The sequence below is a fragment of the Kitasatospora sp. NPDC097605 genome, from assembly GCF_040302725.1.
GTDB lineage: Bacteria > Actinomycetota > Actinomycetes > Streptomycetales > Streptomycetaceae > Kitasatospora.
Genome location: NZ_JBEOSF010000018.1, coordinates 111,977 through 166,126, shown reverse-complemented (window position 1 = coordinate 166,126; position 54,150 = coordinate 111,977). Strand labels below are relative to the sequence as shown.

Below are 54,150 nucleotides of genomic sequence, written 5' to 3'. Positions count from 1 at the left end.
ACGCCCGGTTACATTCCGAACCCGGAAGCTAAGCCTCACAGCGCCGATGGTACTGCAGGGGGGACCCTGTGGGAGAGTAGGACGCCGCCGAACAAATTTTCTGGAGAAGCCCCCGCCGGTCATCGGTCGGGGGCTTCTCTGTTGTAAGGTCAACATGCAGTAGTTGCTAGACGTGACAGGAGGCCCCCGGGTGGAGGTCCAGGAGACGCGGGTCCAGACCGATCGCGTCCTCACCATCCCCAACCTGCTGAGCATGGGCCGGCTGGTCGGTGTTCCGCTCTTCCTCTGGCTGATCCTCTGGCCGGTGTTCGACGGACCGAACAACGACGGTTGGGCCTTGCTGATTCTGATGCTCAGTGGCATCAGTGATTACCTGGACGGGAAGCTCGCCCGGAGGTGGGGTCAGATCAGCCGGGTCGGGCAGCTGCTCGACCCGCTGGCGGACCGGCTCTATGTGTTCTCCACCCTTGTCGGCCTGACCTGGCGTGAGATCCTGCCGTGGTGGCTGACGGGGATCCTGCTGGCCCGCGAGGTGTTTATCGCGGCGCTTCTGCCGATTCTCAACCGGCACGGCTACGGACCGTTGCAGGTGAGTTTCCTGGGGAAGGCCGCGACATTCAACCTGATGTATGCCTTTCCGCTTCTGCTGCTCGGCTCCGGGGACAGCTGGATCGCCCGGCCGGCCGAGGTCGTGAGCTGGGGCTTCATCTGGTGGGGGACGGTCCTGTACTGGTGGGCCGCCATTCTCTACGCGGTGCAGGCGCGGCAGATCATCCGCGGCGGCGCGGGCTCCTCGGTGTCCACCGTCTGAGACGTGATCTGAGAGAATTCCCACGGCGACACGGTGCGTCGGACGATACCTTCCGGGTAGACCACCTCTGGAACGGTTTGATGGACCCACAGGGTCCACCACCGCGAAGGAGGACGCACCCGTAATGAAAGCCGTTGTTATGGCAGGGGGCGAAGGCACTCGACTTCGCCCGATGACCTCCAGCATGCCGAAGCCGCTGCTTCCGGTCGCCAATAGGCCGATCATGGAGCACGTGCTTCGGCTGCTGAAGCGGCACGGTCTCTCCGACACCGTCGTGACCGTCCAGTTCCTGGCCTCACTGGTGAAGAACTACTTCGGTGACGGCGAAGAGTTGGGCATGCATCTCACCTATGCGAACGAGGAGACCCCACTAGGCACTGCGGGGAGTGTCAAGAACGCCGAGGACGCTCTCAAGGACGACTCCTTTCTGGTGATCTCCGGCGACGCGTTGACGGACTTCGACCTGTCGGAATTGATCGAGTTTCACCGCAGTAAGAACGCACTGGTCACCGTCTGTCTCACCAGGGTGCCGAATCCCCTGGAGTTCGGTATCACGATCACCGACGACGAGGGCCGGGTCGAGCGCTTCCTGGAGAAGCCGACCTGGGGGCAGGTCTTCTCGGACACGGTGAACACCGGTATCTACGTGATGGAACCCGAGGTCTTCGACTACGTCGCGGCCGGCGAGTCGGTGGACTGGTCGAGCGACGTGTTCCCGCAGCTGCTCAAGGAGGGCAAGCGGGTCTACGGCTATGTGGCCGAGGGCTACTGGGAGGACGTGGGCACCCACGAGAGCTACGGCAAGGCCCAGGCGGACGTCCTGGAGGGCAAGGTCGACGTCGAGCTCGACGGGTTCGAGATCTCCCCGGGCGTCTGGGTGGCCGAGGGCGCGGAGGTGGACCCGGAGGCGGTGCTCCGCGGCCCGCTGTACATCGGCGACTACGCCAAGGTCGAGGCCGGTGTGGAGCTCCGCGAGCACACCGTGCTCGGCAGCAACGTCGTGGTGAAGCGCGGGGCCTTCCTGCACAAGGCGGTCGTCCACGACAACGTGTACGTCGGGCCGCAGAGCAACCTGCGCGGCTGCGTCGTCGGCAAGAACACCGATGTGATGCGGGCCGCGCGGATCGAGGACGGCGCGGTGATCGGGGACGAGTGCCTGGTCGGCGAGGAGTCGATCATCGCGGCCAACGTCCGGGTCTACCCGTTCAAGACCATCGAGGCGGGCGCGGTCGTCAACACCTCGGTGATCTGGGAGTCCCGGGGCCAGGAGCACCTGTTCGGGGTGCGCGGCGTCTCCGGCATCCTCAACGTCGAGATCACCCCGGAGCTGGCCGTGCGGCTGGCCGGGGCGTACGCGACGACCCTGAAGAAGGGGGCGACCGTCACCATCGCGCGTGACCACTCGCGTGGTGCGCGCGCGCTCAAGCGGGCGATGATCTCCGCCCTGCAGACCAGCGCGATCGACGTCCGCGACCTGGAGAACGTACCGATGCCGGTGGCCCGGCAGCACACCGCGCGGGGCAGCGCCGGCGGGATCTTCCTGCGGACCACCCCCGGGGTGCCGGACTCGCTGGACATCCTGTTCTTCGACGAGCGCGGGGCCGACCTGTCCCAGGCCGGCCAGCGCAAGCTCGACCGCGTCTACGCGCGCCAGGAGTACCGGCGGGCCTTCCCCGGCGAGATCGGCGACCTCACCTTCCCCTCCAGCGTCTTCGACTCCTACGCGGGCAACCTGCTGCGGACCGTCGATATCACGGGCGTGCGGGAGGCGGGGCTGAAGGTGGTCGTGGACACCGCGCACGGCAGCGCGGGCCTCGTTCTGCCGAGCATCCTCGGCCGGCTCGGGGTGGAGGCGCTGACCGTCTCCAGCGGGCTCGACGAGGCGCGGCCCACCGAGGACGCCGAGGAGCGGCGGGCCGGGCTGGCACGGCTCGGCGAGCTGGTCGCCTCCTCGCGCGCGGCCTTCGGCGTGCGCTTCGACCCGGTGGGCGAGCGGGTGGCCTTCGTGGACGAGTTGGGCCGGGTGATCGACGACGACCGGGCGCTGCTGGTCCTGCTGGACCTGGTCGCGGCCGAGCGGCGGAGCGGGCAGGTGGCGCTGCCGGTGACCACGACCCGGATCGCCGAGCAGGTCGCGGCCTACCACGGCACGCAGGTCATCTGGACCACCACGACGCCGGACGACCTGGCCAAGGCGGCCTCCACCGAGGGCACGGTGTTCGGCGGCGACGGGCGCGGCGGTTTCGTGGTGCCCGAGTTCAGCGGGGTGCTGGACGGGGCCGCGGCCTTCGTCCGGCTGGTGGGCCTGGTGGCCCGCACCCAGCTCACGCTGAGCCAGATCGACGCGCGGATCCCGCAGGCGCACATCCGCCGGCGGGACCTCGCGACGCCGTGGGCGGCGAAGGGCATGGTGATGCGCTCGGTGGTGGAGGCGGCCGGCAGCCGGCGGCTGGACACCACGGACGGTGTCCGGGTGGTCGAGGCGGACGGGCGCTGGACGCTGGTCCTGCCGGACCCGGCCGAGGCGGTCACCCACCTGTGGGCCGAGGGTCCCGACGACGCGGCGAGCGAGGCCCTGCTCGACGAGTGGGCGGCGGTGGTCGACAGCGCCGGGCGGTGAGCCCGGAGCGGGGCGGGGCGGCGCCGGCCGTCCCGCCCCGCTGTCCGTTTCGGGTGGTTGGTCACGGTCCGCCGGGTTTGGCATGTCTGCAGCTCAGGGGGCGTGCGTGGGGCCCTCGCGCGACATGGGACGATGGTCCGCATGTCAGCGACGCCGAGGCCGGGTGCCAGCAGTGGACGGTTCAACCGTCCGGATGCCTCGATGTCCCTGCTGACCAATGTGATGGACCACAGCCTGGACGAGGGCTACGCCGAGGCGGCGGCCGCGCGCGGCGGGGACGGGCCGTACCGGATACCGGGGACGACGCGCGGGCTGCTGACGCTGGGCGCCGGGCTGGCGCTGGTCGGCGCGGTGGTCACGGTCGGGGCGGTGAACGCCCACAAGGCGGAGCCGACGCTCGCCCGGGAGCGCGACGCGCTGATCCACCGGATCAACGATGCCAACGGTTCCGCCGACAAGCTCCAGCAGCAGGTCCAGGACCTGCGCCGGAAGGTCGAGGGCACCCAGCAGCAGGCGCTCGCCGCCGCGGGCGAGGGGGACTGGACGGCGGTGGCCGGCGCGGTCGGCCTCGGCGAGGTGACCGGGCCCGGGGTGAAGCTGGTGGTGGAGGACGCGCCGGGCACCGGCGCCGGCGGGAACGTCGACCCGCGGGCCGGGCAGGGCTTCTCCAACAGCGGGCGGCTGCGCGACCGCGATCTGCAGCTGGTGGTGAACGGGCTCTGGGCCTCGGGCGCGGAGGCCGTCTCGATCAACGGGCAGCGGCTCACCGCGCTCTCCGCGATCCGTGCCGCCGGTGAGGCGGTGCTGGTGGACAACCGGCCGTTGGTGCCGCCGTACACCGTGCAGGCGCTCGGCGACGGCACGCGGCTGGTGAGCGCCTTCGAGAGCGCCATGGCGGGCCAGTACCTGCGGCTGCTCCAGGAGAAGTACGGCATCAAGTCGACCATCTCGGCGCAGAAGAGCCTGACCCTGCCCGCGGCCGTCGGCGTCACCCTGCGGACCGCGCAGCCCGCCACCCCCGAGCCCTCGCCGAGTGCGAGCACGAGCCCGAGTCCGACCGCCGGCGCGGCCGCGAGTCCGAGCGCGAGTCCGACCGCCGGCGCGGCCGCGAGTCCGAGCGCGTCCCCGAGCGGGAGCGCCGGCGCCGGGGTGGCCGCGACGGGCAGCCCGTCCGGCGAGGCCTCGCCGTCGCCGAAGGCGAGCGGCAAGCGCTCGCCCAGTGCCCCGGCCACCAAGAGCACGACCTCCCGCCCGACCACCGCGACCACCACCGGGTCGCCCTCCGCAGCGACAGGAGCCGCTACACCGTGATTGCCGTACTGGGTCTCGTGATCGGGGTCGTCGTCGGACTCTTCGTCCAGCCCGAGGTGCCCGACGCCGTGGTGCCCTACCTGCCGATCGCGGTGGTGGCGGCGCTGGACGCGGTGTTCGGCGGTGTCCGCGCGATGCTGGACGGGATCTTCGACGACAAGGTGTTCTTCGTCTCCTTCCTCTCCAACGTGGTGGTGGCGGCGCTGATCGTCTTCCTCGGCGACCAGCTGGGCGTCGGCTCGCAGCTGTCCACCGGTGTGGTCGTCGTCCTCGGCATCCGCATCTTCTCCAACGCCGCGGCGATCCGGCGCCATGTCTTCCGCGCCTGAGCCGGGCCGCGGGCGCGCGGCGGAGGAGAAATCGGACGGATCGGCGGGAGAAGTCGTGCAGGAGGAGAAGCGCGGGGAAAGGTCCGCGGACGAGGCGGTGACCGGGCCGGTCGAGGCGGCCGCGGTGGAGGCCGCGCCGGCGGAGACGGTGGAGAGGGCGGAGAGGGCGGAGAGGGCAGAGAAGGTGCCCGAGAAGGCCCGCGAAAAGGCCCTTGAGAAGGCGCCCGTGCGGCCGGCGGAGGCTCCGCGCGCCGGGTCCGACGCCGAACCCGAGGTCGAGTCCGCCCCGCCCGCCCCCCGGCGCGCCCCCGTGGTGACGCCTGCGCCAGCGCGTGCGCCGGAGGTGACGGCGGAGACGCCCGGTGCTGACTCCGGGCCGGCGGATCCCGCGGAGGAGCCGGAGCCCGAGGACGACCAGGAGGAGCCCGAGCACGCGCCGATGTCGGTTTCCGCGCAGACCGTCGACCGGCACGCCGGACGCCGGCGGTTGATGGCCGCGCTGTGGCCGCCGCGGCTGTCGCGCGGTCAGCTGGTGGTGGCCCTGCTGCTCTTCTCGCTCGGCCTGGGACTGGCGATCCAGGTCCGCTCGACCAACGACCACCACAGTCAGCTGCGCGGCGCGCGCCAGGAGGACCTGGTCCGCATCCTCGACGAACTGGACAGCCGTCAGCAGCGTCTCCAGCAGGAGAAGGCGGAGTTGGAGCAGTCCCTGGCCAAGTTGGAGAACAGCTCCAACCAGGCCAAGGAGGCCCAGGAGCAGACCAGGAAGAAGGCGACGGAACTCGGTGTCCTCGCCGGGACCGTCCGGGCCACCGGTCCGGGCATCGTACTGACGGTCGATGATCCCCAAGGGCAGGTGAAGGCAGATATGCTGCTGGACACCCTGCAGGAACTCAGAGCGGCGGGGGCGGAGGCGATTCAGATCAACGATGTGCGCGTGGTGGTCAACACCTACTTCACGGACGTGTCCGGCGGCGGTGTGCAGATCGACGGCAAGAAGGTCTCGGCGCCCTACCGCTTCACCGTCGTGGGGAATCCGCAGGACCTCACGCCCGCGTTGAACATTCCGGGAGGCGTCGTCCGTACCCTGGAGAGCCACCAGGCACGAGCGACGATCTCCCAGCAGCAGAAGGTGGTCGTCGACGCGCTCGTCGATCCGAAGACGCCGCAGCACGCCAAGCCGGCTCCGAAGTGACCGTCACGTTCGGAGCGCCACTCCAGCCGGCCCGATCCACGACCGGGCCCGCATCCTGTCCGAGGTTCTCACCCTGCCCCACGGGCGGGTCTGTCACACGCAAGGGGATTCGCCCGTGAGTTTCTTCTCGAAGTTGTTCGGTCGCAACAAGGGCCGCGGCGCGGCCGCGGCGGAGGCGCCCACCGCGCTGCACCGCCGGGACGACGAGCCCGCCGTGCCGGGCATGCGCTCCGCCCCGGAGGGGGCGGAGTACGCCGAGCGTCCGCTGTTCCGGGACGGCGCCGGAGCCCAGTACGCGGGGAATCAGGCGGGCTACGGCGCGTCGGTTGACCCCTCCGGCGGCCCGCGCATAGGTTTCCCGACAGGACCCTCAACCTCTGGTGGAGGGTTTGCCCCGGACCCGTACGCCGGGCACAACCCGTCGGGTGTGCCGCGCCAGGAGGCTGTGAACATGGCTGGCCCCACTCCGTGCCCCAGGTGCGGCAACCAGAACCCGGCCTCCGCGCGGTTCTGCTCCAACTGCGGTACGGCGCTGCGCGGCGGACTGCTGCCGGAGGGGTCGGCCGAGACCACCTCGACCATCTCGATCTCCGGTCTGGAGTCCTACGACCCCAACACCACGACCGGGACCGGCACGCCGGCGCTCTCGGCCGAGGTGCTGGCCGCGATCGACGCGCTGCCCCCGGGCTCGGCCCTGCTGATCGTCCAGCGCGGCCCGAACTCCGGCAGCCGGTTCCTGCTGGACTCGGACAAGACCACCGCGGGCCGCCACCCGCAGGGCGACATCTTCCTGGACGACGTCACGGTCTCCCGCAAGCACGTGGAGTTCCGCCGGACGCCGGGCGGTGGCTTCACCGTCGCCGACGTCGGCAGCCTGAACGGCACCTACGTCAACCGGGAGCGGATCGACGAGGTCGCCCTGAACAACGGCGACGAGGTGCAGATCGGGAAGTACCGGCTGGTCTTCTTCGCCAGCCACAACCGGGGGTACTGAAAACAACGTCGGCAGGAGCCCGAGTGAGTCCGAACACCCCTTCCTCTCCTCTCGGGGCGGCCACCCCCGCGTCGTCCGGCCCCCGGCCGGACCAGGGCGCGCGGGGGGTGGTCGCGGCCCCCAGGCAGCCGGTCCGCCCGGACCGGCCCGCCGGGCGGCGGCGCGGTGGTGACGAGCTGTTGAGCATCGGCGCCGTGCTGGCCTTCCTGCGCGACGACTTCCCCGAGGTCACCATCTCCAAGATCCGCTTCCTGGAGGCGGAGGGGCTGGTCGAGCCGCAGCGCACCCCCTCGGGGTACCGCAAGTTCAGCCCGGCCGACGTCGAGCGGCTGGCCTATGTGCTGCGGATGCAGCGCGACCACTACCTGCCGCTGCGGGTGATCCGCGAGCACCTCGACGCGATCGAGCGCGGCGAGAACCCGCCGGCGCTGCCCGCGGCCGCGGACGCCCGGCCCGGGCCGCTGGAGGAGGCGGACCGCGAGCTGACCGCCGCGGCCGAGGCCTCGACCGGGGTCCGGCTGGGCCGGGCCGAGCTGCTGGCGGCCGCCGAGTCCGGCGAGGCCGAGCTGGCCGAGTGGGAGTCCTACGGGCTGGTCGCGCCCGGACCGGACGGCGGCTACGACGGCGAGGCGCTGCAGGTCGCCCGGCTGGTCGCGGAGCTCGGCCGGTACGGGCTGGAGCCGCGCCACCTGCGGGCCATGAAGGCCGCCGCGGACCGGGAGGTCGCGCTGGTCGAGCAGGTCGTGGCGCCGCTGCGGCGGCACCGCAACCCGCAGACCAGGGCGCACGCCGAGGCGACCGCCCGGGAACTCGCGACGCTGTCCGTCCGGCTGCACGCCGCGATGGTCCAGGCGGGCCTGCGGATCCGGTCGTGACCCGGGCCCCTGCGGGCCCACCGCGCTGACCAGCGGTGTCGGCGCTGCGCTTTCATATCCGGGTCGGGAGCCATAGGGTTGCCTGTGTGAATGAGCTCGACGTCGTGGGTGTCCGGGTGGAGATGCCTTCCAACCAGCCGATCGTGCTGCTGCGGGAGGTAGGGGGCGATCGGTACCTGCCGATCTGGATCGGCCCCGGCGAGGCGACCGCGATCGCCTTCGCCCAGCAGGGCATGACGCCGGTGCGCCCGCTGACGCACGACCTGTTCAAGGACGTCCTGGAGGCGCTCGGCCAGCAGCTCACCGAGGTCCGGATCACCGATCTGCGCGAGGGCGTCTTCTACGCCGAGCTGGTCTTCGCCGGCGGGGTGGAGGTGAGCGCCCGGCCGTCCGACGCGATAGCGCTGGCGCTGCGCACCGGCACGCCGATCTACGGGAGCGAGGAGGTGCTCGCCGAGGCGGGCATCGCGATCCCGGACGAGCAGGAGGACGAGGTCGAGAAGTTCCGCGAGTTCCTCGACCAGGTGTCGCCGGAGGACTTCGGCGGGGGCGGCCCGCAGTAGGGCCGGGGCGCGGCCCGGGGGCGCCGCGGAACCGGCCGGCGGGCCGAGGTGCCGTAGGTGATACGGCTGTTTTGCCAAAATGCTCGCACCTACCCACACTAGGGGCACGAAAAACCACTCTCCTGAGTGACGTGGTCTGTTCGGCTCGGCGTGGCGATCGTTGACGGGCCATGGGGGACTGCCTACCGTCAGGAGGAGCTGCCCGGGTGCCCGATCGCCCGCGGTCTGGGTTGCCCGCAGCACGAGTGGACGGAGGTAGGCATGACCGGCACTGGCGATGAAGTGGCCGCGGGAGGCCTGTGCGCCGTGCACCTGCCGCGCACCACCCGCAAGGTGACCGAACTGCCCCGGACGGCGGAGCTGCCGAGGGTGGGCCGGTTCCCCGCGGTGCAGCCCGGCCAGCCGGCCCTGGAGCGGCTCTCACCGACGTCCGAGCTGATCGGCTACCGGGGTCCCACCGCCTGCGCGGCGGCCGGGATCACCTACCGCCAGCTGGACTACTGGGCCCGCACCGGCCTGCTGGAGCCGAGTGTGCGCTCGGTGTACCCGGCGAGCAGCCAGCGGCTCTACAGCTTCCGCGACATCCTGCTGCTGAAGATCGTCAAGCGGCTGCTGGACGCCGGCGTCTCGCTGCAGAACATCCGGGTGGCGGTCGCCCATCTGCAGGCCGCCGAGGTCGCCGACCTGGCCGGGCTGACGCTGATGTGCGACGGCGCGACGGTGTACGAGTGCACGACCCCCCAGCAGGTGGTCGACCTGATGAAGGGCGGCCAGGGGGTCTTCGGGATCGCGGTCGGCGCGGTCTGGCGGGAGCTGGAGCTGACCCTGGTGCGGCTGCACGCGGAGCGGACGGACACCGGTGAGACGGTGGTCGGCCAGGACCCGGCGGACGAGCTGGCGCAGCGGCGCAACCGGGCCGTGTAGGAACATTCGAGCGACGCCGTGGGCCCGGACGGGGAACCGTCCGGGCCCACGGCGTCGTCGTGCCCGGGGTGAACCGAGTTGAGGGAGGGCATGTGCGGTTCGGTCCCGGGATCCCCGGTCTGCTGGCGCGCCGGGCGGTGCGGCTCGGCCTTCGGCTGCGCCGGCGGCCGGCGCAGCGGCGGCTGTTCCAGCTGGTGACGGTCGGCTGCTCGCTGGCGCTCGCGCCGAGTGCCTGGCTGTGGCTGGCGGCGGGGGACCGGGTGGGGACGGTGGCGAGCGCGCCCCCGGCGCCGGTGGCGGTGGTGTTCGGCGCCGGGCTGTTCGACGGCAGGCCCTCGCCCTACCTGGCGCACCGGCTGGACGCGGCGGTGGAGCTGTACGGGACGGGGAAGGTCCAGGCGATCCTGGTGACCGGCGACAACGGCCGGAGCGGCTACGACGAGACCGACGCGATGCGCGGGTACCTGATCGAGCACGGGGTGCCGGAGGTGCGGGTGGTCGGCGACTACGCGGGGTTCGACACCTGGGACTCCTGCACCCGGGCGCACCGCATCTTCGGGGTGGACCGGGCGGTGCTGGTGAGCCAGGACTTCCACGTCCGCCGGGCGCTGGCGCTCTGCGAGGCGGCGGGGATCGAGTCGTACGCGGTGGGGGTGCCGGAGGTGCGGGACGCCACCTGGCTGTACGGCGGGCTCCGGGAGATCCCGGGGGCCGGGAAGGCGGCTCTGAACGCCTGGCTTCGGCCGGACCCGCTGTTCCTCGGCCCGAGCGAGCCGGGCATACCGCGGGCGCTGGCGGACGCCGGCCGGGAGCGGGCCGCGCGCTGAGGCGGCGGCCGGGTTCGGCGGTGTTGTCGGACCCGTGCGGCATGATCGGCGGGTGCGGTCACTGCCGAGCATCATCCACCTCGACATGGACGCCTTCTTCGCGTCGGTGGAGCAGGCGGCCAAGCCGAGCCTGCGCGGCAAGCCGGTGATCGTCGGCGGTCTCGGCGGGCGCGGGGTGGTTTCGACGGCCTCCTACGAGGCGCGGCGGTTCGGGGTGCACTCGGCGATGCCGATGGCGCAGGCGCGCCGGCTCTGCCCGAACGCGGCCTTCCTGGCCGGCCGCTTCGAGGCGTACCGGCAGGTGAGCGAGCTGGTGATGGCGCTGCTGCGGGAGCTGTCGCCGCTGGTGCAGCCGCTGAGCCTGGACGAGGCCTTCGTCGACCTGGAGGCCGGTCCGTACGGCCCGGTGCTGGCCGAGGCGGACCACGGCACGGGGGAGCGGCTGGTGCTGGCCCTGGCGGAGGACCTGCGGGCGGACATCGAGCGGCGCACCGGGCTGACCGCCTCGGTCGGGGCGGCCGGGTCGAAGCTGATGGCCAAGATCGCTTCCGAGCAGGCCAAGCCGGACGGGCTGGTGCTGATCGAGCCGGGGCAGGAGCGGGCGGTGCTCGGGCCGATGCCGGTGCGGGCGCTGCCGGGGATCGGCCCGGCCACCGAGCAGGTGCTGCGCCGGGCGGGGCTGACCACGGTGGCGGAGCTGGCCGCGGCGGGTGAGGCGGAGCTGGTGCAGCTGCTGGGCCGGGCGCACGGGGTCGGTGTCCACCAGATGGCGATAGGTCTGGACGACCGGCCGGTGGTGGCGGACCAGGACGCCAAGTCGGTCTCGGTGGAGGACACCTTCGAGGTGGACCTGGCCGACCGGGACCGGGTGCTGCGGGAGGTGGAGGCGCTCGCGTTGCGGTGCGTGCGGCGGCTGCGCGGCGCGGGGCGTTCGGGGCGGACCGTGGTGCTGAAGGTCCGGCGCTTCGACTTCTCGACGCTGACCCGCTCCGAGACGCTGCGCGGCCCGACGGACGACGAGACGGTGATCGTCGAGACGGCCCGGCGGCTGGCCTCGCAGGTGGACATCACCGGCGGGGTGCGGCTGCTGGGTGTCGGGGTGGCGCAGCTGGCCGACTACACCCAGGAGGACCTGTTCGCGCAGGCCGTCCGGGAGGAGGCGGAGGCCGCGGCCGCGGCGGGTGCCGGGGCCGGCGCGGAGGAGGAGCCGGAGGCGGTCGAGGAGGAGGCCGCGGTGGTGCGGCGCTGGCTTCCGGGGCAGGACGTGCGGCACGCGGAGTACGGGCCGGGGTGGGTGCAGGGCAGCGGGGTGGGCCGGGTGACGGTGCGCTTCGAGACGCCGTGGAGCGGGCCGGGGCGGGTGCGGACCTTCGCGATCGAGGATCCGGCGCTGGAGCCGGCCAGGCCGCTGCCGCTGCGCGAGGGGTGGCCGGCCGAGGACGTGGACGACGACGAGTAGGACGCGAGCGCGAAGCGGCCCCACCCGGCGGGAGTGCCGGGTGGGGCCGCGTGCGGTTCCGGGCCGCGGACGGTCGCGATGCCCTCGGCGACCGTCCGGGTCCGGTCCCCGCGCCCTGTCCCTGGGCGCGGGTCGGACGCCTCGTCAGGCGTCGGTCTTCACCGGCTCACGGCCGGAGGTCAGGTCCGCGGTCCGGTTGCCGAGGGTCACCGAGGTGGCCGGCTTGACGGTGCGGATGAGGAAGGGGACGGCGCCGGCCACGACGCAGACCACGGCGGCGGTCCAGAACGCGTGCTGGTAGGCGTCCAGGGTGGGCAGCGAGACCGGGATCGGCAGCTTCATGGTGTCGCCGGTGAGGATGGCGGCCATGACGGCGGTGCCGATCGCGCCGCCGACGGTGCGCAGCACCGCGTTCATGCCGTTGGCGATGCCGCTCTGCTCGACCGGGACGGCGCCGTTGATGTAGGCGGGCATCGCCGAGAAGGCGAGGCCGATGCCGAGGCCGAAGATCGCCGAGGAGAGGTAGATGTCGCCCTCGTGGCTGTGCCGCAGGGCCAGGTAGGCCATCGCGACGGCGCCGAGGACACCGCCGAGGACCAGCGGCAGGCGCGGGCCGCGGCGGGCGATCAGCAGGGCGCCGAGCGGGGCGGCGACCATCGAGCCGAGGGCGGAGGGCAGCAGCATCACGCCGGCGTGCAGCACGGTGGCGGTGAAGCCGTAGTGGGCGAGCTTCTCCGGGGTCTGGGCGAAGTTGCTGATGACCATGAACGAGCCGTACATGCCGAAGCCGATCAGCAGGCCGGCCAGGTTGGTGAAGGCGACGGCCGGACGGGACATCATCTTCATGTCGACCAGCGGGTGCGCGACCTTGACCTCGATGACGCCCCAGATCAGGGCGACCACGGCGGCGACGGCGAACAGGCCCAGGGTCTTGGTGGAGGTCCAGCCCCAGTTGTTGCCCTGGCTGACCGCGACCAGCAGGGCGGAGAGCCAGCCGGCGAGGGTGAGCGCGCCGAGCGGGTCGGCGCCGCCGTCCTTGTCGGTGACCGGGTCGGTGGGCACCCGCAGGGCGACCAGGGCGACCGCGATCAGGCCGAAGACCAGGCCCATCCAGAAGATCGACTTGTAGCTCCAGTGCTCCAGCAGCAGGCCGGTGGCGACCAGGCCGAGGCCGCTGCCGACGCCCATCGAGGCACTGATGGCGGCGACGCCGCCGGTCACCTTCTGCTTGGGCAGCTCGTCGCGGACGATGCTGATGGCGAGCGGCAGCACGCCACCGCCGGCGCCCTGCAGCACGCGGGCGACGACCAGCCAGGTGAAGGAGTGGGTGGAGACCGCGAGCGCGGAGCCCGCGACCAGGCCGGCCAGCGAGATCAGCAGCATCGGCTTGCGGCCGCGCAGGTCGCCGAAGCGGCCCAGCAGGGGGGTCAGCACGGCGGCCGACAGCAGGTTGGCCGTCATCAGCCAGGTGATGCTGGAGCCGGAGACGCTCAGTTCCTTGGCGAGCGAGGGCAGGATCGGGACGACCGCGGTCTGCACCACGCTGAACGACAGCATCGCCAGGATGAGGGCCGGCAGGACCCGGGCGCTGCTCTGCTTCTCGGCCGCGGTGGTGGGCTGTGGTGCCTCACTCACGGTTGCTTCCTCCCGTACATAGTGAATGAACTGAAGTAACCATGCCGGGAGATACTTCAGAGTGTCAAATATTCATTGGTTAAGCCTTGGTAAAAAGGAAGGACCCCGGCCGCGGCGGCCGGGGTCCCTCGGGGGGCGGGGTCAGACGAGCGGGCGGGCCGGGACCGGGCGGGCCGGGGGCGCGGCCGGCGGAGGGGAGGCCGGAGCGGTCGGTGCCGCGGCGTTGTCGTGGACCTCGACCTGCTCGCGCCGCAGCTCCTCGCGGACCACCTCCTCGGTGGTGTACCGCTCGATCACCAGGCGGACCCGTTCGATCGGGGCCAGGTACTTGCGGACCACCGGGCGCTCCTCGCGCAGGGTGACCTCCTCCACCGCCTCGGCGATCTCCTTCTCGTCGAGCGCGGCCCGCTCGGCCTCGCCGACCGGGATCCGTTCCACCCGGACCCGCTCGTGGACCACCGGGACCCGGCGCTCCACCTGCTCGCTGGTCACGTACTTGCGCAGCCTGGCGGTGCCGATCACATGCCACTCGGTGGTGATGTCCAGGCGCTCCTCGCGGCAGGTGATCTCCACCCGGCCGGTGGGGGAGGAGGCGCCCGGGTCGTTCGCCGGCCGCGCGGGCCGAGGGTGCGGCTCGGCGGCGGGCTGCGGTGCGGTGGGTGCCGCGTCGGCCGGGACGGGCGCCGGAGCGGGAGCGGGGGTGACGGGAGCCGGGGCCGCGGCGGGGGCCGGGGCGGGGGGCGTCGAGGGGGCGACCGGCGCGGGGGTGGCGAGGGGCCGCATGTGCGTCTCCGGGGTGGGGTCGGCCGGCTTGTCGAGGTCGGCCGCCCGGTGGAAGGTGAGCTGCTTGGCCGGGCGGGCCGCGTTGGTGCCGTGGGTCGCGCCCGTCCCGTTGGTGGCGGGGGCCGTCGTGTGCGGGGCCGGCGGGTGGGCGGCCGGCGTGTGGGCGGCGGCCGCGCCGGTGCCGGCGGTGGTGCCGAAGTCGAGGTCGTCGGCCTCCGCCCGCGGGACCTCGCCGGCCGCCGGCGACCGTCCCTCGGCCGGGGTGTCCAGGCCGTAGTAGCGGTAGAGCTGGAATTCCTGGGCGGGCGACAGGTGCTGGCCCACGCCGAAGTCCGGTGAGTCCTTCACCAGGGACTTGTCGTAGGGCACCCGAAGCTCGTCGCCGGCGAACTCGCTCGTGGTCAGGGGGACGAACGCGTCCCGGCCGAAGATGCCGGTCCGGACGGCGGCCCACTCGGGCCGGCCGGTGGCGTCGTCCAGGTACACCTCGTCGATGGTGCCGATCTTGTCCCCGTTGCGGTCGACCGCCTTGTGGCCGATCAGGTCCCGGGGGTCGATGTCGGTCTGCACGCTTCTTTCCTCCAGTGCGGTGAGCTCGCGGTACGCCCGCAGGACAACGCCACTTCACACCAAAAGCCATGAACCGGACAGGTGCGAGCGGGGCGCGGCCGGACGGGGCGGGGGCTGCGCCGACCGGGTCATCGCCGCCGTCGGCGGCGAAGTGGCCGGACGACCTGACGCACCCGTGATCGGGGGGCCTCCCGCTGGTACCCTGGGCGCGACCGCCGAGCCCGCTCGGGAGAGTCCCCGACAGCGGAAACCGCTGGTCGGGGCGCCGAAGGAGCAACTCCTCCCCGGAATCTCTCAGGCATCCGTACCGTGCGGGATAGGTCACTCTGGAAAGCAGGGCAGGATCGCGGGCGAGGGAGCCGGCGGACCCCACCCTCACCGACGGTGCAAGCCGGCGGGGCGTCCCACGGCGCTCCGTGCGGGCGAAGCTCTCAGGTCCCGATGACAGAGGGGGAGGCCTGTCGGGTACGTCCGACCGGGCCGTCCGCTGCTGTCCGCAGCGGTGCGGCGCCCGGCGTGCGCACCCCCGCCGGTCCGTGACCAGGAGGCCTCGACCACCATGAACGCCCAGCCGAACTCGGGACGCCCCACCACCCCCGCGACCCTCACCGAGCTCGAACAGGCCAGCCCCTTCGAGAACCGCCACATCGGCCCCGACGCCGCCGCGCAGGAGAAGATGCTGGCCCAGGTCGGCTACGGCTCGCTGGACGAGCTGGCCACCGCCGCCGTTCCCGAGGCGATCCGCTCGATCACCGCGCTCGACCTGCCCGCCGGCCGCAGCGAGGCCGAGGTCCTCGCCGAGCTGCGCGAGCTGGCCGGCCGCAACACCGTGCTCACGTCGATGATCGGCCTGGGCTACTACGGCACCTTCACCCCGCCGGTGATCCTGCGCAACGTCATGGAGAACCCGGCCTGGTACACCGCGTACACCCCGTACCAGCCGGAGATCTCGCAGGGCCGCCTGGAGGCGCTGCTCAACTTCCAGACCCTGGTCTCCGACCTGACCGGCCTGCCCACCTCCGGCTCCTCGCTGCTGGACGAGGGCACCGCGGCCGCCGAGGCGATGGCCCTGGCCCGCCGCGTCACCAAGGTCAAGGGCGGCGTCTTCCTGGTCGACGCCGAGACCCTGCCGCAGACCGTCGCGGTGATCAACACCCGGGCCGTTCCCACCGGTGTCGAGGTCGTCGTCGCCGACCTGTCCGAGGGCATCCCGGCCGAGATCGCCGAGCGCGGCGTGTTCGGCGTGCTGCTCCAGTACCCCGGCGCCACCGGTGTGGTCCGCGACCTCGCCCCGCTGATCGAGCAGGCCCACGGCCTGGGCGCGATCGTCGCCGTCGCCGCCGACCTGCTCGCGCTGACCCTGCTGAAGTCGCCGGGCGAGCTCGGCGCCGACATCGCCTGCGGCACCTCCCAGCGCTTCGGCGTGCCGATGGGCTTCGGCGGCCCGCACGCCGGCTACCTCGCGGTGCGCGCCGAGTACGCCCGCTCGCTGCCCGGCCGCCTGGTCGGCGTCTCCGTCGACGCCGACGGCAACCGCGCCTACCGGCTGGCCCTGCAGACCCGCGAGCAGCACATCCGCCGCGAGAAGGCCACCAGCAACATCTGCACCGCCCAGGTGCTGCTCGCCGTGATGGCCTCGATGTACGCCGTCTACCACGGCCCGGACGGCCTGGCCGACATCGCCCGCCGCACCCACCGCTACGCCGCCGCCCTCGCCGAGGGCCTGCGGGCCGGCGGCGTCGAGCTGCTGCACGGCGAGTTCTTCGACACCGTCACCGCGGTCGTCCCCGGCCGCGCCGCCGAGATCGCCGCCGCCGCCCGCGCCCAGGGCGTCAACGTCTTCCAGGACGGCGCCGACCGGATCTCGGTCTCCACCGACGAGACCACCACCCGCGAGCACCTGGCGGGCGTCTGGGCCGCGTTCGGCGTCGAGGGCGTCGAGGTGGCGGAGAGCGCCGACGCGCTGCCCGAGGCGCTGCTGCGCCAGGACGAGTACCTGACCCACCCGGTCTTCCACAGCCACCGCTCGGAGACCGCCATGCTGCGCTACCTGCGCCGCCTGTCGGACCGGGACTACGCGCTGGACCGCGGCATGATCCCGCTGGGCTCCTGCACCATGAAGCTCAACGCGACCACCGAGATGGAGTCGGTGACCTGGCCGGAGTTCGGCCAGCTGCACCCCTTCGCGCCGGTCGACCAGGCCGAGGGCTTCCTCACCCTGATCCGCGGGCTGGAGCGGCAGCTGGTCGAGGTGACCGGCTACGACGCCGTCTCCATCCAGCCGAACGCCGGCTCCCAGGGCGAGCTGGCCGGCCTGCTGGCCGTCCGCGCCTACCACCACGCCAACGGCGACACCCAGCGCGACGTCTGCCTCATCCCGTCCTCCGCGCACGGCACCAACGCCGCCTCCGCGGTGATGGCCGGCATGCGCGTGGTCGTGGTCAAGACCCTGGTCGACGGCGACGTCGACGTCGAGGACCTCAAGGCCAAGATCGAGCAGCACCGCGACAGCCTCGCCGTGCTGATGGTCACCTACCCGTCCACCCACGGCGTGTACGAGACCCAGATCACCGAGATCTGCGGCCTGGTGCACGAGGCCGGCGGCCAGGTGTACGTCGACGGCGCCAACCTGAACGCGCTGGTCGGCCTGGCCAAGCCGGGCAAGTTCGGCGCGGACGTCTCGCACCTGAACCTGCACAAGACCTTCTGCATCCCGCACGGCGGCGGCGGCCCGGGCGTCGGCCCGGTGGCGGTGCGCGCGCACCTCGCGCCGTACCTGCCGAACCACCCGCTCCAGGAGGAGGCCGGCCCGGCCACCGGCGTCGGCCCGATCTCGGCCGCCCCGTGGGGCTCGGCGGGCATCCTGCCGATCTCCTGGTCGTACGTCCGGCTGATGGGCGGCGAGGGCCTCAAGCGCGCCACCCAGGTCGCGGTGCTGAACGCCAACTACATCGCCAAGCGGCTGGCCCCGCACTTCCCGGTGCTCTACACCGGCCCCGGCGGCCTGGTGGCGCACGAGTGCATCATCGACCTGCGCCCGCTCACCAAGGAGACCGGCGTGACGGTGGACGACATCGCCAAGCGCCTGATCGACTACGGCTTCCACGCGCCGACCATGTCCTTCCCGGTGGCCGGCACGCTGATGATCGAGCCGACCGAGTCCGAGGACCTGTTCGAGATCGACCGGTTCTGCGACGCGATGATCGAGATCCGGGCCGAGATCGACAAGGTCGGTTCGGGCGCCTGGGCGGCCGACGACAACCCGCTGCGCAACGCCCCGCACACCGCCGCCACCCTGGCCGGCGACTGGGCGCACGGCTACACGCGGCAGGAGGCGGTCTTCCCGGCCGGCGTGAACCCGGCGGACAAGTACTGGCCGCCGGTCAGCCGGATCGACGGCGCGTACGGCGACCGCAACCTGGTCTGCTCCTGCCCGCCGCTGGACGAGTACGGCGTCTGACCGGCGCGGGACACCAGGCAGGGCCCCGGCGGATCCGTCCGCCGGGGCCCTGCCCTTCGCGCTCGTTCCCCCGTGGAGGCCGGCGGCTCAGACCGCGCTCGCGGCCGGGCGGCGCGGGGCGATCACCCGGCCGTCGGGCAGCAGCTCACCGGTGTCCTCGAACAGCAGGACGCCGTTGCAGAGCAGGCTCCACCCCTGCTCCGGGTGACAGGCCACCGGGACGGCGGCCTCGCGGTCCTCGGACTCGGCCGACGGGCACTCAGGACGGTGCTGGCACATACGCGTACCCTCGCTTCGCTCTGCGATCCTCCCCGTGACGCGGTGTCGCCGGTGGGCGCCGCCGCGGTGGTCGGATTCTGTCCGGCGCCGGGCCAGGTGTGGACCAGCGCTCAAGTGGGTAGGACAGGAGGTCCTTCCACGCTGGTTCCCAGTGTCGGCATCTGCGGACGCGCGCGCAGCGATTTCGTGACATGCGCCACAACCCCCGGGCAGAGATCACCCGTTCAGGTGGTCGGGAGGCGCGGGCGGTCCCGACCGGGCCATCCGGCGGGCGGCCTGGTCGGGCCATGCCGGATGACCCGTCCGGGTGGCGGGCCGGGTGCCGGACGGCCCGGGGGCCGCGCGTCCTAGAGCGCCCCGGAGGGGAGCCGGGCGCCGTCCGCCGTGCCGAGCAGCAGCGGGCGCGGGTCCACCTCGGTCCGGGCGACGGGGGTCCGGGCCAGCAGCGGCAGCACGTCGGCGGCCGGGTGGGCGCGGTGCGCGGTGACGCCCATCGGGGCCGGGGCCAGCGGGATCAGCAGGTCGGCGGCGGGGCCGCCGTCCGGGCAGTGCAGCCACAGCGCCGTCGCGTACTGGCCGGGGAAGGTCAGCAGCCGCGGCTGGCAGCGGGACCGGGCGGACTGGGCGAGCTGCCAGGCCTCGCGCAGCGCGCGGAGCGTGGAGTCCAGGTACGGACCGGCGGTGAAGTGGGAGAAGGTGTGGCCCTCCGCCCCCTGCACCACCTCGGCGGCCGCGGCCACCTCGGTGCCGTCCTTGATGAGGAAGCGCCACCCCGTCCGCCGGGCGGCGGCGAGTTCGGCCCGCGGCCCCTCCAGGACGTGGACGGCGAGCGGGTGCGCGGGGAGGAGCGGCCCGGTCGGATGACGCAGCGCGGCGGCGGCGGGCTGGCGCAGCGCGGTCTCCGAGTCGAGCGCGGCGAGGACCGCGCGCAGGGCGCTGGGCGGGGGCTGGGGGGTCTGCAGAGTCATGGCAAGGTCGCCTCTCCGTGCGAGATCGGCGTGCGAGTGCGGCATACCGGCATGGCTGGCTGGTGCGTCGACGGTGACGGGACCTGGGCCTTGTCCGGTTGGGCAGGATCGCGATGCCGGCGCGGCCGTCGTCGCCGGGGGTCTCGCGGCGATGGCGGGCCGGGCCGTGGCGCAGTGCGAATTCTACTCGAACAGGTGCGCAGGGTGACCTGTTTATCACAGGCGGTGGCCCCGGGCAAGTCGGCAGATGGGCTGATACGGCATCAGTTTCCTTGCAATGCAAGCCAATCGAAGCTTTCGGGTATCGATCTTCGGGGTGGGCATGATGCTTGCACGGTCGGGGGCCGGCCGGCTCAGGAGGAGGAGACCATGGGCGAGAAGGTCGTGGCGACCCGGGCGGACCTTTCGGACCGGCAGATGTACCGGCGCAAGCTCCAGTCCTGCCTCGACGCGCTCGGCCGGATGCTGCGGGAGGAGCGGTTCGACCGCCCGAAGGGCGTCATGGGGGTGGAGATCGAGCTCAACCTGGCCGACGAGCAGGGCCTTCCGCTGCTGAACAACGCCCAGGTGCTCACCGCGATCGGCTCGCCCGACTTCCAGACCGAACTGGGCCGCTTCAACATCGAGGTCAACATCGCCCCGCACCGGCTCTTCGGGCACGTCTTCGAGGAACTGCGCGAGGAGCTCGACACCGGGTTGCGCTACGCCGACCGGCGGGCCGCGGAGGCCGGCGCGCGGATCGTGATGGTGGGCATCCTGCCGACCCTGGAACCGGACCACACCGGCCTCGACGCGATGTCCCACAACCAGCGGTACAGCCTGCTCAGCGACCAGATCCTGGCCGCCCGGGGCGAGGACATCACGCTGGACATCGAGGGCGTCGAACACCTCCAGCTGGAGTCCATCACCATGGTCGCCGAGGCCGCCGCGACCTCGCTGCAACTGCACCTCCAGGTGACGCCGGAACGGTTCTCCTCGGTGTGGAACGCCGCTCAGGCGATCTGCGGTCCGCAGCTCGCGCTCGGCGCCAACTCGCCGTTCCTGTTCGGCCGGGAGCTGTGGCGGGAGACCCGTCCGGTGCTCTTCCAGCAGGCCTGTGACACCCGTTCGGCGGAGCTCAAGGCGCAGGGCGTGCGCCCGATCACCTGGTTCGGCGAGCGCTGGGTGGACTCGGCGTACGACCTGTTCGAGGAGAACCTGCGGTACTTCCCGGCACTGCTGCCGATCTGCGACGACGAGGACCCGGCCAAGGTGCTGGCCTCCGGCGGCGTCCCGCGGCTGGGCGAGATGCGGCTGCACAACGGCACCATCTACCGCTGGAACCGCCCGGTGTACGACGTCAGCGGCGGGGTGCCGCACCTGCGGGTGGAGAACCGGGCGCTGCCGGCGGGGCCGACGGTGGCCGACACCCTCGCCAACGCGGCGTTCTTCTACGGCGTGGTGCGGGTGCTGGCCGAGCAGTCCCGGCCGATCTGGACCAGGCTGCCGTTCGAGAAGGCCGACGAGAACTTCCAGCAGGCGGCCCGGTACGGCGTCGACGCGGTGTTCCAGTGGCCGCGCTCGGGCCGGGCCGGGCGCGGCGGCGGGCTGACCACCGTCCCCGCCGTCGACCTGGTGCTCAACGAGCTGCTGCCGATGGCCTACCAGGGGCTGGACGCGTGGGGCGTGGAGCCCGCCGACCGGGACCGCTACCTCGGCATCATCGAGCAGCGCTGTCTGCGCCGGGTCAACGGCGCGTCCTGGCAGAGCGCGACCTTCCACCGGCTGCGCGAGCAGCACGGGATGGAGCGGCCGGCCGCGCTGGCGGCGATGACCCGGCGGTACATGGAGCACATGCGCGGCGGCGAGCCGGTGCACACCTGGCCGGTGGGGTAGCGGGCCCGGGAGCGCCGGGCGCGCTGTGGAAGGATGATCGCTCCGGTCCGCCGACGGCCGTCCGCCGGCGCCCGGAGCGCCGTCCGTCCGCCGCCGCCCGTGCTGGAGCACCCCCGTGACGACCGTCCCGACCGTACCGGAGACCGCCGCGCCGACCCGCCGCCTGCTCGGGGTGGAGCTGCTGACCGTCCTCGGCCTCTCGCTCGGGGCGAGCGGCATCGGCGCGCTGATCAGCTTCACCGGCTCGCTCACCGAGACCCTGAAGCTGGGCCAGCAGGTGGCCACCCTGAACGGCTCGCGCGCCCCCGGCCGGCCCTGGCTGGACCTGGTCTGGCAGCTCTACTACATCGGCCGCGGGCTGATGCCGGTGGTGCTGGTCGGCTACCTGCTGGTGCGCGAGGGCACCACGCTGCGGGTGCTCGGCTTCGACCTCGGGCGCAAGCTGGGCGACCTCGGCCGGGGCGCGGCCGTCGCGGCGGCGATCGGCGGCTCGGGGCTGGCGCTCTACCTGGCCTCGCAGGCGGCCGGCTACAACCTGACGGTCGCGCCGTCCGGGCTGCCGGACGTCTGGTGGCGGATCCCGGTGCTGGTGCTGTCGGCCTGGCAGAACGCCGTCCTGGAGGAGGTCGTCGTCCTCGGCTACCTGCTGCGCCGGCTCGGGCAGCTGGGCTGGACGTGGCCGGCGGCGCTGGCGGCGAGCTCGCTGCTGCGCGGCTCGTACCACCTGTACCAGGGGGTCGGCGGGCTGGTCGGCAACATCGTGATGGGCGTGGTGTTCTGCCTGCTGTACCGGCGGTGGGGGCGGGTGATGCCGCTGGTGGTGGCGCACGCGCTGATCGACACGGTGGCGTTCGTCGGGTACGCGCTGCTCGCCGGGCACGTCAGCTGGCTGCCCACCGGCTGATCGTGGGCACCGCCCGGGGGCGCGGCGGGCGGGACAGCAGCCGGTCCACGTGGTGGCGTTCGAGTCCCGGGCCGGGGTCGACGGTCAGCAGCAGGCGGTCGCGGCGCAGGAGCGAGTTGCGGACCAGCCGGGGCGGGATGACGTCGTCGACCCAGGCGAACGGGCGGCCGGCCGCGTACCGCAGCAGGGGCGCCCACTTGCGGGCGGAGAGCAGTTCCATCAGCGGCACGCGCGGGTCGCCGGGCTGCGGGACGTAGCCGGTGAAGCGGACGAAGGGCAGCTCGGGCAGGCCGATCGCCGGGGAGATGTGGGTGTTGGCGTGCTCCTCCCAGGAGGACGGGTCGACCTTGCACCTCCAGGATGCAGGCCCGTGCCGCTGACTGGAGAGTGGAACCATGGCTCGCAAGCCTGCCGGACCGGTGCGATACGTCGACCTGCTTCTTAGGAAGTCGCAGGTCGTGAGGGGTACGGCTGTCCAGGACATCCTGTCGCTGAAGGCGCAGGAGGCGCGGGGCCGGGCGTGGGGCAAGACCAACGGGTACGAGATCCGGCGCGTCTACCGCGAGAACCTTTCGGCCTACAAGAAGGGCGTGAAGCGTCCCGAGTTCGACGCGGCGGTGCACGCGCTGCTCGAAGGGGACTCGGACTGCCTGTGGGTGTACGACTCCTCCCGCTACTCCCGCCAGGGCGCGGGCGACGTGCTGAAGATCCTGGACGTCCCGGGCAAGCGGCTCGTGTTCGACCTGGACCGGCTGGACACCAACATCCCCGAGGACCGCTCGCGCATCATCGGCAAGGCGGAGGACGCCCGCGAGTACAGCCGGGTCCTGTCGGAGAAGGTCCGCGGCACGAAGGCCACGCACCGCGACGAGGGCAAATGGCTGACGATGCCCCCGCTCGGGCTAAAGGTCACGAAGAAGCGCAAGCTCAAGCACAGCAAGATGTGGCCGGTGATCGAGCGGATTCACCGGGAGGCCGCAGAGGGCAAGTCGAACCGAAGGATCGCGCTGGGCCTGACCGCCGACGGCTTCCGGGCGACGCGCGGTGGCCCGTTCCGGTCGAACACCGTCGGGAAGATCTTGAGGAACCCGGTGTACCTGGGGTGGCAGGTGGTGACCGTGAACGGACACCACCAGCTCTACCTGAACGCCAAGGGCAAGCCGGTGCGTGTCTTCGCCAAGGGGGTGGAGACCATCCCGCAGGAGACCTGGGACAAGCACCGCAAGATCGCGGCCAAGATCGACCGGCGCACGAACCTGCCGACCGTGGAGGAACAGGAGAAGCCGGTCGAGCGCTCGCCCGCGTCGGGACTCATGTACTGCGACGGCGGGGGCCGCGACCCGAAGAAGCACCACAACGCGACGATCCACGGAAGCTCGTTCCGCTGCGGCCCGCTCAACCTCGGCTTGAAGACCTGCCCCGACCCGGTGAGCGGGATGCGGACCTCGGTGGAACGCGTCCTCGGCGAGGAGTGGCGCAAGAAGGTGACCACGAGCAGCCCGCTCGACCCGGTGATGCTGGCCGTCGCGGAAGGCTGGGTGGCGCTGGCCCACCCGGAGGAGAGCCAGAAGGAGAGCGACGCCCGGGGCCAGATCAAGCTGGCGGAGGAAGCCGTGGCCAAGCTCGACCGGCTCAACGCGGGCGGCGCGTACACCGGCCGCGACGGCGAGGAGACGTTCATCAAGCTGCGCCGGGCGGCGGTGGAGGACGTGGAGAGCGCGCGGGAGGAGTGGGAGGCGGTCGCCAAGCCGATGGCGGACATCGCCGTGCTGAGAGACCCCGAGCGCTGCCTGAAGCTGTGGGAGTCCGGGGACGCGCACTACCGGGGTCAGCTGCTGCGGCTGGCGATCGAGCGGGTGTACCTCTTGAAGGCCCCGTACTCCGGGGCGCGGTTGAAGGCGGACCGGCTGCACATCGTGTGGAAGAAGCCGCGGGGGTGGAAGCCGCCGAAGAAGAAGGAGAAGACGGGCGAGGAGGGCGGGACGGCGGAGTCCTGAAACGCAAAACGGGCCCCCGGTCAGCACTGTGCGAGCAGCGCCGGCCGGGGGCCTTGGCGTGTCAGGAGACGAGGGTCTGAAGGATGGCGAGAGCCAGCCTACGGGTGCGGCCGATCTCGGCCAGCAGGGGTACCGCCTCGGCGGGGACGCGCGGGGCGTTCAGCAGGGCTCGGGCTTCGGCGGTGCTGACGTACTGGGTCAGCAGATACTCGCCGTTGAGCCGGTCGGCTTGGAGCACACTGAGAACCACCTCGGCGATCACCCAGCATTCGGGCTCGCGCATTGTCCTATCAAACCACCCGGAGGCTCACCATCCGGTGCTTTCGATGGCACTGGAGAGGTCCAGCGCCACGTGCTCCGGGAGAGGGACGACCGATCGGGTGATCTGACCGGGCGCCTGATGCTCGGTCTCGATCACGATCACGCGCTCGCCCGCCGGGGTCCGGGCCTCGTAGGCGCGGGCGGCCTGGTGGACGACGGCGTGGGTTACGGGCAGGGTCACGCTGCCCCCTTCAGGAGGTAGTTCGCCATGGCGATCTTGGAGGCGACTCCGGCGTCCGGGCCGAGCAGTTCGGAGGCGCGCAGGAACGCGCGCTCGCGCTCGGCGGTGCCGGGCTGCGGCAGCATCGTGTCGGCGAAGGTCGGCGGCTGCGGGGCGGGGTAGGCCGGCAGGGCGGGCGGGTAGTCGGTGACGATCGGCTGCGGGGCGGTGAGCTGGTCGGCCAGGACCGGCTGCGGGAGCGCGGAGGGCGAGGTGGAGCCGCCGGCCGTGAGGAAGGGCTGTCCGGCCTGGCGCGCTTCCTCGGCCTGGCGGGCGGCCTCCATCTCACCGAGACGTCGGGCGGCCTCGGCCTCCTCCTGGCGCACGCGCTCGATCTCCAGCGCGGTGGCGCGCGACTGGGCGGCGGCCTGCACGAGGGTGTTGCCCAGGGACTCGGCGACCTCGGGGTCCAGGTAGATGGAGGCGGCGGTCTCACCGCAGTGCACCAGCAGGCCGATGTCGCCCTCGCCGTCCACGTGGACGCGGGCGAAGTCCCTGGGTCCGTCGTACTTGCAGGGGAACCGCTGCTCGTCCAGGTGGACGGTGTACTGCTCAGGTGCGGTCGTCATCGGTGCTCTCTCCGGGCGGCGGGGTCAGGTAGTTGGCGATGCGCAGGACGGCGCTGACGCGGGCTTCGAGCGGCTGGTCCTGGTAGCCGCGCTGGTTTGTGGCCATCTGGGTGACGGTCTGCTGGGCGAGGGCCAGCGCCTCGGTGCGGGTCACCGCTTCTCCCAGTGCGAGTCGATGCCGAACAGGGGCGGGGAGGGCTGCCGGTCGTACAGGCCGCCGGTCGCCGTCGGCTTGGGGGCGGAGACGCGTTCGGCCTTGGCCTCGCGCTCCAGGACGCTGGCCTGGCGGGCGAGGTAGGCGGACAGCTCGCGGCACTGGTCGGCGGTGAGGCGGGCGGGGCGGCCGGTCTCGGCCCCAACGGACAGGGCGAGGACGCCGTGCATCCGTTCGTTGCGCACGCCGACGACGGAGCCCTGGCGGACGCCCAGGGTGGCCTTGTGCTCGGTGGTCTCGATGATCATGGGGTTCTCTCTCTCGGTGTTCAGGTGAACAGGCCCAGGAAGGCCCTGACTTCGCGGGCGGAGTGCCCAGCGTCGTAGCGGACGGTGCTGTCGTCGCTGGTGATCTCCAGGCCGTAGCTGTCGCTGTCGCCGGAGTCGGCGAAGACGCGGAGCACCGCGCCGCCGGGCAGCTCGTAGATTCCGACCGGGGTCTTCATCGCGTGTTCCTTCCGTGGGTGTTCGGAGGGATTGGGCCGGGGCGGTTAACAGCCCGGCTCACGCGGCGGCCCGCAGCTTCTTCAGGGCCCTGGACCACGTCGCCTTCACGGTGCCCGGGGTCTTGCCCAGGGCCTCGGCTATGGCGGTCGCGTCGAGCTTCCCGGCGTCGGTCAGCATCGGTGGCTCGCCGTCGAACCCGAAGGCGAGCCGCGCGATGGCGGCCTCCGTCGGGGACATGGCGGCCAGCAGCTCCGCGGCCTTCACCTCGGCGGCGGCGGCGAACCGGGCGGAGGACTCGGCCTCGGCGTCGCGGTCGATGATCGCGCCGCTGGCATGCTTGCCGCGCTTGGCCCCGGTGACCCGGACTCCCTTGCAGCGCACGGCGTCGCGGGAGATCTCCACCGGGTTGTGGGCCAGGGAGGGCTGGAGGGTGGTGCACCAGCCTTCGGTGGTGGCCGCGCCGACGACCGGCCGGCCGTCGGCGACCTTCAGGTGCAGGCGGGCGGCACGCGGGGTGGACCCGAGGTTGGTGTTCTCCACCAGGTGGTCCGGGCTCTGGGAGGGCAGGGCTTCGAGCGCGATCTCGGAAGCGGCGACGATCGGCAGCGGGCGCACGAACGCGGCGGCCACCAGGTCCGCCCGCTCGGGGGTGAAGCGGCGGCCGGCGTCCGGGTGGTTCACCAGCTCGTCCTTGGCGGCCTCCACGTCGCCGTTCGAGCGCTTGAGGGCGCCCATGAACGCGCCTGCGGCGTCGCGGGGTGCGGCGGGGGCGATCTCGCGGGTGGCCGCCGCGCGGCCGTCCATCTTGGCGCGCTGGAACGCGTAGCTCGTGAACTGCGCGGTGTTGGGGCCGTCCACGTCCCAGGAGTGGATCGCACGCCAGAAGGACAGCCGCATCTCCTGGGCGATGTCCTGGGCGGCCTGGTTGCTGTCGCCCTCCATCTGCTGAGCCCGCTTGCGGGAGACGGACCGGGCGATGCCCTCCAGCTCGCTCAGGATCTCCTCGGTGGCGACGCGGCCCCGGTCGAGCTTGCCCATGCCGGTCAGGGCGGTCAGGGGCTTGGGGGTCTGGGCGAGGGAGATCAGGGCGGGCGTGATGCAGGACGAAGGCATGATGGTTCCTTGGCATGTACAGAACAGATAGATGGGCGTGCGGTATCGCCGCGCGGCGAACCGCAAAAGGGCATGGCAAAGCCGGCGGCTGGCGCTCAGGCCGCGTCAGGCCATGAAGAAGCCCCGGCTGGCGCTCAGGCCGCGTCAGGCCATGAAGAAGCCCCGGCGGGCGCACGGCCGCGTCGGGGCATGAAGAAGCCCCTGCCGGTTCGGGTCAGCCGAACGGCGGGGGCGGGCGGCGACCTGCCGTCAGGTCAGGCCGCGGCGACTCCCGGACCGCTTCGGTGGTGCACCGGATGATCCGAGAGGGTCAGGCGTCGCGAAATCAGGGCCATGCAGCAAGCCAGGCGTGCGAGTACCGCACGCAGGGCGCGAGCTCTGCGCGACGGTGGCAAGGTGTTCCCGCAGGCATGCAGATTCGCTGACGTCCGCATCTGTCGAACGCACCCGCAGTCGGTCCCCTCGGGGTCTATCGCCGCCGGGGAGATGCGACTCTCGCCGACAAGGCCGCAGGTCCGGTGTACGTCGACGATGCGGCGGAGATGTCGCCACACGCGGCTTGAACAAAAGCCTCCTCCCCGCCGCAACGTAACTCCCAGTGATCGGCCGCGTCCTCTCTGGCGCGGCATGGCGGGGCGAGCATAGGCATGGATGCAATTTGTGCTCAACCAGTGATGAATGAGTGAAGGGGAGCCTAAATCGCGATCAAGCTCCTCACCTGGGAATTTGGATGTACTGCCTATACAATGTGAGTCCTGTCTCACTTACCGTGCTGGCGCAGGTACGAAGCGCCGAGGTCGAGCCTGGCGGAGGAGTCCCCGAAGTGGCCCAGTGCGGAGTTCTCGCCTCTGCACAGCAGCCTTCTGACGGACCGTCCGCGAGGCAAGTCGTGGTCGTGGTCGACCACCAGACGGTCTCCGGCCACGGCCTTCCGGCCGCAAATCGCGCACCGCCACCGCTGGCTGCGGCCCATCCGCTCGTAGTCGCTCAGCGTGATCCCGTATACCCGGCGCAACCGAGCATCGCGGCGCTTGCGGATCACCGCCGGGTCGCGGCTGGCCCGCTTGTTGGCCGCCTTCACACAGGCCCGGCAGACGTTCGCGCGGCCGTTGGGGGCGCGCTTGCGCTTTCCGAACTGGCCGAGTGGCTTCTCGTCGTCGCACACCTCGCAGAACTGGGTGTGCTCGCTCTCCGGTTCACGCCGCATAGGCCCACTCCTCCGGCAGACCGTAGCCGTCGGCCCAGCTCGGGCCGTAGACCTCGGCGTCCGTGTCCAAGGGGACGCCCAGCAGCGTCATCTTCATGGCCTCGGCGCAGGCGCGGGCGACGTCCGCGGCCTCCTTCTTCGGGGCGGTGCCCACCACCTCGTCGTGCACCCACATGGTGAGGTAAGTAACCAAACCCTGGTCGTCCATCTTGATCAGCGCCTGCCCCATCGTGTCGCGGGCGGTGGACTGGCAGGCGTACGCGACGGACTTGTACAGCTTGTCCCGGTCCAGGTGGAGCCGCCGGCCGGTGACCGTGGTCATTGTGCACCGCTCCGCCAACGCGATCCGCTGCATCTTCCGCGCCCACCGCTTGATCCCGGGGAACGCTCGGCCGTACCGCTGGAGGGTGTCCCGCATGACCGCGACCTCCTGACCGGTCTGCCTGGCCAGCGTCGCGGCACCGCCCTGGTACGCGGTCCCGAGCCCGGCAATCTTGGCCAGGGTCCTCTGCGCCTTCGTGTAGTCCGCGCCGAACATCAGCGTGGCGGCGTAGCCGTGGAGGTCGTGGCCGTCGGCGATGGCCCGGGTCATCCTGGACTCGCCCGAGAGGGCGGCCAGCACCCGAAGCTCGACGGCCTGCTGGTCGACGCTGAAGTACACGTTCCCCTGCTCGGCGACCACGCAGCGGCGCACCTCCCACCCGTGTGAGGGGAGCTGGGCCATTGCGGGGTCGGAGTGCGAGGCTCGGCCGGTCTGGGCGCCCAGCGGGTTGATCTTTGGGTGGATGCGGTCGAAGGGGTCGCGGTTGTTCAGCATCGCCTCGGCGTAGCTGGTCGACCACTTCCCCGCCCTTTTCGCCCGCAGCACGGCGTCCGCCAACACGTTGGGCTCGCGCATGCCGAGCCGCTGCCAGTCCTGGTCAAGGTCGGCCATCGGCAGCAGTACGGACTTGGCGACCGAAAGCGCGCCGCTGTCGGTCTTCTCCGTGAGGCGTTCGCCCATCCCGAGCAGCGCGCCGGCCACCTGGTCGGGGCTGTTCACCGAGGAGACGCCGAAGCGCTGGGCCACGGCGGAGAACCGTTCCTTCTCCCGGTCGAGCCGTCCGATCAGCCCCTCGGTGTACTCGGGGTCGATCAGCATGCCCTTCCGCTGGAGCTTCGCGCAGACCAGCGCGAGGCGGTGTTCGTACGGCAGCAGTGCTGAGCGCAGGCCCTCGGCCTTGAACCGGTCCAGCAACTTGGGCAGCAGCCGGGCGACGAGCAAGGCGTCGAGACCGGCGTACAGCTCGTAGACGTCGTGCGAGAGGCTGATCCGTGCCCAGCCGTTCTCCTTGGTCAGCCCGAGCCCGTTGAAAACCTTCGTCAGGTCGTTCTGGGTGTCGGGTGCGCTGGGGTCGACGTACCACGCGGACAGCGGTTTGAGCGACAGGCCGACGCCGCCCTCATAGTCGTGGCGGCTGTCGAGCAGGTGGGCGGCCACCCGGGAGTCCTGCGCCCGGGGGTAGAGGTCTTCGAGCGGGATGCCCAGCTCGTTGTCGACCTTCAGCGCGTCGAAGGCGAGGTTGTGCGCCACCAGGTTCGGCAGCGTCGCCAGCGCCTCGACCGCAGCCGCCCGGAAGGGGCCGCCGAGTTCGACGGGGATGACGTACGCGGTGTGGGTGTCGGCGAACTGCGCCAGGCGTATTCGGTCCGTCCACGCCAGGCCGGTGGTCTCGGTGTCGAAGCCCAGCAGGGTGCCCGCGTTCGCGTGGGCGGTCCACCAGGTGCGGAACTCCCGCAGGTCGTCACCGTTCTCGGCGACCTTGATCTCGACTGGCTCTCCGGCCAGCCGGTACGGGTGTACCCGCATGTGCTCTCTTCCTAGTCGGTGGTGGTGTCGAAGACTCCCGGCCCGGCAGGCACCGGCTGGTGGGCGAAGCGCACACCGAGCAGCACCCGGCCCTTCGTCATGCGGTGCTGGCGGATGCCGCGCTCGTCCAGCGCGCTGATGAATCCGCGGCGGGTCCACGCCTTCTCGCCCTGGGCCTCGCACCAGTCGCGGTACGCGGTATACGCCTCCTGCGAGGGGACGTGGCTCTTTTCGCTGTCGACCTTCATCAGGACGTCCGTCAGAAACTCCGCCAGCGCGTCCGAGTTCTCCTTGAACGCGGTGGTCGCGGTCTTGATGCAGTCCGGCTCCTGGAGGCCGCCCGCGTACCACTCGACCGCGCCGGCCACCGCCCACGCGGCGATGCCCTCGGCCTCCTCGCGCAGCTCGGCGAAAATGCCGTGGTCCCGCTCCTCCGGCTTGAAGTACCGGTCGAACTTGATCAGCTTGACCCGCCTCCACAGGCCCTCGTCCTGCGAGCGGAACGCCGGGGTGTGGTTGGAGGCCAGCCACAGCAGGAAAGTGGGCTGGTAAGTGAAGAAGTTTTCCCGCATGAACCGCGCGGTCAACCGGTCCGAACCGGTGGCCCGCTTCAGAACCGACTCGCTCATGGGCTTGCCGGCCTCGCCTTCGGAGGCCATCACCATCCGGGCCCCGCGCAGCGCGGCCAGGTCAGCGGGGATCGAGCTGCCCCGGTCTTCGAAGGTCTCGAAGCGGGTGGTCTCGGACAGGTCGCCGAAGACGTGGCTCAAGCTGTCCAAGAACACCGACTTGCCGTTCGCCCCGGTGCCGATCAGCACCGCGAATGCCTGCTCCGCGGTGCTGCCGGTGATGCCGTACCCGCACAGCCGCCGGATGTAGTCGACCATCGCGGGCTCGTTGGGGAACACCTCCTTCAGGAAGCGCCGCCACCGCTTGGCCTTGGCCAGCGGGTTGTAGTTCCACGGCAGCGACTTGGTCAGCATGTCCGCAGGGTCGTGCGGCCGACGGACACCGGTCCGCAGGTCCACGGTCCCGTTGGCGAAGCTAAGCAGGTGCGGCTGGTGGTCGAAGTCGTCCACCGAGCAGTTCACCCCGCGCACCGAGGCCAGCTCGCGGATCAGGTCGTCAATGCGCCGGGCCATCGTGAACCCCTTCGACGCCTTGGCCAGGGGCAGGGCCGCGACCTGCTTCTCGTACTCCGCCTCCAGCGCGTCCCCGGCCAACTTCAGCGCCAGGGCCTCGCGGATGATCGCCTTCTCCCGCGCCAGCGTCTCCACCATCGCCGCCCCGAGGTCGTGGGCGGCCTGGCGCACCAGCACCTCGTCACGAACCCAGTGCGTCCCGCTCCAGACGTGGAAGCCGACACCCTCGGCGTACTTGATGCCGCCCTTCATGAACTGCACCAGCGCGTGGGCGTTGACGATGTCGCTCGCCCCGTACCGGGACGCCGCCTCGCGGTAGGCGGCCACCGCTTCGGCCGGCGGCAGCGTCAGCGACGGCCGGTCCGGCTGGTAGGGGGTGGTCAGGCTGTCGATGGCGTAGGCCGTCATCGGGTCTCTCTCCATACTGCGTAGTCCTTGAAGCCCCCAGGAAGCGTCAACTGGCGGGCGGGCACCTCCCGTTGGTGGAGGGCGGTGAGGATGGTGCGGGCGAAGGCTTGCCCGGCGCGGTCGTTGTCGCCGCAGACCCGGACGTCCTTGTCCTCCAGGCCGGCGGCCAGGGCGTCCAGGGGGGCCGGGTCCTTGTTGAGCAGCGCGGCCCCGCGCACGCCCACGGCGTTGTAGCCGTCGGCGACGATCGCCAGCGGGTCCGACAGGCCCTCGGCGACGATCCACGGCGCGGCCGGGTCGGGGCCGGGGAACACCCCGAACCGCTGCCACTCGAACCCGGTCGGGTTGGCGAGCGAGATCCACCGCACCGGGCAGCGCCCCGAGAGGTCCCGGCCCTGGGCGCCCCTGGCCACTCCCGCCCAGTCGGCCATCGGCACGACGAGGCGGGGATACCGGACGAACGGGCCGGGCACCCACTCGGGGCACGGCTGCGGGCCCGGCCACCAGCGCAGGCCCAGCCGGTCCTGCTCGGCGACCGGCAAGCCGAAACGTTTCTGCGCGTAGCCGACGGCCGGGGCGGCATCGTCACCGGCCGGCAGGGAGTCCAGCCACACCCGCAGGCCCGCCGTCAGGAACGGTGAGACCGGTTCCGGCCGGGCCTCGGCGACCGCGACCATGCCCTCGGCGTCCACGTTGAACAGGTGCCGGGGTGTCAGGTCCATCCCGGCGACGATGTCCTCGAAGGCGCACCCGGCGCGGCAGGCCAGGCCCACCATGCCGTTGGTCTTCAGGTTGAGCCACAGCGACGGCTTGCCGTCGTCGTGGGCCGGGCAGCGGGCGACCCATTCACCGGGCTGGTAGTCCCGCCACTCCTCCAGGCGGTCCAGGATCGCCGACATGCGCACGGCCCTCACCTCTCCTCTTCTGTTAGTAACCGGCCTCCCGCAGAGCGCGGACGATCGCGGCGTGTGTGCGGATGGACGTGACGGCGTACCCGTCCTCGGTCCTGGCGCGGGGGCGCTTCACGTACGCGACCCCGAACGGCATCCCGGCGTTCTTCGCCTCGGCCTCGGCCTGACGCACGTACGAGGCGAGGTCGTACGACTTCTCGGCCTTGCACTCCCCGGCGAACGGGCGCACCCCGAGGTCGCCGATGTCGGCCACGCCCTCCTGGACCTGACGACGAATGTTGTCTGGGTCCATGGGGTCCTTCCAGCGCACCGAGCGGTCGCCGTCCTTCCACGACTCCCGGTAGAGGCCGAGCTGTTCGTTCAGGTAGTCGGCCACCGCGGACTCCCACGCCGTCCCCTTGGCTTTCGAGCGGTTGGCCACTAGGCCATCACCACCGTCAGCGCCGCGCCCCGGAACACCGCGACCCCCGCGGCCTCCCAGCAGCGGGCGAAGTCCGGGCGCTGGCGGGCGTCGTGGAGGAAGAGGACCAGGTCCCCGGGCCCGGCGGCCCGAAGGTCGCCGAGCGGCGGGGCGGCCCCCGCCCCAACCAGGTAGGTCACGTCTCCTCCGGGGGCCGGGCCTCGCGGAAGTCCGCGACGTGGGCGGCGTCCGAGGCCCGCAGCAGGCGGCGCGGGGATACGCCGTCGGCGGCGAGCGCCCGTGCTCGGGCGTGCAGGAAGGCCCGCCGCTGCTCGGGAGGGACGAGCCACAGCGGGGTGGAGTAGTCGACCACCGCTCAGCCCCTCTCCGGCAGGTGGGCCCAGGAGGTCCGGCGGGCGATGTGTCGGCAGGCCCGCTCCGAGATGTTGAAGGCCCCCGCGAGCGCGGACAGGCTGGCGCCCAGGTCGGCCGCGCGGCGGATGGCGTAGACCTTGCGTTCGGTCAATTTGGCCTGGCTGTTGCGGGTGCCGGCCGACGGCGGTCGGGGCGGTTCGCGGAACGCCGAGCGCATGGTCTCCTGCGCGCGGTCGGTGGCGGCCAGCGGGTTGACGAGGCGGGCCGGGATCGGCTCGGCGGCGGTCGGGGTGTGCACGGGGTTCTCTCTCCAGGGAAACGGGAGCGGGACCGGCCTCCGAAGAAGCCGGTCCCGCTGGTGGTGCTGGGGTGGAGCGCCGGTTAGAACGGCGGCTCCTCCTCGACGGCCGAAGCCGGGGTGTCGGTGATCGCGGCCTCGTAGGACTTGATCACCTTGGCGGTGAGCTTCTGGTAGTCCACCTCGCGGCCCTTGCTCTCGTACTGCACCCGTTCGTTGATCAGGTTGACCAGGGCCGGGCCGCCGACCTTGGCCAGCGCGTTCTTCAGCGCGGGCAGCTCGCTGATCAGCGTCCAGCCCGACGTCTTGTAGCGGAAGACGCCCAGGCTCGGGTCGTGCGCCAGCCGGAAGCCGATGCGGATGTCCGGCTTCGGCCCCCGCTCGTCCTTCGCCCGCGCCCGCAGCTCGGCGATGGTGCGCGGGCAGCGGCACGGCACGCCCACGTCCTCCGGCGGCGACAGGAAGGCCCGGGTGTCGCAGTGGTGAGCCAGCTTGCCGTTCACCCAGTGCTTCATGTCGAACTGGATCGCCTCGGGGCCGTCGATGACGACCTCGACGCGGTCGGTGTCGGTGTCCACCGCGATGGCGTCCTCGGCCTCGGTGTCCAGCTCGTGCGGCGTGCCGCCCAGCAGCTCCGCCACCGCGTCCGCGATGGCCGGCACCGCGCTGGTGACCCGCCACTTGTGCAGGGCCCGGGGGAAGCCACCGGCCGGGTCGGGTTCGTAGGCCCGGAAGGTCCCGGCGACGTCCGGACGGGCGTTGGCTTCGGCGCGCTCCGCGCGCTCGGCCAGCTCCGGGTCGGAGTTGAAGATGTTGTCGAGTGCGTCGCTCAAGAGCGGTCCGTTCTTTCGGGTCGGTGGCCGCCGGTCGGTCGGCCCCGTGTTGTTCAGGTCGGGGTGGTTAACAAGCCCAGGTCAGGAGGCGCGGCGGGCGGTGCCGGTCTGGCGGCCGGTCTCGTTGGACCAGGCGACGCGGCCGATGATCCCGGCGTCCGAGGCCCGGTCGTCGGTGAAGCGGCGGCGCAGGGTCAGGAAGCGCTCGAACACCTCGCGGTCGATCTTCACCGGGCGGAACTCCGCCTTGTGCGGGGTGATGTGCAGCACCGCCCCGGCGTCCACCGTCGGGAACGGCTGGATCTTGCGGTCCACGGTGATCAGGTCGTCCGCGTGGGAGTAGGCCGCGAGCTGCGCGGCGACCGAGGTGTACACGCTCTTGCTGGTCTTGAGGTCGCCCAGGATGGTCTTGCCGTTGATGCGGACGAGGAAGTCGAAGCTGCCCGCGTACTCGTGCTCCCGCGACCAGGCGACGTCTTCCGCGTGCAGCAGATCGGGCTGGTAGCGGTCGAGCCACGCCTCGATGTGCGGCACGTACGGCTCGACGTCGTGGTGCGGGTACGGCACCTCCTCACCGCGCAGCCGCAGCTCGAAGAAGTCGTGGACCAAGCTGCCGACGTCGGCGCGGACCTTGGTGTACCTCTTCGCCGCGTACTTCAGGAAGTCCACGGCGGCCTGGCGGTCGCGGGCGGCGATGCGCTGGACCACCTCCAGGTCGGTGACGGCGGCCTCGGCCGCCATGCCGGCCGACCAGTCCTGAAGGAAGGGCTTGGCCTCCATCGACAAAATGCTGGTCACCGACGGGGCGAGGTCGCCGCTGACGGGGTGGACGTAGTAGCGGGAGCCCTTCTGGTGGATCGTGCGGACGCCTTCGGACATGGGCTCTCTTCTCTGTTTCGGGGCATGCAAAAGGCCCGCCCCCGGGTTCGGGACGGGCCACCGCGGAGTGCGGGGTCAGGCAGCAGTGAGCAGCGAGGGCAGGGTGTCCGAGTAGCCGGGCACCTCCGCCTCGACGCGGGCGTTCGCGGCCTGCTCGTCAGCCTCCCGCTCGTCCTCGGCCAGCAGGTCCGGGACGGGCGTGTAGACGAAGAGCACGTTCTCGATCGCGGCGGCGGTGCGGTCGATCGCGTCGAAGCGGTCGCGCAGGGTCATGCGGGGGCCTCCAGGGCTTCGCGGATTCGGGCGTGGAAGTCGGAGAGCGAGCCGGTGTTCGGGACCACGTGGTCGGCGTGCTCGGGGCCGAGCTGTTCGCTCGGGTGGCCGCCGTTCGGGGCTCCCCGGTCGATGAACCAGACCGTGAACCCGGCCGCGCTAAGGGCCTGCACCTCGTTGTCGAAGCGCACGTCCGTCACCACGACCGGTCGGCCGATCGTGGCGGCGGCGCGCAGACAGCTAGTGATCCAGAAGTCCAGGTCGACGTGGCGGCGGACGCCCTCGGTGCCGAGCCGCTGAAGGAACCGGCGGGCGGCGGGGAACCTGTCCTTGACCTCCTCCCAGCCGTAGCGGTCCACCGCCTCGGCCAGGTGCACCGGGGCCGGGGCGTTCACGCCCAGCAGCTCGGTGCCCACCACCGGGTCGATGTCGTACGCCATCTGCTTCAGCGGGTCGGCCAGCGCGAGCCGGGCGAACCCGTACTCGGCCAGCACCGAGGCCGCCGTGTCCTTGCCGGATCTCGCCCGGCCGATCAAGGCAACGTTCTTCATCCCGGCTCCTTCGTACGGTGGTCTTCTCCGTCTACGTTGAGCCAGCCCGGTTAACACCCGGCCGGAACGCGAAAAGGCCCCGCCTTCCCCGAGGTGGGGAAGGCGGGGCCTGGGGAGCGGGTCAGCTCAGGGACTCCTCCAGCGCGAGCAGCGCGGCCCGGGTCTCGGCGAGTTCCCGGCGGAGCTGGGCTTTCTCCTTCGCGTCCGCGCCGTCCAGCAGGGCGGGCGCCAGCGCGGTGGCAAGCCGGTGAAGCGCATGGACCACGTCCGGAGCGTCGGCCGGCGCGATGGTCGGCGCGTCGTCGGCCAGGAGTGTGCCGAGCCGCTGGAGGGACGTGCGGTGGTTGTAGCGTGCGATCCGGATCTCTCGCTGAGCCTGCGGAATGATCTTGTAGTGCTCGAAGATCTCGTCGGAGGAGGAGAAGCCCGGGAAGAGGCGTTCCCGCTCCTCGGGGCGGTCATCGAGCTGGCGGATGAAGGCGACGCGGACCGGAGAGAGAGCTTCGCGGATCGCCTGAGCCAGACTCTCCCGCTCTTTCGCTACCTTCTTCCGCTCGTCCATGGGGGCAAGCCGGGGAGGCGCGAACCCGAGGGCGTCCAGCAGGTCCGCCATCCACGTCCGTGCCAGCCCCCCGCTGCGGCGCAGGTCGGGCAGCCCCTTCGGAGTGGTGAACAGCAGCGTCGTCTGGAGCACGACCTCTGCGACCGGGCCACAGTCGCGCGTTTCCTTCGCTGCGGCGGCCAGCGGTAGGGCCTTGTCCATCAGCTCCTGAGCGCCAGGGACCTCCTGCCAGGCAGGGGTCGGCTTCTTCCGGGGCATGGGTTCCTCTCGACTCGACGGGACCGTTGTGCAACCAACGGCACCCGGTGTCCATTCCACCACGCCTGTCCCGGGAACGAGGAAAGGGCCCCGACCCGTCCGAGGACGAGCCGGGGCCCCGGGGTCACCGCTTGATCTTCATGCCGTCCTCGCCGACCTCGACGGGGGCCTGGTGCGGGCACGCGCAGCACTCGGCGAGCGCTTCCGCGCGGGCGGCTTCGGTGCGGGCTTCGTCGGTCGCGTGGGTGACGACACGCCTACCCGCGGAGTGGCCGGCGGCCATCGTGGCGGCGGTCAGCAGCAGACCCACCACGGCCTCGTTGGTCTCGATCCCGGCGAGCTTCGGCACGACGGTGCCGAGCACGGTCAGCAGCGCGACGACGGCCGCGCGGGTCTTCACCGGGTTGGCGGTGAGCCAGGTCTTCAGGTCTTCCATGGTGCTCAGCCCTTCAGGCGTATGACGAGGTCGGCCAGGGCAATGCCGCCCGCGAGGCCGGAGGCCACGACGCCGTAGCGCCAGACCTCCAGTTGGCGGACGCGGTCTTCGTGGTCCTTCAGCGTCTGGTCCACGGCGTCACTGCTCTGGGCCAGCGAGCGGACGTCCTCCCGCACGCCCACCAGTTGGTCGTAGATCTCCCTCGGGCCGATCACGACGCCCAGCGGCTCGTTCGTGTCGGGCATCAGTAGCCTCCTTCGTTCCAGGCGATCGACTCGAACGCGCCGTACTGCGCGTTCGCGTAGCGGACCCCGGCGATGATTGAGTCGACGGGGTTGAGGATGTCGCGGTGGCCGGGCAGCGAGTAGGCGTCGAAGGTCGGCCGGATGGTCTGGAGCAGGCCGTAAGTCCCGCCGTACAACGCCTCGTTGCTGTCCCAGTGGTTCTCGGCGAGGGGGTTGCCGCTGGACTCGACCATCGCGCGGTGCTCGATCGCGGCGGCAGACGGGACGAGGTCGCCGTTCGCGCGCAGGATGTCCCGGGCCTCTTCGATCCAGCCGGGCAGGTCGTTGGAGTAGCCGGTGCTCGGGGCGGCCGGCGCGTCCTTCTCGACCGCCGGGGCCGGGGCCGGGGCGGCCTGCTCGCTCGAGTTTTCCTGAGTGACCGTCAGCTCAGGGGCCTTCGGGGTGGCGGCCTTCGGAGCCGGGCGGGGGGCGGGTGCGGAGCCGTCGGGGATCAGGATGTCCTGGCCAGGGAAGATCAGGTCGGGGTTCGCCACGGTGGCGGCGTTGGCGGCGACCAGGGCCTCAAGGGTGACGCGGCGGCTGGCGGCGATGTCCCACAGGGTGTCGCCGGGCACGACGGTGTGGACCGGCGGCGCGGCGGCTCCGGCCGGGGCGGTCGGCAGGCTGACGACCTGCCCGACCTCGATGCGGTCCGGGTCGGTGATCTGCGGGTTCGCGTTGACCACGGAGTCCAGGCCGACGCCGTAGCGGGCGGCGATGGCGGACAGGGTGTCGCCCGCCGCGACCGTGTGGGTGGCCGCGCCCGGGGCCGGGGTGGGCAGCGGGTCCGGGCTCGGGACGGGCTCCGGGGTCTCGGCGGGCGCGGGCTCGACGGGGGCCGGGCTCGCGCTCGGCTCCGGTGCGGCGGTTGCCGGTGCGGCCGTCGGCGACGCGGCGGGGACGGTGATCTGCTGGCCCTCGGTGATCCGGTCCGGGTTGTCGATCTGGGGGTTCAGGGAGAGCAGCCCGGCAACCGTGGTGCCCAGCGCCACGGCGATGCCGCCCAGGGTCATGCCCCGGCGCACGGTGAACGTCCGGGTGGCCGGCGGCCGGGGCGCGGGGGCCTCGCCGAACTCGGCGAGCAGGCGGGCGAGCTGCTTCGGGCCGGGGATGCCGTCGGCGTCGGCGGTGTCGCCGAGCTTGAGCTGCCAGGCGCGGAACGACTCGGTGTCCGCGCTGCCCCACACCGGGCCGGGGCCCTCGGCGTAGCGGGAGCAGCCCGCCCGGACGAGGGCGCGGCCCATCACGGTGACGTGCTCACCCCGGGCACCGGGGCCGTACGCCTTGCCGTCGATGGTGACGGCCTGGCCGGTCGGGGTGCTGGTGCCGCCGGAGGTGTAGGCAGGGCGGCCGACGCCGAGCACGACGGAGCGGGGGCGCACCTTGCGGGCGACGTAGCCGCCGGAGCCCTGGCCCGCGCCGTTGCCGAGTGCGGTGTTGCCCTCGACGGTCTTCACGCTCTGGCCGGGGGCGGAGTCCTCCAGGACGATGCCGACATGGTCGGCGGTGGGGCCGCCGTCCCAGGTGAAGAAGATGATGTCGCCGCGTCGGAACTGTGCGTCGCGGCCGTGCCACTGGCCCTTGTTCCGGAAGAACTGGACGTGCGAGGGGCAGTAGGCGAAGCGGCCGACGGCCGCGGCTTCGCCGCCCTTGTCGGCGCACCAGGAGGCGAACATGTCGCAGAAGGGTTCGTGGTTGAAGCCCGGGGCGTACCACTTCCCGAACACGGTGTCGTAGTACTTGCCGCTCGGGCTCCGGCCGCCTCGGTAGTTCTGGTCGGCCCACGTCTGGGCCTCGGTGATCACTGCTTCGCGGGAGATGGGCGGTCCTTTCAACGAGGAAGCCCCGCCCGTGAGTTCGGGCGGGGCCGCTGCGCGGGGTGCAGCTGTGGGTCAGGCGTAGCCGGGCGGGATCGGCACGGGGGTCCAGGTGCCGGCCTCGGTCGCGCCGGGGGCTTGGTTGAACGGGAGGGCGAGGGCCACGCCGGGGTCGACGGTGCCGCCGCCCTCGACGTCGGTCTTGGTCTGGAGCAGGAGTCGCTGCCATTCGCCGGGCTGGCCTCCGCCTCGGGGCAGCACCCAGTCCAACCTGACCCAGCCGTTGTTGAGCGCGCCCCCGGTGTACTTCCACTCCGCGGTGACCGCGCGGGCCTTGTCGACGTCGAACAGGCGCAGCCACACGTTCGCTCCGGTGCGGGCGGCGACGCGGCAGTCCAGGCGGATGACGGGGTGGGCGATGCCGGCCGTCGGAATGGTGGCGGCGGCCCGCCACGTGGTGGCGACGTCCAGGCCCTGGCGGTAGGGGGTCATCGGCAGCACCGCGCCCAGGGCGGACGCGGTGCGCTCCATCGCGGACAGCCGGGTGCCGATGGTCTGGAACTCGTCGGCGAGGGTGGGGCGCCCGTAGACGGTCACGCGGCCATCACCAGCTCTCCCTTCACCCAGTCGTCCACGCGCTCGAAGATCGAGATGGGCACCAGGGAGAGGGTGGTCTCCTCGCCGCTGCTGGTGACCTTGGTGGCGATCTCCTGGATGACGTACTGGGCGTCGATGCCGGGCCAGTTCGCGGTGCGGGCACGCACGCGGATCTTGTGGCCGACGCGCAGCTCGGCGGCGGAGTACTCGCCGCCCGGGTGCAGGGTGACCTCGGGGACGACCACGGGGAACGCGCCGACGGCGGTCATGCGCTCGGCCTGCGCGGTGAGGGTGTCGACCCGCACCACGCTGTTGTTGGTCTCGACGGCGGCCAGGCGCGGGATGCGTCGGCCGTCCTCGGTCTCCAACTGGCCGTTGTACCACCAGGATTTGAGCTGCGACCAGCCTTCGCCCGCGCCGTTGACGCCGGTCTCGGTGCACATCCGGTCGCCGTCGGAAGTGACGGAGGTGACGGTGCAGTTCGTCCCGTGCTCCAGCACGATGCCGGTGTCCTGGCCTCCGGCCGGGTACAGGAAGCGGAAGCGGTTGCGGATCACGCGGGCGTCCACGTCCCAGTCGTGGTCAATGCGGAAGTCGAAGCCCTTGATCACCGCGCCGAGCTGTTCGACCGCCTCACCCACCGACTTCCACTCGTACCAGGGGTACGTGCGCTCGCGCGCCACGGACACCAGGTCGGGGTCGAAGGTGAGCGCGCCGGGCCCGTTGCTGCCCCAGTAGCCGGGCTGGCCGGGGGCGACCGGGGAGGGGGTGTCGGCGAACTGCTGGATCAGCTCGCGGGCGATGGTGGTCTGCTCGCGCGGCACGGTGCCGGTGGAGTACCCGAGGTTGATCATGTTGCGGCGGTAGTACTCCCACAGGCCCGTGCAGTCGAGTGTCATCTCCTCGGCGGCCAGGTCCACCGACCAGGTCAGCAGCGGGCCGCCCCACAGGACGCGGCTGCCGCGCTGGACGTGGGCGATGATCCGCCACGGGGAGATCAGCGACCAGTCGAGCCCGGCGAGGGGTTCGGCGGCCAGCGGCACGGTGAACGACGCAGCCCCGGGGGCGTTGAGGATCGAGCGGTAGGACAGGCCGGAGACGGGCAGCTCGGCCAGCAGCCGACCCCCCTTGAACTCCGAGAGGATCACGCGGTAGCCGTTGTCCTCGCTCATCAGGCCGCCACGGTGGTGACGGCCTCGGCGTAGGAGGTCCACGCGGCGACGAAGCGGATGTTGTTGTTCTGGGTGTTGTCCGGGGAGACGCTGGTGGAGACGTTGAGCGGGGTGCCGGCCGGGACCTTGATGGTGCCGTGGCCGCGCACGTCACGGGAGTCCCCGGCGCGGATGTACTGCGGGCGTCCGGCCCGGCGGCGCTCCCCGTGGCCGGTGACGAGCGGGGTGATCCAGCCTTCGCCGAACTCGCCCTTGTAGGACGCTTCGAAGCTGACGGTCACCAGGCGCGGGTACGGGGCGGCCGGGGCGGTGAACTGGTGCCAGCCCTCGTTGCCCCACGCGCCGTCGCCTGCCTGGTAGGAGGCGTCCAGGCGCACCGCGCCCGGCAGGACCGGGGCGGTGGTGTTCGGTCCGGTGACCTTGTGCAGCGCGGTGGTGACCGAGTCGTAGACCAGGCTGCCGGCCGGAGCCCCGGCGGCGGCCGTGGCAATGCCCTGGGCCCCGGCGGTGCGCAGGTGGCGCAGCGGGGTGGTGTCGAGCTGCCCGGCGACGACGAACCGCTGGTCCTCAATGCCGGTGATGCCGGTCTGGGCGATGGAGACGACGGCCAGGCGGATGCAGTTGGAGGGCACCGGCCAGTCCCGCGCGCCCGGGGTGGACTCGGCGAGCACGGCGATGGACCAGCCGCGCGCGCCCTCCTTGGTGACCTGCGTGCCGGTGGCCGCCGCAGCGGCGTACGGGGTGCCGTCGGTGGCGTAGGAGACGGACTGCATGTACTGGTCCGCGGTGGTGCGGATGTCCATCAGCAGGGGCCCGGCCGGGGCGGTGTCGGGGTCGGCGAACGCGACGACGAGGTCCTGACGCGCGGCTTCGCCCGCCTTCGGGGTGGAGCACTGGAGCTGAATGGAGGCGTCCAGGTTGGCGAAGTGGACGGCCCCCTTGTGGGACACGGCGACGTCGTCCGGCAGCCACACGGACCCGGCCGCCACCGAGACGCGGGGGGTGGGGTTGTCGACCTTCTCGACCAGGAGGGCGGTGGGCCCGGCGACGCCGACGTGGGCGCCCCGGGTTCCGCCGATCATCGTGCGCAGATCCAGCGCGTCGTAGCGGCCCTGCTGGACGAACAGCGGGGCGCGGAGTTCAACTGCCAAGAGAGAGGGGGTCCTTACATCCAGGCGGAGCGCCAAGAGACGTCCGCCGTGACCCCGTCGGGGCCTTCCAATACGTCGAGTTGCACGGTGCTGCCGCCGGGCGGCAGCGCGAACCAGGCCGAGCCCGGATCGACCTGCCCGAACCGGGACGCGCCGTTGAGGGTGATCCGGCGGCGGGCCATGTCGATCACCAGGGCGTCACCACGGCCGACCCGCAGGCCGCGGGTGCTGAAGCGCTTGCGGTCGCCACCGTGGACGAGGGTCAGCGACGGGTCGCGGATCTCGCCGGTGGCCGGGGTGAGCCGGATGACTGGCCAGGTGTCCACCGAGCCGGTGTTCGTGATGTCCGGGGTCGCGCGGCTGGCGGGCCCATCGCCCATGTCGAAGGGGAAGACGAGCGGGAAGATCGGCCGCCCGCCCCGGGGCACGGCCACCGCGACCTTCGCCCGCGCCTCGTCGGCGCTGTACAGGCGGGGGTCGGTGGCCAGCAGCTCGACGGTGACGCGGCGACGCCCGGCGTGGAAGTCGCGGTCGATGGTCACGGCGCGCTTGCGGACCCGGGCCATGATCCGGGACCGGCCGCCGGCCACCCCGGGGAACGCGAACTCGAACGGCCGCTCCGCACCGCCCTGCGCGAACGCGGCCAGCAGGTCCGGGAGTTCGTGGTCGTCCAGGGCGAGCATCGTCAGGGTGACGGTGCGGGCGCCCATGTAGTCGGTGCCCGGGGTGAGGCCGTCGCGCTGAAGCAGCTCGGTGTCCGAGCTGCGGACGTCCGGCCCGTCGAGCAGGCCGGCCACTTCCTCCAGGACGACGGAGGAGTCCTCACCGAGCAGCAGCCCGCCCCACCGCGCCGTCCAGGGCTGACCGGTGTAGGGGTTGCGGGCGCTGGGCTGGGGGCCCGCGTCCGGCATGGCCGGGGGCGGCAGGTCGGGCAGGGTGCGGAAGGTGACCGGCTCCGACCAGGCGTCCAGGCCCGGCCCGGTGGAGTGGTAGCGGACCCGGTACTCGGTGTCCGGTTCCAGCGGCGGGTCGTCGCCCAGCGGGCCGCCGGAGCCGACCAGCGCGGTGCCCGGCCAGTCGGGGTCTTCGGCGTCGTAATGCGCCTTGCCTGTAGAGGTGTTGGTGGTTTCGACGTCCGTCCACGCGCCCGTCGTCTTCGTGTAGAAGACGCGGGCGGTGTGGGCGGTGACGTCGCTGACGAAGGGCGGGGAGAGAGCCCCCAAGCAGTTACCTCCCGGAGGTCTTGAGCTCCCACGCGATGGCCTTGCCGATCTCATGGGGGTCCGCGTTGGTGCGGGCGTTGACGGTGATGGCCGTGCCGTAGCGCTCCCGGCCGGCACCCTTGGAAGCGGTGTCGGGGTGGCGCAGAGCGGCGGCGGCGCGCTGGCCGTAGCCGTAGCTGTCCAGCGAGCGCAGCCCGGAGGCGACCGGGCGAAGGGCCTGTTCCAGCGGGCTCGCGTACGCGGCCACCGGCACGGCGGCCAGCGCCATCGGCGCGGCCATCAGCGAGCGCGGGGCGGCGGCCTGCGGGGCGGGCGCGGACGCCTTGAACGGGTTGAGCGAGCCGACGATGCTGGAGACGACGCCGCCAACAGAGATCGACTTCATGCCGTTGACCAGGCCCTGGATCGCCGACTTGCCCTTGTCGTAGAGCAGCGAGCCCAGGTCGCCGATCGCCGAGAGGATCTTGCCCGGCAGGCTGGCGACGTACGAGACGACGTTGCCGACGCCGTTCGAGACGGCCCCGGTCATGTCGGACCAGGCCGAACTGACCGCGCTGGTACAGGAGTTCCACGCCGACGAGGTCCAGGACTGGACGTTCCGCCAGCCTGCGGCGACGGCCGAGCCGGTGGACGAGACCGCCGACGAGACGGACGAGGTCACCGACGACCAGGACGAGGAGGTCCAGGCGGTCACCGACCCCCAGGTGGACGACGTCCACGAAGAAACGTTTCGCCAGGCGGACGAGACGGCCGAGCCGACCGACGAGGCCGAGTCCGAGACCCACGAGCGCACGGACGCCCAGGTCTCGGACGTCCACGACTTCACGGACGACCAGGCCGACGAGGTGGCGGACGTCAGTCCGTCCCAGGCAGCCTGGACGGCGTGCCAGGCGGCGACGGCTCCGGAGGCCAGCATGTCCCAGCCGGCCATCGTGACGCCGAACATGAGGACCAGGGCGCGCAGCCCGAGGTCGACGGTGCGCATCAGCATCGCCGTGGCCTGCGCGTTGTCCTTGAAGACGCCGAAGAACTGGCGCAGGGTGTCCGCGAACCACGAGATCGACGCGGCGATCTCGGGTGAGAACTGGACCGCCAGGGAGGCCATCCCCTGGAGGACGGCGTCCAGGACGCCGACCAGCGGGAGCAAGATCAGCTTGAGCCGGTCGCCCCCGTTGGACAGGGTGAGGAAGAAGTCGCCGAAGGCGGCTCCGATGGCGACGAGCGCCACCGGCAGTTGCTCGGTGAACGCCCGCATCCCCGGCGAGGTCATCGCCGCCGTGAGCTTCGGGAACAGGACGTCCGTGAAGTCGGTGATCGACTTCACCATGGGGCGTACGAACTGTGCCCCGGCGTCGAAGAAGCCCTTGATCACGGGCTCGGCCTGCTTGAACCAGGCCGTGACGTCGCGGACCGCGCCGCCAAACTCGTTGCGGATGGCGGCAGTTGCAGGCTTCAGCGCCTCGCTGGCGGCCTGCATCGCCTCCTCGGCCTTCTTGCCGAGGGCCTTCATGTCGCCCGCCGCAGCGATGGCCGCGAGGCCGATCGGCAGGACCGGCAGCGCCGCCAGGGCGATGACGGCGACCAGCCCGGAGGCGACCACCGTCACCCACGAGGCGATGGCGGTGACCGCGACCAGCAGCGGCAGCGCTGCGGCACCGGCCTGGGCGAAGCCGCCCGCCATGCCCAGCGCCCCCTGGGCGGCCGAGCTGATGCCCGAGCCGATGCCCTGGAGAGCGGAGGCCGTCTGCTCGATCGAGAGCGTGAACAGCCGGCCGAAGTTGCGGGCGACGTCCGCGGCCCCCGAACCGATCGACCGAAGGCCAGCCTTGACCCGGTCGAAGCCGCCCCGGGCCAGGTGGACATTGATCCCCAGCCGCCAGCGGCGGCCGGTGAACGCCCGGACCCGGGCCTCGGCCGGGCCGGTGTCGGCATCGACGTCGGCCCGGATGCGGACCGTTCGCTCGCGGGTGAGCGCGGCGATCCGGGCAGCGGCCTCGCCTGTGTCGGCGACGACGTTGACCCGGGTGGTGCGGTCCTGGGTCAGCTCCCGCAGCCGGGCGGAGACCCCGGTGGTGTCAAGGTCGAGCTTGACGGAGAGCTTGGTGTACTTCTCCAGCATCTCCAAGTACTGCTTGAGGCGCTGGCGGAAGTCCGAGGTGTCGGGCAGCACGCGCACGTGCACGCGCCCGGCTTCCTTGCCGCCGGGACCGGCCACAGGCTCACCTCCTACGTGAGTCGGACCGGTGCGGGCCGCATCTGCGCGTCGGAGCGCGCGAGGACGGCCGCCGGTAGGCGGAACGTTTCTGCAAGGGGGGCTGACGTCTCGGTGACGGCCGGGCCCCCGCCCTCTCCGACCTCGCGCTGGAGGGCGGCGGCGAAGGGGTTGGTGCCGGTCGGCCGGCCGGTGCGCTTGGCGTACGGGCGCGGGTACGGCTTCGGCGCGGCGACGGAGCGGGGGTTCTTCGACGCCTTGGCGACCTGGACGTGGGTGAGCGCCTGGACGGCGTCCACCAGGTCCGCCAGAACGTACGTCCCGGCCGACCAGCCCAGCGCCTCACGGCCACCACGCAGGGCGGCCACTGTGGCGGAGTCGTCGGGGAGCGTCCCGATCAGGGCGAGGACGTAGCGGGCGGAGTGCCGGCCCCGGACCCAGTCCAGGACGTCCACCCCGCAGTAGCGGCGCAGGTCGGCGGTGATCTGCGCGCCGTGCTCGTCCAGCAGCCTGATCAGGCTGCGGCTTCCCCCGGCGCGGCCTGCTCCATCCACCGCTCGACCACGGTCATGGTCTGCTCCAGCGGCAGGGCGTCCACGCTCTCGCGCATCGCCTTCTTGTCGGAGGCGACCGCGATCAGCAGGCCGGTCATCGCCTCGATGCGACGTTCGTTGCTGACCTTCTTCGACTGCACGAGGTCCAGCAGCGCGAGCGCGGACTTCAGGTCGCCGCCGGGCAGGGCCTCGATTCGGCGCAGCCGGACCTTCTTGCCGTTTTTGGCGACGAACTTCAGGCCCTTGCCGGTGTGGTTGCGTTCGGCCTCAGCGGCGAGGTCGGCGAAGTTCAGGGTGGTGCTCAGTTCAAATCTCCTTGCTGGTTGGTGCATTTGGGGAAGGGAGGCGCAGAAGTGCCCAACCTCCGATCGACAAGGTAAGTCACTCGTCCGAGTGATCATGTACCGCTCCGAAGTGCGCCAGGCAAGCCCCTGCGTAAACTCCCAGACGAAACGGAGTAAACCTTGGAAAGGTGGCAAAAATGATCAAGGAGCTCAGGAACGGCTTCTTCATCAAGAATGGCGATGATTACATCGGCATGAGAACTGATGAATCCGGGCTTTATCTGCCTATTAATAATAAGATCGACCAGAAGGATGGGCTCTGGATCGCAGTGCCCGATAGGGCGTTGGAGTCTTACTATATTCTGGCAAACCAGGGTTATGCGGCGGAAGTCGGCCGTGAGAACAGCGATGAGGTGGTTGCGAGGGCCGACGGCACGGGCGTCGCCTTCCGGCTGGAAGCTGTAGACGGCGAGAAGAACGCCTACCGCATTCGGGACAAGGAGGACGGGAAGTGGGTTGTTCTGGACACCGGAAAGCAGGGTGTCGTGCGCAGGCGCCCGTCGGTGTCTTATCTCCCTCCGGAAGCCAGCGACATCTTCACCATTGAACCCCTCCCGCTATAGGTTCACCCGGGAGCACGCGACTCAGGCGGCCGGGGTCTGGAGGCCGGCGGCCAGGTCGAAGACCGGTGTCACGGTGCCGAGTGGGGTCGACTGGTTGAGGGCCACGACGGTGGCCTTCACCGGCATTTCGCCGAGTGCGGCGGGGTCCATGGTCACGGAGTCCGCGCCGATGATCGACGTCTTCGGGTAGTGCCAGACCACGGCCTTGGTGCCGTCCACGGCGGCGATCATCAGCGCGCGGTTCTGCGCGGTGGGGCTGGTGGGGATGGAGAACAGGCCCTTGCTGTCCAGGCCCTTGTCGGTGCCGTAGTACAGCTTGTAGGACTCCGCGGTGAAGTCGCTGAGGTTGATGGTCACGGCGTACGTCTTGCTCGGGTCGGTGGTGCGCAGGCTCTTGTTCTGCCAACTGCCCAGCACCTCGGGCTCGTCCCCGTCGACCGACATCTCGATGCCGTTGTCCAGCGAGGTGTTCCCGATGGACTTCCAATTCAGCCCGGCCGGGCCCCACTTGGTCGCGTCCTTCGGGTCGAACCCGGCCTTCAGGTCCGGCAGCGCGGTGCCGGGCGGGGCGACGTAGATGTATCCGGTGCCCGGTACCAGGACCGAGGGGTCGTCAGCCAAGCTGACTCCTTTCCGGCCGCGCTAGCGGGGCCGTGTAGTGATCATGTAGTTGCCCGAGAACCGGAAAAACTCGGTCTGGGCCTCGGTCATCGGGTCCGTGGTGGCGAACGGGCCCGTGGCCTCGCGGAACCGGCTGAGATAGCCGTCGGCGTTGCCCCACTGCTCGAAGGCCAGGCGGACTAGACCGGCGCGGGCACGGCGGGCGAGCAGGGAGGCGTCGGCGCGGCTGGTGGCGTAGGTCTGGACGACGAACATGCCCTCGTCCACGTAGCACTTGTCCTTCATCACCCCGCCGACCTTCCGGGTGATGACCAGCCCGCCGGTCTTGCGCAGCGCGAGCTGCCAGTCGGTGGGCAGGTAGACCGCGCAGCGGTGCTCCGGCAGGACGGTGCGAAGCGCCTCCAGCACGATCCGCTCGGAGTCGGGCATCAGGTACGGCTCGCGGGTCACCACAGGGCGGCCTCCATCGCATGGATGCCGTCCACCGGCCGCCCGGCGCGCTCGTTCCAGCCGCCCCAGTTCTTGTGGGCGGCGAGCGGGTCCTCGTTGACGATCGCGTAGCCCTTGGCGTGCCGCTTCACCTTGATCCCGGCGATGAACTCTCCGGTGTCGATGTGCAGGCTGGCCTTGGCCACGACCCTGGCAGCGCGCTCCTCGGCTTCGAGCTTCAGGGCGCCCATCACGCCGGGGAGCCCGGCAATCACCGCGTCCAGGTCGGGGCGGAGTTCAGGCACTCTGGCCACCGCCTTCCACGATCACGGTGACGAAGCGCATCCGGTCGGAAGCGCCGTGGTGGGAGCGGGGTGCGTCGACCACGGCCCAGTGGATACCGGGGTCTCCGTCATCATCGAACTCCAGCGACGACCACTTGTCGATCACGACGTCGGGCGGGAAGACGATCTTGCGGCGGACCGGGGGCGACCAGCCGACCTGAGCCCCGACCGGGGCCCGCCACCCGGCGGCGTCACCGACGGGGGCGACCCACGCCGAGTAGGTGGTGCTCGGCCCGGGTGCCGGCCGACGGTCGCCGTAGCCGTCATCGACGTACCGGACGGTGTGGACGGTCACCCGGGTCCGGCCGCGTTCCAGCAGGCTCACACCGGCCCCCGGGAGTCCACCGGGTCGGGGAAGGGGTAGCCGGTGCGCAGTCCGCGCGAGGCGACCTCGCGGCGGCCCTGCACCGAGCGCAGCCCGGAGCGGCCGGCCACTCGCTCGATCAGGGCGACCTCGCCCCGGGTGAGGGCCAGGCCGACCGGGGAGCCGTCCGACATGCGGTAGCTCACCTCTCCGGCCTGCTCCTGCACGTACCCCTCGGGGTTGCGGAAGCGGCGGTCCGCCACGGCCAGGGCCAGGGAGCGGATCACCGGGGGGTGCCGCTCGGGCGACCAGGCCCGGTGCCCCTGGGCGGCGATCACCCAGAACGCGTCCTCGATCGCTGCGGAGGCCCGCTCCCAGTCCGGCGTAGCGGGCTCGGGGGCGGGCTTGCCGAGCCGGGCGAACAGCGCGGCGACCGTCAGCCCGGCGGTGCTCACGCGGCCGGGGTGGCGGGCTTCGGCTCGCCGGTGAAGGTGACCTTCACGCCGCGCACCTTGACCAGGTTGGCGGGCTTGGACCAGTCGGTCTCGCCCTTCTTCAGGTCGGTGACCAGGCTGGCGCCCCAGTAGGAGGAGAGGAACGAGCGCTCCATCGCGGCACCGCTGTTGTAGTCCTTGATCCAGCGCAGTGCGAAGCCGTCGGCGGACTGCCGGCCGCCCTTCGCCGACTCCGGGACCGACGGTGCGCCGGAGACGAGCTGGATCGCGCTGCGGTGGAAGGCGTATACGGCCAGCGGGTTGAGCACGCCGTTGGTGGTCTCCACGACCTTGAAGCCGTGGATGCGCCCGAGGGTGCTCTCCTTCAGGGCCGCGCCGCCGTCGGCGTGCTCGGACGCGGAGAGGACGTTCGGGGAGTTCAGCAGGTAGAACGCGGCCTCGGAGCCGAGCACGACGGTGCGGCCCTCGGCGGGGACGTTCTCCTTGTTGAGCTGGACGCGCAGGCGGGCGAGGGCCTTGCGGATCATCTGGCCAGCTGCCTCGTCGCTCGTGGCCTTGGTGAGGTCGACCGGGATCTTCGCGGTGGTGGCGACCTCGGGGAACTCGGTCATGGCGCTGGCGACCTTGTTCTCCAGGCGCTCGGTGATGGAGTCGACCTGCGGCACCATGACCTGCTCGCCGAAGCTCAGGAGGTCGAGCGAGAGTTCGGCGTCGCTCAGGTCCACCGCGGAGTACGCGTGGGTGTCGAGCTTGACGGTCAGCAGGCCCTCGTTCAGGTTCTCCGACTGAATCCAGGTGGAGGTGTCGTTGAACTTGCGCTTGGCGTCGATGGCCTCCTCCGCGCCCTTCAGGCGGGCGGGGCGGCGGATGTTGATGACCTGGCCGGTGGCGTTGACGAACTCGGACGCGGCGCGGCGGTCGAACATCGACGCCAGGACCACGGAGTCCTTCAGGTTGGCGACGGCCTGCTGGACCAACTTGTCCGGGTTCTGGAAGGCGTTGGCACGTGCGGGATTGGTGCTGATGGCGCTGTTCCTCGGGGTAGCGGAAAGCCGCCCCGGGGGCAGGGCGGCCTAGGTGAAACGTTTCTTCAGATGCCGTAGCGGCGCTGGCGCAGCTTCTCGGCGAGGCCCTTGTACGGGTCGGGCTCGGAGTGCGGGGTCAGACCGCCCGCGCCCAGCAGCGGCTTGGGGGCGGCGACGGCGGCCAGGGCCTCGGCGTGCTTGCGGACGGTGTCCTCGTCACCGCCCTGGACCAGGGCGGCCAGGACCGGCGGCAGGGCGTACTCGGCGGCGATCCGGTCCCGAAGGGCCTGCTCCTGGAGCTGGGCGACCTGCGCTCGCAGCTCGTCCGCCTCGACGCCGGCCTCGGTGGAGCGCTCGCGGGTGGCGTCCAGGTCGGCCTGCATCTTCTCGTACAGCGCCTTGTAGTCCGGCTCGGTCGGCGTCGGGGCCGGGGCCTGCTCGCCGGTCGCCTCGCTCGAGTTTTCCTGACTGTCGGTCAGTTCCTCGGGTTGCTCGGGCGCGGGCGGGGTGGCCGGGTTCACCACGCCGCCGGGGACCGCCTCGGACGGCGTCGGGGTCTGCTCGGTCAAGCTCTCTCCTAGGTCTTCGTGGTCGTGCGGTAGTAGGTGCGCCAGTCGGCCAGCGATCCGCCCCCGAAGTCGCGCCACATCCGGGTGAACTTGTCGTTCTCGGCGGGGAGTTGGTAGCGGCGGGAGAAGATCGGGACGGCCTGGCAGTGGCAGTGCGGGTGTGCGCCGAACGCGGCGGTGCGCTTGGACTTGTAGACCGCGCCTCGGCCGGCCATCAGCGCGCAGAAGTAGCAGGGCGAGTCGTCGGTCTTGCGGTAGTAGCCGATCGCCCCGGGGTCGTCCTGAAGGGCGATGTGGACCGCGTCCCTGCCGCCGTCCTGGACAAGCATCCCGCCCGCCCCGCTGCCGCCGGTCTTCAGCGACTCCAGGAACTCGCGCTCCCAGGCCACCAGCTCCGGGTCGTCCAGCGCGGCCGAGCCCTCACGGGCCGGGCGCTCGCGCTCGTGGCGCTCCACCCGGTCGGCGACCTGGTGGCGGAACGCTTCCGCAGCCCTGCGGGCCTCGCGCGCCGGGTCGGCGGCGGGGAAGGGGTTTCGGGTGTCCACGGGCAGAGGCGTTGACGGTCCGGAGCCGGTCCGCTTGCCCGTGGCACGGTTGAAGTCGACCCACAGGGAGCCGAGCGAGGCACCCGGGCGGTAGCCGGGGCCGCCGACCACGCGGCCGGTCTCCAGCGCGCGAACCAGCCGGTAGAAGGCGATGGACAGCGCGTAGGAGGCCGCCGCGGATTCGCGGATCGCCGCGACGTAGGCGGCCTCCAGCTCGGTCAGCGAACCGGCGATCTGGCGGGCCTCGACGGCGGCCAGGGCCTCGGCCCAGCGGCCGGAGAACTCAGCGGCCAGCGCTTCCTGCGCGAGCTGGTACGCGGCCACCGCCCGCAGGATCTCGGCGGTTCTCGGAGTCCACGCCACGGTTCGCCGCCTCCTTCTGCTGCTTCAGGGCCTCGGCCTCGGCCTGCTCCGCCTTGCGGGCGGCCTCCTCGGCGGCCTTCACCGCCTCGTCAATGTCGGCCTGACTGAAGCCGGGGATCTTGCGCAGCGCGACGCCGAGCGGCACGCCGGCCTGCATCAGCTTGACCATCGCGTCGGCGGCCTGGGCGAGGCTGCGGGTTGCCTTCTCGGCCCACTCGACCTGGCTCTCGTCCTGGTCGATCTCGCCCCGGCCGGCCACCAGCGCGCACAGCCGGAACACCGACTCCCACGACTCGCCCAGCGAGTCCTGGAGCGTGCTCAGGAACCTCTTGAACGAGGTCTCGGCCGCCGCGAGGGCATCGGCGGAGAGGTTCACCAGGTTCGACCCGGCGAGGTAGTGCGGCGGCACGTCGCCCATGCCCATGATCTCTTCGATGCTCTGGCGGCGGGAGGCCAGCAGATCGCCGGTCGGCATCGCGGGGAGCTGCCCGAACCGGGCGTCCGAGTTGGGCGCCATCAGCAGGGTGGACGGGTCCAGCGAGGGGACGTCGTACACCGGCTCGCCCGTCTCCGGGTCGCGGATCGGGTCACCGGTCTCGGGGTCCAGCCGCTCGGCCGGCGCGAGGCCGGTGGCGAAGCGGATCGCGTGCGCGCCCCAGTGCTCATTGAGCAGCAGCGAAAGCGTCTGCTGGTTGAGGCGGTCCTGCGAAGTGATCAGCGGCTCGACCAGGCCCCGGGTGCGGCCCCGCAGGTCCACGGCCGGGGAGAACCGCACGACCGGGCACACGCCCATGCCATGCGGTTCGGAGGTGAGCACCGCGGAGCCCGGTTCGGCGTCCAGGTCGACGGTGTAGCGGGCGACGTCGTCCCACAGGAAGCCCAGCGTGCGGTCCTCGTCCGGCTGTTGCTCGGGCACGTGCAGCGCGTACACCGGGAACTCGTCCCATGCCGGGTCGGCGTAGACAGCCACCGTGCTGATCGCGTCGTAGGCACGGATCTGCGGTTCCTTGCGGCCCTTGCGCGGGTCCGGGGTGACCACGGCGTACGCGGCCCCGGAGGTGAGCGCGGCCCGGTGGACGGCGTTCTGCCGCTCGTCCAGCCGGTTCTTCTGCCAGTACCGCCACTCGTAGGCGTTCTCACCCGAGCCCGGCCTGCGGAAGCCGGAGACGCGCAGGGCGTTCAGCGGGGCCTCCACCGCCAAAGCGGAGACGTTCACGATGCTCCGCTTGACCAAGTCCTTGAACTCGGCGTTGGCCTTGCTCGGCATCCACGGCGCGCGGTGGGCGCCCTGGGCGTAGCGGTCGACCAGGTTGAGCCGGTCGAAGTCGCGGTCGATCAGGTCCTTCGCGTGCCGGGCACGCTTGACGACGACGGGGAGGGACATCAGAACCCTCCTCGGGTCTGTAGCTGGCCGGGGGCCTTCTGGGGCTTGAGCTTGCCGCTCTCGGTGAGGCGGCGGTGGGCGATCCAGGCGATCACCATGCATGCGTACAAGTCGACCTTCAGCTTCGACTCGCGCGACTCCTTGCCGAAGCCGATGCCGTACTGGTTGGGCCTCTTGCGGGCGTTGAGGGCGTGGCGGGTCAGGGAGTAGTCGCGCACGTGCGGCAGGGCCACCGTCTCGATCGCCCCGACCATCGCCATGTGCTCGGTGGTGATCTCGCGCTGGTTGGCGCGCATGTCGAAGCCGACCGTCGACTTCCCGGACGCCTTGATCAGCAGGTGCTTGCCGTACTTCTCCGACCAGTCGGCGACGTAGGACTCCCACCCGGCGACGTCGGCGAAGAAGCCGACGACGGTGTACCGCTTGAAGACGTGGGCCACCATGTCGTTGACCTCGGTGCCGTCGACCTCCCAGCCCTTGCCGGCCGGGCCGTCGGGCTTCTCCCACAGCGCGAGTTTCTGGACCATCTTGTCCCGAACTCGCATGGCGA

At 71.7% G+C, this 54,150-nt stretch carries 60 protein-coding genes, 1 rRNA gene, 2 pseudogenes and 1 riboswitch (1 of these 64 running past the window's edge); of the genes and pseudogenes, 17 read left to right on the top strand and 46 right to left on the bottom strand.

Annotated elements, in window-relative coordinates:
* The 12 genes from rrf to ABTX81_RS21765 all read left to right on the top strand — a co-directional run.
* Positions 1–93: ribosomal RNA gene (rrf, locus tag ABTX81_RS21820) — 5S ribosomal RNA — on the top strand; the annotation flags it as partial.
* 97 nt (positions 94–190) lie between these two features.
* Positions 191–811, top strand: a complete 621-nt coding sequence (gene clsA / locus ABTX81_RS21815; RefSeq protein WP_350548172.1) for a cardiolipin synthase ClsA — start codon at positions 191–193, stop codon at positions 809–811.
* 124 nt (positions 812–935) lie between these two features.
* A complete protein-coding gene (locus ABTX81_RS21810) occupies positions 936–3,431 on the top strand; it encodes a sugar phosphate nucleotidyltransferase (RefSeq protein WP_350548170.1) in 2,496 nt (831 codons plus the stop codon).
* A gap of 201 nt (positions 3,432–3,632) precedes the next feature.
* Positions 3,633–4,742: a DUF881 domain-containing protein gene (locus ABTX81_RS21805; protein WP_350548168.1), complete on the top strand. Its 1,110-nt coding sequence runs from the start codon at positions 3,633–3,635 to the stop codon at positions 4,740–4,742.
* Positions 4,739–5,071, top strand: coding sequence for a small basic family protein (locus tag ABTX81_RS21800; protein ID WP_344340336.1), 333 nt, complete (start codon positions 4,739–4,741; stop codon positions 5,069–5,071). The genes ABTX81_RS21805 and ABTX81_RS21800 overlap by 4 nt, the downstream gene beginning before the upstream one ends.
* Before the next feature lie 184 nt (positions 5,072–5,255).
* Positions 5,256–6,266, top strand: coding sequence for a DUF881 domain-containing protein (locus ABTX81_RS21795; protein ID WP_502892824.1), 1,011 nt, complete (start codon positions 5,256–5,258; stop codon positions 6,264–6,266).
* A gap of 115 nt (positions 6,267–6,381) precedes the next feature.
* Complete coding sequence (locus ABTX81_RS21790; RefSeq protein WP_502892822.1) at positions 6,382–7,260, top strand: double zinc ribbon and FHA domain-containing protein; 879 nt, start codon at positions 6,382–6,384, stop codon at positions 7,258–7,260.
* Positions 7,261–7,439: 179 nt separating this feature from the next.
* Positions 7,440–8,135 (top strand): transcriptional regulator FtsR, encoded by a 696-nt coding sequence (gene ftsR, locus ABTX81_RS21785; RefSeq protein ID WP_350548166.1) that lies wholly within the window; start codon positions 7,440–7,442, stop codon positions 8,133–8,135.
* Between the two features lie 86 nt (positions 8,136–8,221).
* Entirely contained in the window at positions 8,222–8,698 is a 477-nt protein-coding gene (locus ABTX81_RS21780) for a bifunctional nuclease family protein (RefSeq protein WP_030062493.1), read from the top strand.
* A gap of 261 nt (positions 8,699–8,959) precedes the next feature.
* The gene (locus ABTX81_RS21775; RefSeq protein ID WP_350548164.1) at positions 8,960–9,622 is read left to right on the top strand and encodes a MerR family transcriptional regulator; all 663 of its coding nucleotides are present in this window, start codon (positions 8,960–8,962) and stop codon (positions 9,620–9,622) included.
* Positions 9,623–9,744: 122 nt separating this feature from the next.
* Positions 9,745–10,449: a SanA/YdcF family protein gene (locus ABTX81_RS21770; protein ID WP_502892823.1), complete on the top strand. Its 705-nt coding sequence runs from the start codon at positions 9,745–9,747 to the stop codon at positions 10,447–10,449.
* Positions 10,450–10,501: 52 nt separating this feature from the next.
* Positions 10,502–11,908, top strand: coding sequence for a DNA polymerase IV (locus tag ABTX81_RS21765; RefSeq protein WP_350548160.1), 1,407 nt, complete (start codon positions 10,502–10,504; stop codon positions 11,906–11,908).
* A 144-nt stretch (positions 11,909–12,052) separates the two neighbouring features.
* Here ABTX81_RS21765 and ABTX81_RS21760 read toward each other — a convergent pair whose 3' ends face one another.
* From ABTX81_RS21760 to ABTX81_RS21750, 3 genes and pseudogenes are all read right to left on the bottom strand, one after another.
* Complete coding sequence (locus ABTX81_RS21760; RefSeq protein ID WP_350548158.1) at positions 12,053–13,543, bottom strand: MFS transporter; 1,491 nt, start codon at positions 13,541–13,543, stop codon at positions 12,053–12,055.
* A gap of 141 nt (positions 13,544–13,684) precedes the next feature.
* Positions 13,685–14,098 (bottom strand): annotated as a pseudogene (locus ABTX81_RS39685) (YsnF/AvaK domain-containing protein); the annotation flags it as partial.
* Positions 14,099–14,506: 408 nt separating this feature from the next.
* A pseudogene (locus tag ABTX81_RS21750) lies at positions 14,507–14,896 on the bottom strand (PRC-barrel domain-containing protein); the annotation flags it as partial.
* A 216-nt stretch (positions 14,897–15,112) separates the two neighbouring features.
* Positions 15,113–15,216, top strand: a riboswitch (glycine riboswitch).
* Positions 15,217–15,455: 239 nt separating this feature from the next.
* Here ABTX81_RS21750 and gcvP point away from each other — a divergent pair.
* Positions 15,456–18,356, top strand: coding sequence for an aminomethyl-transferring glycine dehydrogenase (gene gcvP, locus ABTX81_RS21745; protein ID WP_350548156.1), 2,901 nt, complete (start codon positions 15,456–15,458; stop codon positions 18,354–18,356).
* Between the two features lie 87 nt (positions 18,357–18,443).
* Here the strand turns inward: gcvP and ABTX81_RS21740 are convergent, their stop codons facing one another.
* Positions 18,444–18,635, bottom strand: coding sequence for a DUF5999 family protein (locus tag ABTX81_RS21740; protein WP_266273201.1), 192 nt, complete (start codon positions 18,633–18,635; stop codon positions 18,444–18,446).
* A 347-nt stretch (positions 18,636–18,982) separates the two neighbouring features.
* Positions 18,983–19,603, bottom strand: coding sequence for a hypothetical protein (locus ABTX81_RS21735; RefSeq protein WP_350548154.1), 621 nt, complete (start codon positions 19,601–19,603; stop codon positions 18,983–18,985).
* Between the two features lie 369 nt (positions 19,604–19,972).
* On the opposite strand from ABTX81_RS21735, the gene ABTX81_RS21730 reads away from it, so the two are divergent.
* Positions 19,973–21,478, top strand: coding sequence for a glutamate-cysteine ligase family protein (locus tag ABTX81_RS21730; RefSeq protein WP_350548152.1), 1,506 nt, complete (start codon positions 19,973–19,975; stop codon positions 21,476–21,478).
* A 115-nt stretch (positions 21,479–21,593) separates the two neighbouring features.
* Positions 21,594–22,382, top strand: a complete 789-nt coding sequence (locus ABTX81_RS21725; protein ID WP_350548150.1) for a CPBP family intramembrane glutamic endopeptidase — start codon at positions 21,594–21,596, stop codon at positions 22,380–22,382.
* On the opposite strand, the gene ABTX81_RS21720 is transcribed toward ABTX81_RS21725, so the two are convergent.
* Positions 22,360–22,779 (bottom strand): hypothetical protein, encoded by a 420-nt coding sequence (locus ABTX81_RS21720; protein WP_350548148.1) that lies wholly within the window; start codon positions 22,777–22,779, stop codon positions 22,360–22,362. The two genes, ABTX81_RS21725 and ABTX81_RS21720, sit on opposite strands and share 23 nt — an antisense overlap.
* Between ABTX81_RS21720 and ABTX81_RS21715 the strand changes: the two genes are divergently transcribed.
* Complete coding sequence (locus ABTX81_RS21715; protein ID WP_350548146.1) at positions 22,778–24,379, top strand: recombinase family protein; 1,602 nt, start codon at positions 22,778–22,780, stop codon at positions 24,377–24,379. The genes ABTX81_RS21720 and ABTX81_RS21715 overlap by 2 nt on opposite strands.
* Positions 24,380–24,440: 61 nt before the next feature.
* Here the strand turns inward: ABTX81_RS21715 and ABTX81_RS21710 are convergent, their stop codons facing one another.
* The 30 genes from ABTX81_RS21710 to ABTX81_RS21565 all read right to left on the bottom strand — a co-directional run bounded on the left by ABTX81_RS21710 (position 24,441) and on the right by ABTX81_RS21565 (position 46,986).
* A complete protein-coding gene (locus ABTX81_RS21710; protein ID WP_350548144.1) occupies positions 24,441–24,617 on the bottom strand; it encodes a hypothetical protein in 177 nt (58 codons plus the stop codon).
* A gap of 69 nt (positions 24,618–24,686) precedes the next feature.
* Positions 24,687–24,881 (bottom strand): hypothetical protein, encoded by a 195-nt coding sequence (locus ABTX81_RS21705; RefSeq protein WP_350548142.1) that lies wholly within the window; start codon positions 24,879–24,881, stop codon positions 24,687–24,689.
* The gene (locus ABTX81_RS21700; protein WP_350548140.1) at positions 24,878–25,489 is read right to left on the bottom strand and encodes a hypothetical protein; all 612 of its coding nucleotides are present in this window, start codon (positions 25,487–25,489) and stop codon (positions 24,878–24,880) included. Before ABTX81_RS21700 ends, ABTX81_RS21705 begins: the two co-directional genes overlap by 4 nt.
* A complete protein-coding gene (locus ABTX81_RS21695; protein ID WP_350548138.1) occupies positions 25,473–25,643 on the bottom strand; it encodes a hypothetical protein in 171 nt (56 codons plus the stop codon). The genes ABTX81_RS21700 and ABTX81_RS21695 overlap by 17 nt, the downstream gene beginning before the upstream one ends.
* Positions 25,640–25,951 carry a hypothetical protein gene (locus tag ABTX81_RS21690; protein ID WP_350548136.1) on the bottom strand — a complete coding sequence of 104 codons (312 nt, stop codon included), beginning with the start codon at positions 25,949–25,951 and terminating at the stop codon, positions 25,640–25,642. The genes ABTX81_RS21695 and ABTX81_RS21690 overlap by 4 nt, the downstream gene beginning before the upstream one ends.
* Positions 25,952–25,971: 20 nt before the next feature.
* Entirely contained in the window at positions 25,972–26,148 is a 177-nt protein-coding gene (locus ABTX81_RS21685) for a hypothetical protein (protein ID WP_350548134.1), read from the bottom strand.
* Positions 26,149–26,206: 58 nt separating this feature from the next.
* Positions 26,207–27,262, bottom strand: a complete 1,056-nt coding sequence (locus ABTX81_RS21680) for a hypothetical protein (RefSeq protein ID WP_350548132.1) — start codon at positions 27,260–27,262, stop codon at positions 26,207–26,209.
* A gap of 760 nt (positions 27,263–28,022) precedes the next feature.
* Positions 28,023–28,469 carry an endonuclease domain-containing protein gene (locus ABTX81_RS21675; RefSeq protein ID WP_350548130.1) on the bottom strand — a complete coding sequence of 149 codons (447 nt, stop codon included), beginning with the start codon at positions 28,467–28,469 and terminating at the stop codon, positions 28,023–28,025.
* The gene (locus tag ABTX81_RS21670; protein WP_350548128.1) at positions 28,459–30,318 is read right to left on the bottom strand and encodes a DNA polymerase; all 1,860 of its coding nucleotides are present in this window, start codon (positions 30,316–30,318) and stop codon (positions 28,459–28,461) included. The genes ABTX81_RS21675 and ABTX81_RS21670 overlap by 11 nt, the downstream gene beginning before the upstream one ends.
* Before the next feature lie 11 nt (positions 30,319–30,329).
* Positions 30,330–31,883 carry a DNA primase family protein gene (locus ABTX81_RS21665; RefSeq protein ID WP_350548126.1) on the bottom strand — a complete coding sequence of 518 codons (1,554 nt, stop codon included), beginning with the start codon at positions 31,881–31,883 and terminating at the stop codon, positions 30,330–30,332.
* Positions 31,865–32,782 carry a toprim domain-containing protein gene (locus tag ABTX81_RS21660; protein WP_350548124.1) on the bottom strand — a complete coding sequence of 306 codons (918 nt, stop codon included), beginning with the start codon at positions 32,780–32,782 and terminating at the stop codon, positions 31,865–31,867. The genes ABTX81_RS21665 and ABTX81_RS21660 overlap by 19 nt, the downstream gene beginning before the upstream one ends.
* 13 nt (positions 32,783–32,795) lie before the next feature.
* The gene (locus ABTX81_RS21655; RefSeq protein ID WP_350548122.1) at positions 32,796–33,155 is read right to left on the bottom strand and encodes a hypothetical protein; all 360 of its coding nucleotides are present in this window, start codon (positions 33,153–33,155) and stop codon (positions 32,796–32,798) included.
* Positions 33,156–33,199: 44 nt separating this feature from the next.
* Complete coding sequence (locus ABTX81_RS21650) at positions 33,200–33,379, bottom strand: hypothetical protein (RefSeq protein ID WP_350548120.1); 180 nt, start codon at positions 33,377–33,379, stop codon at positions 33,200–33,202.
* Positions 33,376–33,552, bottom strand: a complete 177-nt coding sequence (locus ABTX81_RS21645) for a hypothetical protein (protein ID WP_350548118.1) — start codon at positions 33,550–33,552, stop codon at positions 33,376–33,378. The genes ABTX81_RS21650 and ABTX81_RS21645 overlap by 4 nt, the downstream gene beginning before the upstream one ends.
* Before the next feature lie 3 nt (positions 33,553–33,555).
* On the bottom strand, positions 33,556–33,852 hold the full coding sequence (locus ABTX81_RS21640) for a hypothetical protein (protein WP_350548116.1): 297 nt from the start codon (positions 33,850–33,852) through the stop codon (positions 33,556–33,558).
* A gap of 83 nt (positions 33,853–33,935) precedes the next feature.
* Complete coding sequence (locus tag ABTX81_RS21635) at positions 33,936–34,685, bottom strand: recombination directionality factor (RefSeq protein WP_350548114.1); 750 nt, start codon at positions 34,683–34,685, stop codon at positions 33,936–33,938.
* A gap of 81 nt (positions 34,686–34,766) precedes the next feature.
* Positions 34,767–35,564: a hypothetical protein gene (locus ABTX81_RS21630; protein ID WP_350548112.1), complete on the bottom strand. Its 798-nt coding sequence runs from the start codon at positions 35,562–35,564 to the stop codon at positions 34,767–34,769.
* Between the two features lie 75 nt (positions 35,565–35,639).
* Positions 35,640–35,837, bottom strand: coding sequence for a hypothetical protein (locus tag ABTX81_RS21625; protein WP_350548110.1), 198 nt, complete (start codon positions 35,835–35,837; stop codon positions 35,640–35,642).
* Complete coding sequence (locus tag ABTX81_RS21620) at positions 35,834–36,388, bottom strand: deoxynucleotide monophosphate kinase family protein (RefSeq protein ID WP_350548108.1); 555 nt, start codon at positions 36,386–36,388, stop codon at positions 35,834–35,836. Before ABTX81_RS21620 ends, ABTX81_RS21625 begins: the two co-directional genes overlap by 4 nt.
* A gap of 121 nt (positions 36,389–36,509) precedes the next feature.
* Positions 36,510–37,208: a hypothetical protein gene (locus ABTX81_RS21615; protein WP_350548106.1), complete on the bottom strand. Its 699-nt coding sequence runs from the start codon at positions 37,206–37,208 to the stop codon at positions 36,510–36,512.
* Between the two features lie 124 nt (positions 37,209–37,332).
* Entirely contained in the window at positions 37,333–37,644 is a 312-nt protein-coding gene (locus ABTX81_RS21610; protein ID WP_350548104.1) for a hypothetical protein, read from the bottom strand.
* 5 nt (positions 37,645–37,649) lie between these two features.
* Positions 37,650–37,889, bottom strand: coding sequence for a hypothetical protein (locus ABTX81_RS21605; RefSeq protein ID WP_350548102.1), 240 nt, complete (start codon positions 37,887–37,889; stop codon positions 37,650–37,652).
* Positions 37,889–39,733 (bottom strand): LysM peptidoglycan-binding domain-containing protein, encoded by a 1,845-nt coding sequence (locus tag ABTX81_RS21600; RefSeq protein ID WP_350548100.1) that lies wholly within the window; start codon positions 39,731–39,733, stop codon positions 37,889–37,891. Before ABTX81_RS21600 ends, ABTX81_RS21605 begins: the two co-directional genes overlap by 1 nt.
* An 87-nt stretch (positions 39,734–39,820) precedes the next feature.
* The gene (locus ABTX81_RS21595) at positions 39,821–40,342 is read right to left on the bottom strand and encodes a hypothetical protein (RefSeq protein WP_350548098.1); all 522 of its coding nucleotides are present in this window, start codon (positions 40,340–40,342) and stop codon (positions 39,821–39,823) included.
* Positions 40,339–41,514, bottom strand: a complete 1,176-nt coding sequence (locus ABTX81_RS21590; protein WP_350548096.1) for a hypothetical protein — start codon at positions 41,512–41,514, stop codon at positions 40,339–40,341. The genes ABTX81_RS21595 and ABTX81_RS21590 overlap by 4 nt, the downstream gene beginning before the upstream one ends.
* Positions 41,514–42,665, bottom strand: a complete 1,152-nt coding sequence (locus ABTX81_RS21585) for a hypothetical protein (RefSeq protein WP_350548094.1) — start codon at positions 42,663–42,665, stop codon at positions 41,514–41,516. Before ABTX81_RS21585 ends, ABTX81_RS21590 begins: the two co-directional genes overlap by 1 nt.
* Before the next feature lie 14 nt (positions 42,666–42,679).
* Positions 42,680–43,888, bottom strand: a complete 1,209-nt coding sequence (locus ABTX81_RS21580; RefSeq protein ID WP_350548092.1) for a phage distal tail protein — start codon at positions 43,886–43,888, stop codon at positions 42,680–42,682.
* A gap of 4 nt (positions 43,889–43,892) precedes the next feature.
* Positions 43,893–46,070, bottom strand: coding sequence for a hypothetical protein (locus tag ABTX81_RS21575; protein ID WP_350548090.1), 2,178 nt, complete (start codon positions 46,068–46,070; stop codon positions 43,893–43,895).
* 44 nt (positions 46,071–46,114) lie between these two features.
* The gene (locus tag ABTX81_RS21570; RefSeq protein ID WP_350548088.1) at positions 46,115–46,654 is read right to left on the bottom strand and encodes a hypothetical protein; all 540 of its coding nucleotides are present in this window, start codon (positions 46,652–46,654) and stop codon (positions 46,115–46,117) included.
* Positions 46,615–46,986 carry a hypothetical protein gene (locus ABTX81_RS21565; RefSeq protein ID WP_350548086.1) on the bottom strand — a complete coding sequence of 124 codons (372 nt, stop codon included), beginning with the start codon at positions 46,984–46,986 and terminating at the stop codon, positions 46,615–46,617. Before ABTX81_RS21565 ends, ABTX81_RS21570 begins: the two co-directional genes overlap by 40 nt.
* A 149-nt stretch (positions 46,987–47,135) precedes the next feature.
* On the opposite strand from ABTX81_RS21565, the gene ABTX81_RS21560 reads away from it, so the two are divergent.
* Positions 47,136–47,561, top strand: coding sequence for a ricin-type beta-trefoil lectin domain protein (locus ABTX81_RS21560; RefSeq protein ID WP_350548084.1), 426 nt, complete (start codon positions 47,136–47,138; stop codon positions 47,559–47,561).
* A 21-nt stretch (positions 47,562–47,582) separates the two neighbouring features.
* Here the strand turns inward: ABTX81_RS21560 and ABTX81_RS21555 are convergent, their stop codons facing one another.
* The 10 genes from ABTX81_RS21555 to ABTX81_RS21510 all read right to left on the bottom strand — a co-directional run.
* Positions 47,583–48,182 carry a phage tail tube protein gene (locus tag ABTX81_RS21555; protein WP_350548082.1) on the bottom strand — a complete coding sequence of 200 codons (600 nt, stop codon included), beginning with the start codon at positions 48,180–48,182 and terminating at the stop codon, positions 47,583–47,585.
* A 21-nt stretch (positions 48,183–48,203) separates the two neighbouring features.
* A complete protein-coding gene (locus ABTX81_RS21550) occupies positions 48,204–48,632 on the bottom strand; it encodes a phage tail termination protein (RefSeq protein ID WP_350548080.1) in 429 nt (142 codons plus the stop codon).
* Entirely contained in the window at positions 48,629–48,916 is a 288-nt protein-coding gene (locus ABTX81_RS21545; RefSeq protein WP_350548078.1) for a DUF5403 family protein, read from the bottom strand. Before ABTX81_RS21545 ends, ABTX81_RS21550 begins: the two co-directional genes overlap by 4 nt.
* Positions 48,909–49,280, bottom strand: coding sequence for a hypothetical protein (locus tag ABTX81_RS21540; protein WP_350548077.1), 372 nt, complete (start codon positions 49,278–49,280; stop codon positions 48,909–48,911). Before ABTX81_RS21540 ends, ABTX81_RS21545 begins: the two co-directional genes overlap by 8 nt.
* Positions 49,277–49,714 carry a hypothetical protein gene (locus ABTX81_RS21535; protein WP_350548076.1) on the bottom strand — a complete coding sequence of 146 codons (438 nt, stop codon included), beginning with the start codon at positions 49,712–49,714 and terminating at the stop codon, positions 49,277–49,279. Before ABTX81_RS21535 ends, ABTX81_RS21540 begins: the two co-directional genes overlap by 4 nt.
* On the bottom strand, positions 49,711–50,691 hold the full coding sequence (locus ABTX81_RS21530) for a major capsid protein (RefSeq protein ID WP_350548075.1): 981 nt from the start codon (positions 50,689–50,691) through the stop codon (positions 49,711–49,713). The genes ABTX81_RS21535 and ABTX81_RS21530 overlap by 4 nt, the downstream gene beginning before the upstream one ends.
* A 113-nt stretch (positions 50,692–50,804) precedes the next feature.
* A complete protein-coding gene (locus ABTX81_RS21525) occupies positions 50,805–51,308 on the bottom strand; it encodes a hypothetical protein (RefSeq protein ID WP_350548073.1) in 504 nt (167 codons plus the stop codon).
* Between the two features lie 8 nt (positions 51,309–51,316).
* Positions 51,317–52,177, bottom strand: a complete 861-nt coding sequence (locus tag ABTX81_RS21520; protein ID WP_350548071.1) for a VG15 protein — start codon at positions 52,175–52,177, stop codon at positions 51,317–51,319.
* Positions 52,137–53,600, bottom strand: a complete 1,464-nt coding sequence (locus ABTX81_RS21515; protein WP_350548069.1) for a phage portal protein — start codon at positions 53,598–53,600, stop codon at positions 52,137–52,139. The genes ABTX81_RS21520 and ABTX81_RS21515 overlap by 41 nt, the downstream gene beginning before the upstream one ends.
* On the bottom strand, positions 53,600–54,150 hold the end of the coding sequence (locus ABTX81_RS21510) for a terminase (protein ID WP_350548067.1). It continues 1,111 nt past the right edge of the window; only the last 551 of its 1,662 coding nucleotides appear in the window; its start codon lies off the right edge, out of view — the gene reads right to left on this strand; it ends in the stop codon at positions 53,600–53,602. Before ABTX81_RS21510 ends, ABTX81_RS21515 begins: the two co-directional genes overlap by 1 nt.

What these genes read in the sequence shown, in the direction of transcription:
- ABTX81_RS21810 (WP_350548170.1), top strand. Translation starts at nt 936, where the DNA reads ATGAAAGCCGTTGTTATGGCAGGGGGCGAAGGCACTCGACTTCGCCCG.
- ABTX81_RS21805 (WP_350548168.1), top strand. Translation starts at nt 3,633, where the DNA reads ATGTCCCTGCTGACCAATGTGATGGACCACAGCCTGGACGAGGGCTAC.
- ABTX81_RS21775 (WP_350548164.1), top strand. Translation starts at nt 8,960, where the DNA reads ATGACCGGCACTGGCGATGAAGTGGCCGCGGGAGGCCTGTGCGCCGTG.
- gcvP (WP_350548156.1), top strand. Translation starts at nt 15,456, where the DNA reads ATGAACGCCCAGCCGAACTCGGGACGCCCCACCACCCCCGCGACCCTC.
- ABTX81_RS21740 (WP_266273201.1), bottom strand. Translation starts at nt 18,635, where the DNA reads ATGTGCCAGCACCGTCCTGAGTGCCCGTCGGCCGAGTCCGAGGACCGC.
- ABTX81_RS21735 (WP_350548154.1), bottom strand. Translation starts at nt 19,603, where the DNA reads ATGACTCTGCAGACCCCCCAGCCCCCGCCCAGCGCCCTGCGCGCGGTC.
- ABTX81_RS21730 (WP_350548152.1), top strand. Translation starts at nt 19,973, where the DNA reads ATGGGCGAGAAGGTCGTGGCGACCCGGGCGGACCTTTCGGACCGGCAG.
- ABTX81_RS21715 (WP_350548146.1), top strand. Translation starts at nt 22,778, where the DNA reads ATGGCTCGCAAGCCTGCCGGACCGGTGCGATACGTCGACCTGCTTCTT.
- ABTX81_RS21720 (WP_350548148.1), bottom strand. Translation starts at nt 22,779, where the DNA reads ATGGTTCCACTCTCCAGTCAGCGGCACGGGCCTGCATCCTGGAGGTGC.
- ABTX81_RS21700 (WP_350548140.1), bottom strand. Translation starts at nt 25,489, where the DNA reads ATGACGACCGCACCTGAGCAGTACACCGTCCACCTGGACGAGCAGCGG.
- ABTX81_RS21690 (WP_350548136.1), bottom strand. Translation starts at nt 25,951, where the DNA reads ATGATCATCGAGACCACCGAGCACAAGGCCACCCTGGGCGTCCGCCAG.
- ABTX81_RS21685 (WP_350548134.1), bottom strand. Translation starts at nt 26,148, where the DNA reads ATGAAGACCCCGGTCGGAATCTACGAGCTGCCCGGCGGCGCGGTGCTC.
- ABTX81_RS21680 (WP_350548132.1), bottom strand. Translation starts at nt 27,262, where the DNA reads ATGCCTTCGTCCTGCATCACGCCCGCCCTGATCTCCCTCGCCCAGACC.
- ABTX81_RS21675 (WP_350548130.1), bottom strand. Translation starts at nt 28,469, where the DNA reads ATGCGGCGTGAACCGGAGAGCGAGCACACCCAGTTCTGCGAGGTGTGC.
- ABTX81_RS21670 (WP_350548128.1), bottom strand. Translation starts at nt 30,318, where the DNA reads ATGCGGGTACACCCGTACCGGCTGGCCGGAGAGCCAGTCGAGATCAAG.
- ABTX81_RS21665 (WP_350548126.1), bottom strand. Translation starts at nt 31,883, where the DNA reads ATGGAGAGAGACCCGATGACGGCCTACGCCATCGACAGCCTGACCACC.
- ABTX81_RS21630 (WP_350548112.1), bottom strand. Translation starts at nt 35,564, where the DNA reads ATGTCCGAAGGCGTCCGCACGATCCACCAGAAGGGCTCCCGCTACTAC.
- ABTX81_RS21625 (WP_350548110.1), bottom strand. Translation starts at nt 35,837, where the DNA reads ATGACCCTGCGCGACCGCTTCGACGCGATCGACCGCACCGCCGCCGCG.
- ABTX81_RS21620 (WP_350548108.1), bottom strand. Translation starts at nt 36,388, where the DNA reads ATGAAGAACGTTGCCTTGATCGGCCGGGCGAGATCCGGCAAGGACACG.
- ABTX81_RS21615 (WP_350548106.1), bottom strand. Translation starts at nt 37,208, where the DNA reads ATGCCCCGGAAGAAGCCGACCCCTGCCTGGCAGGAGGTCCCTGGCGCT.
- ABTX81_RS21610 (WP_350548104.1), bottom strand. Translation starts at nt 37,644, where the DNA reads ATGGAAGACCTGAAGACCTGGCTCACCGCCAACCCGGTGAAGACCCGC.
- ABTX81_RS21605 (WP_350548102.1), bottom strand. Translation starts at nt 37,889, where the DNA reads ATGCCCGACACGAACGAGCCGCTGGGCGTCGTGATCGGCCCGAGGGAG.
- ABTX81_RS21590 (WP_350548096.1), bottom strand. Translation starts at nt 41,514, where the DNA reads ATGAGCGAGGACAACGGCTACCGCGTGATCCTCTCGGAGTTCAAGGGG.
- ABTX81_RS21565 (WP_350548086.1), bottom strand. Translation starts at nt 46,986, where the DNA reads ATGCACCAACCAGCAAGGAGATTTGAACTGAGCACCACCCTGAACTTC.
- ABTX81_RS21560 (WP_350548084.1), top strand. Translation starts at nt 47,136, where the DNA reads ATGATCAAGGAGCTCAGGAACGGCTTCTTCATCAAGAATGGCGATGAT.
- ABTX81_RS21515 (WP_350548069.1), bottom strand. Translation starts at nt 53,600, where the DNA reads ATGTCCCTCCCCGTCGTCGTCAAGCGTGCCCGGCACGCGAAGGACCTG.